A 56,034-nucleotide genomic window follows, 5' to 3' on the forward strand; every position below is an offset into this window, starting at 1 on the left:
GATTGAGTTCATCTAAAACAATGACTGAATATAACCCTGAGGCGATCGCCCCCTTGGCAATATCCCAACCCCGCTGGGCTTCCTGGCGATCAAACTTAGTGATCTGATCCGCATTGAAAAAATCAGCCCGCCCGGTTCGTACCTGATCAATCAAGTGGGGAAATCCCCGCTGGAGGGCTTCGATCGCTGCATCTTCGGCATAGGTACGGCCGGGCCCCTTCAGGAATCGCAGTAATAACACTCGTGTTGGCCAAGCAGAGGCAATTCCTAAGCCAATGGAGCGAAGTACCACCCCTAGGGCTGCCTGGGATTTTCCTTTGCCAGCCCCATCGTAGATATGAAGTTGACCCATCATCCGTTCGGGACGAATCTGGGCCGTTTGAATACCGATACCTGGGCGTGTCATAAAGCTGTGGGATGAAGTTAGGGGAAAACCAAGGGCAAAGGCTGTGAAGAGATTATATCCTGTTCAAGGGATGCCCCGTCCCTACTCTCCATCGATTTAGGCTAAAGAGCACCTCGAAAAATTGCTCGATCTGCTAAAAATAGAGGCTGAAACCATTAAAATCTCGTTTGCGATCGCCCTAGATTTTGAATTAATCGGGGTGCCCGTTTAAGGCAATGAAGGATCAAGCTTTTAACGAAGTTTAAGAAAAGAGGGATATTCCCTTTCCGCCAAGATCGCTCATAGAAAGACCCCCAAGCCAAAGGGCCTAGGGGTGAGAGTTCATTTATCTTATTTGACTGAAATGACCTAGATGATCTAGGCGATCGCCGCCATTTTTACCTCATTGGTATCGAGGATCTCCTGGAGTTCTTCGGCATCAATGGTTTCTTTTTCAACGAGAACGTTAGCGATTTTATCCAGCACATGGCGGTTCCCCACTAGGACTTCCTTGGCGCGACGGTAGGCCTGATCCACCAGATTACGAACTTCATCATCAATGGTGGCGGCAGTTTCCTCGGAAAAGTCGCGCTCGGCCATAATGTCGCGACCCAGGAACACATTCCCATTTTGACGACCCAGGGCAACAGGCCCTAGGCGATCGCTCATGCCAAACCGAGTCACCATTTGCCGGGCCACCCGGGCCACTTGTTGCAGGTCATTGGAGGCCCCCGTCGTGACTTCTTCCTCACCAAAGATAATTTCTTCGGCAATGCGGCCACCCAGGGCAACGGCCATTTGATTTTGCAGATAGGCCCGACTATATAGCCCCGAATCCATCTGATCTTCGTTGGGGGTAAACCAGGTCAAGCCACCGGCCCGGCCGCGGGGAATAATACTCACCTTTTGCACTGGGTCATAATCCGGCATTAGGGCCCCCACGAGGGCATGGCCCGCTTCATGGTAAGCCACTAGGGTTTTACGGCGATCGCTCATCATCCGATCTTTTTTCTCAGGGCCGGCGAGGACGCGATCGATGGCATCATTGATTTCGTCCATGGAAATTTCAGTTAAATTCCGCCGCGCCGCTAGGATCGCTGCTTCATTGAGCAAATTGGAAAGATCCGCCCCCGTAAAGCCAGGACTGCGCCGGGCAATTTTATCCAGGTCTACATCCTTGGCCAGGGTTTTGCCCCGGGCATGAACTTTGAGAATTTCTAGGCGGCCCTTATAATCGGGGCGATCCACCACCACTTGGCGATCGAAACGACCGGGACGAAGTAGTGCAGAGTCTAAAACATCCGGGCGGTTGGTGGCTGCAATAATAATGATGCCCGTATTCCCTTCAAAGCCATCCATTTCCGTGAGGAGTTGGTTCAGGGTTTGCTCCCGCTCGTCATTACCACCGCCGAGGCCCGCACCCCGCTGCCGACCCACCGCGTCAATTTCATCAATAAAGACAATACAGGGGGCATTGGACTTCGCCTGTTCAAACAGGTCCCGCACCCGAGATGCACCAACCCCGACAAACATTTCCACAAATTCCGAGCCGGAAATAGAGAAGAACGGTACCCCTGCTTCCCCAGCAACGGCACGGGCTAAAAGGGTTTTCCCAGTTCCAGGGGGCCCAACTAATAACACTCCCTTAGGAATTTTTGCGCCAATTTCCGTGAAGCGATCGGCAAATTTCAGGAATTCCACCACTTCGCCTAATTCCAGTTTGGCCTGATCAATACCGGCCACATCATTGAACGTCACTTGGGTTTGGGGTTCCATTTGCACCCGCGCCCGCGACTTACCAAAATTCATGGCCTGGTTGCCTGGGCCAGACTGGGCCCGCCGCAACAGAAAGAAGAGTAAGACCAACAGGCCCACCGGCACTAAAAGACTACTCAATGCCCGGAACCAAAAACCATCATTACTCTGGGGTAAGACGGAAATATCCACATTATTAGCACTGAGGATATTCAAAAGTTCCGGATCATTGGGCAAATTCACCAATACCTGGGAACCATCTTGGGTCTGGGCCTGGGCTTGAGCCCGATCGGGGCTGATCTTGACCTTGGCGACATTATGATTTTGAACTTCTTCAATCAGTTGGCTATAACGCCAGGTTTGCTTCGTTGGGGGTTGGCGATCGAAGAAGGCCGTGGCCAGTGCCAGCACCACAATTGCTAAAAGTACGTATAATCCTGCGTTTCGCCATTGTTTATTCACCGAACGCCATCCTCCCGCTGCAAAAATGAAGATTGTTTTACATAAGTTAATATTAACTCATTCTCTAAAATCCCTGGTCTGTCGGCCCCAACGTTTAGAATGTTTCTATCATTGTAGGTATTGTTAGGCTGCCACGGAATGCTGGATGGGAGATGCTAGATTTAGACGGCTGCTACAGACTACTGGAGCTAGACGTAGGGGCAACCCTGGCGGAGGTGAATCAGGCCTATAAGGATCTGGTCTTTATTTGGCATCCCGATCGCATCCCTAAGGATAATACCCGCTTAATCGAAAAAGCCCAGGAAAAAATCAAGCTCATTAACCAAGCACGGGAGCATTTGCGATCGCATCTGCGGAATCGCACCTCTGAACCCACAAAAGCAACGGCCGGTTATCGTCGTCAATATCACCATAGCTATCAAAGTTACCAACCCCGCCAAACCCACTCCTATCAGCAAACGTCCCAAGGATCACAAACCTCCCAATCCTCCCAGGGGCGATCGCCGGATCATAGCTATACCTCTAATCCCTACGCCTATCGCAGTTATACCCAGCCCAATCGAGAAACGACAAATCATTCAGCATCCGATCGCCCCAGGTCAAGTCAATCGACTCAACCCCCACCCCGTCAAACAGATCCCTTCCATCGTCAGTCCCCAACGGATCAAAATACCTATCGCAGTTCATCCGCCTACACCGATCCTTCTGCGGGGCCCCGGCAAAATAAAGGCAAGGATCTGACGGGGGTCAACCTAAGGGGTGCAAATCTCAGTGAAAAGGATTTTGAAGGGCGCAATCTTAGTCATGCGGATTTAACAGGAGCCGACCTGAGTGATGCTTTTTTACATCGGGTCAACCTACACCGAGCTAACTTGCATCAAGCCAACTTATTTCGGGCCAACCTGCTCCATGCGGATCTCAGCTACGCCGATCTAAGAGAGGCAAATTTAGTTGGGGCTGATTTGAGTGGGGCGGATCTGCGGGGAGCGGATCTACGAGGGGCAAAGGTAGGTCAGGGCAATCGTATTTTAGTGAAGCTAACGGGGGCCCACCTGCATGGGGCGATTATGCCCGATGGCCATGTTCACGAGTAAGATTTCAGCTTTAAGTTTTAATATCGAAAAAATAATTATGATTCCAGAATTTTGACAAGAATACGCATCAGGCTTTCTAGGTCATCGGGAACTCGATAAAGGGTCAGCCCCTGCTGAATTTTCTTTTGGTCTCGGTGTAGAATGCCAAACTGCCAGATGTCGCCGGTGGAAACAGCACCTTGGAGAATAGGCTGTTCATTATCGATCCATTTATCCAGGGCGATCAGTTCAACGGCAAGTTGGGTGAAGCCTTTAGCTAGGTCTGCATTTTTGGCTTCAATCACAAGGAGTTTCCCTACGGAGTAGAGGTAGTAGTCAAGGGAGCCTTTAAGCTGTTCAGTCACCGTCAGGGGATATTCAAGACGGAGTTGGGCACGGGTGTAATGTACCACATCAAGGAGTAGGGGAGCGATAAGCAGTTCGCGACGGGCAGCTTCGCTGGTGAGGCTGATATAGGGGAGACTTTCTTGGATGCGAGTTCTCAGATTATTGAGGCGATCCAGGTTTGCAGTAGATTGGGGCAGGGATAGGAGCGATCGCTCAAGGGTATAGCCAAATTCTGCCAGAATATCCTCTGGTTCATAGGCCATCTCAAAGTATTGCCTAAAGGTATAGGACTGTCCGGGTTTAAGAATGGCTGGTCTGGTCATGGGGGTACTCCTGCAAGTTGCCCTTACTAGATATAAACCTACATATCGATTGAGTTCAGCGGCGGTTACCAACCTTTACATTCCAACCAATAACGTTCATTCCGCCGCTGCAACGATTTGTTAGCTGGCTTACACCGTATGCTATTCCTACAGTACTTGATGAATGTTTTCGACCAGTTTCTCAATGAAATCAACTGCATCACCGACAATCACCTCATCAATGTTCCATCGGTTTCCAATATTAAAAGTTGGATCTATGTCAGCTTCATGAGCGATTTTATTTCTTCGATCAACGATTGAATTCAGTTGCTGCTTCACATCCTTCGCAGATATAGCCATATGGATAGCTACCTCATCCCACAATTTTTTGTCTGAGATGTATCTGATTGCATCAGCAATCTTGTCTGCTTGTTGAAAACTTTGGTATCCCAAACGTTCCCTAATTTCGCTCTCCAACCAAGAAGTATTATTGAGTCTGGCTAGGATGCTACTCGATATTGTGGGGATAAAAGCTGAAATCGTTTGGGATTGCTGGAGAAACTCATATCCTTGATCTTGTTGAATATCAGCTTCGAGCCAAGAGGCAATATCAATTGCTGTTAGTCGATCTTGACGCGCACCGCCCAACGAAACTTGAAAGCGTGAAAATGCTGACTGAGTTGTATTCCCTGAAGGTATTGGCTCAGAACGTTGTCCTCGATGAATTTCCAGCATTCCTAGCGTCACAACTTCATGCACATAATAATCCAATGCGCTCACAGCGAGAACCAGTGCAGCACGTAACATATCTGACACATCAAGCGCGCCTGTGGCTTCAGCATTGACAGAATTATGAAGTGCAATTAGGTCTCGAACGCGACCAATGCTGATACGAAATTGGTCAAGCGCTGACTGCATACGCGGAGCTTTTGGAACTTAATGCAATGATTTTGTCTGCCAAACCTGAAAAAGTTTGCCTAAACTCTTCCTGCTTCTTCTGATTTCGCTCCAAAACAATGCCTGTTTGTCCTAACTGCTGAGGGGTTAAGTCATAAACTGGGGTTCGATGCTCCTGAGATAGGGCAATGAGGCTATTGAAGTTGGAAATCTTTGCAAGAGAAAGGTTACTTTCAATTTCCTGATCTTTGTAAATCTGATTTGGCAACATCATATTGCTCATCCTTAGAGTTGGAATTAGCTTTTCAGAGACAGCTTTTTCAATCTTCTCAATCCACGTTTGAAACGCAGCCGTTTCTTTACCTCGGATAATTCGATAGTTTTGAACGATAATTCCCAAGAAACGCAACTTAATATCAGGAAAAGGATAATTGGCTTCTCTTAAAATTTGCAGTGAACTTGCTGACTTAGCCCAGGCATACCATCTCGGCAGCATCTTAGCCAAAGAATGAATTGCCATTACAGAAAAAAAGTCCGCAGTCGTAGGTACTAAGAAAAAGTCACTAATCATCAGCAGATTCTGATTAATTGAGCCTAAACTAGGACTCATATCAATCAAAATATAGTCTGCATTAAACTTAGTTGCTGTTTTCTCAAACAAATCATTGATAGAACCTGGCAAGTTCTTAAGGGTTTGAATTGAACCACTTAGTTCTTGAGCAATACCAAGAGTTACTTCGTACTCAGCAAAACCAACGTGACCAGGCAATAAAAATAAATCATCCCGACCTTGTACTGGAATACAGTCGACAGCTTCAATCGCTCTCGGTTGTGATTCAAATGCCGGAGCTAAACCTGTCTTTATGTTTGAAGTCGTATTATAAATTTCTTGAATTCGCGCCTCGTCATCCTCAGTTTCTTCTCCTAAAGCCATGCCCGTGAGGTTACATTGTGGGTCGCTGTCCACAAGAATTACTCTTTTGCCTTTCGAGGCAAGCATCCAGCCCAAATTGAAGGTGGTTGTAGTTTTGCTAACTCCGCCCTTGTGGTTAAATAAGGCAATTTTTTGAACCATTACACCAAGCCTTCTTGTGATAACGAGGTCGCTAGCTGCTTGGAACAGAACTCAAGAGGAAAGATAATCTTTATCCTTTAGCCTTCAGTATAGCTTGAAGCTTGCTGAACATAACCCAACCAGATCACCCGTCGCTACTGCCCTCACTGACAACCCTCTGGATGATTTTACAGCCGCAGACAATACTGAAACCATTGCCCCACCGACAATTTTCTAGGTGTTTTCCGACTTGCAGGCAACTTCAAGGAACGAGTGCAAGGACTTTCAGCGGAGCCAGCTAACAAAGTTTTAAAGAGATTGAACCCCAACAGTACTACTACCCCCAAACAAAATCCAGGACAAAAAGAAGTTTGCGATAAAAATTGTCATTAGGGCCATAACCACCGCCGCAGTGGTTGATTGCCCCACCCCTTTAGCTCCCCCCCGTGTCGTCAAGCCCCAGCTACAACCAATAATGGCAACGATACCGCCAAAAATAACCGCTTTGATAATGGCACTCCAAATATCCCAGGGGCCAAGGAAGTTTTGAATGGATTCGAGAAAGAGGGTTCTGGGAATGTCATAGAAATAAAAGGCAATTAACATGCCGCCATAGAGGCCAGTAATCAGGGAAAGAATCATTAGCACCGGTAACATCAGTCCACAGGCAATAAACCGTGGAACCACAAGGTAATCTATGGGATCTGTTCCCAGCATATGGAGGGCATCAATTTGTTCAGTGACTCGCATCGTGCCAATTTCAGCGGCAAAGGCAGAACCAACGCGGCCAGCCAAGACAACGGCGGTGAGGACAGGGCCCAATTCCCGTGTCAGGGCAATGGCAAGAACACCACCGACAGCGGAAGATGCGCCAAAGCTAATAAATTCCCGTGCCACTTGAATTGTAAACACCATACCCACAAACATGGCCGTGAGGAGGGCGACCCAAACGGAACCGGGGCCAACAATTGCCATTTGTTCTATCGTGTTCCGAATATTGATGCGCCCTTGGCAAATATGGAGTGTGACCTGACCCGCCAGCAAAAAGGCAGAACCCAGACGTTGCAGTCGTTGACTCTTGCCAAATTGAGCTAGGGAACGCTTGAAACTGACTTTGGGCAATAGCATTGGGGTGGGATCTACCGCTAAAAGTTATTGGTTTCTCTTGGACTGCCCCCTAACCCTGGTAGACCAAGGAAGAGATTTTTATCGGCATTACTTTGATATAAGCAGGTAATTTCCGGATTACCTTCTAAATTGCCAACGTAGCCAAAGGTATTGAGTCGCTGCTTACAGGTTCGCAGTTGCTCCGAGGTGATGAGTTTCCGCTGCTCTAGTAGGGGAATATTATTCACCCGGATCACACAACCTGGCTGCATCACTGGCTGGGAGACAAATACGGAAAAGGGGTTAAAGGTTACGAAAATGCGGGTATCAACGGCGATCGCACTGGCTCCAAACTGAACACAGATTTCTGGATTGGGGGCACTTTGATCAATAAATTGGGTGGAGGCCACATTTTCTGGGGTAAAGCTGGTGGTCTTACTAAAAAGAACCCCCACACCAATACCGATGACAAAAACTCCTCCCAAGATAGCCAGGGTACGGGAGTTCAGCTTTGAGTCTGGTTGGGGAGGTCGCTGGGGCGTTCGGGGATTAGCAGACCGAGAAGAAGGGCGAGGTGTGGGGCGACGCGGCATAGCAAGTCACAAAACGTAAAAGGACAGTATTGACCCTGATGGGCGATCGCAAAGGATATCCCCTCCAGTATGCCGTTTGCCGATCAACTTTGGCCTATTGCTTTGGCTTTGCTTTATTAACTTTCAGAACCCGTCCAAGCCAAGTCGCCCCATCGAGATCCTCAATGGCAGAGTCTTCTTGGGTTTCATCCGCTAGTTCCACGAAGGCAAATCCCCGCCGTTTCCCTGTTTCCCGATCGATGGGTAAAACAATTCGCCGAATTGAGCCATACTTATCAAAGACTTCCCGGAGGTTTTCTTCGGTTGCATCGTAGGATAAATTTCCGATATAGAGTGTCATGATCCGAACTCAGTTCAATTTTGAGTTCATCATAGCCTTTCCCCTTACCCAATCCATGCGATCCAGGCTACAGATTGTGGGGAAATGCAATTAAATTTAATAAAGATTCCTAGGAATTCCCCATCCCCCTGTAAACAGAGGCCTTCACCGTTAACCCAACCCCTAAAATAGGAAGGCCATACCCGATCGCCCGGGGCGAGAATCTGTAGGAGAATACCGCCGATGATTAGTAAGGATGAAGTCTTACGGGTTGCCCACCTGGCCCGACTTGAACTGGAGAGTGCTGAAGTGGGTGCGCTCACAGATCAATTAAGTTCCATTCTGGACTACGTGAATCAATTGAGTGAATTAGACGTGAGTAGGGTTGCTCCCACCACCCGGGCCATTGAGGTGAGTAATGTCACCCGTAGTGATACCCTCATCCCCTATGAAAACCGCGCAGGCCTGCTGGCGATCGCCCCGGATCGGGAAGATGAATTTTTCCGTGTGCCTAAAATCATGTAAAGATACCCTTAACTTAAACCGGAGCCTATGGCAAAGCGTAAACGTCGTCCCCTAGAACTGGATCTATTTCCGTTCCTTTCCGTCCTAGCTTGCACCATTGGTACCCTCATTCTCATGGTGGTGGTCATCAGTACCAGTAGTCTGAGTAAGGAGCAGCAAAGTGTCCAGATTCTGGCCCGGGAAACGGCCCAAAATGAGGGAAAAACACCCCGCTATGTGGAATGTCGGGAGAATGGGGTGGTGATCCATCCCCAGCAAACCCTTGTGCCCCTACGGGAGATGGAAAACACCTCCTCCCTTTTGGCGGTGTTCCTCAATGGTCTGCGGGGCCGTCAGTCCGAGTACATTATTATTGCGGTGCGCCCCGATGGCTTTGACTGTTTTGAGCAGTTGCGCTATCAGGCAGAACAGGCGGGGATCCCCATTGGCTATGAACCCTTTAATGCCGACTGGCAACTCTGTATCCCCGAACCGGGCCGCAGTCGCTGTGATTGAGAAAAAACCGTAAGCATTTCTCACCCTTGATCCAAGGGCATGGATCCTTCACATTTTCTGCAGCAAGAGTAACGTCGTGCTTCCGTAGCTTTTTTGGCGGCAGTGGAAATGATAACGATCGGTCATGGCTTCCATGGTCGGCACTTGGCCCGTGCGGCATTCAACGGCCATTTCTCCCCCTGGGGCCAAAAAATTTCCCTGAAAAATTTCCGTGATCACCGGCTGGTAGAGATCACTGTCGTAGGGGGGATCAAAATAAATAAAATCCACGGTTTTTTCGTCTAAGCGCGATAAGCTGTGACGTACATCCCCGCGAATAATTTGAATCTCTTGTTCGGGGCCGCACAAACCTTGCCAATTGGCACGAATCACTTGACAAGCCCGGGGAGATTGGTCGATCGCCATCACGATTTTTGCACCTCGACACAGGGCTTCGGCTCCCATTGCCCCACTGCCACTACAGATATCTAACCACCGACAGCCTTCAATGCGGCCCTGCCAAATATTAAAAATGGCTTCCCTGACACGGGCCGGCGTTGGCCGCGTGGCTAATCCTGGCAAGGTTTTTAGGGCACGTTGGCCGTGAATGCGTAATGCCATTAGGGACGACCTTGACTCGGTGGGGCCCCAAGTAGGGAAAGGTAGGGGAGGGGATCCCGGGCCACCCAACCCTGGGGGGAGTTTTGCCGCAGTTCAAAATAGAGGCCCTGTTCTCCGGTTTGCCCTAGGGACGTTCCCGCTTGCACCGATTGGCCGACCCGCACCCGAATATTCTGCACCGAACTATACCGCGTTTGCCATCCCTGGGCATGGTTGATCACAATCAGGGAACCATAACCGGGGCGATCGCCGACAAAGGCAACGGTTCCTGCGGCTACAGCATAAATGGAGGCTGGGGTCGAGATTTGAAAGCGCACACCCGTGGGCATTGCACTGGTTTGTCCATCGGGGCGATCGGGGATGGTGGGGGCGATCGCTCCTAGGGGATAGCGTTGTAGGGGTGTTGTCACTAATTCGGCAATGGGTTGGTTTTGCCGGACTGCTCCCTGCTCTGACCAGCGAACCCCAGGAATAAAAAGGGTTGGGGAATTGGCCTGACAGCCATTGACTTCAAAGAGAACATCCGGGCGAATTCCGTACCGTTGGGCAATATCTGGCAGGGATTCCTGCCTAGAGCGTTGAATCAGCACCCCATCCATGGGCGGAATAACAATTGTAGTTCCGACTGAAACGGTTCCCTGACGTAAAACGGGATTTAACCCCAGGAGAGTGACCGGCCGGAGGCCATGGGCCTGGGCAACAGTCTCCAGGCGATCGCCACCGCGCCATTGATAGGCGGTTAATCGTTCCAAAATAGGCACAGGGCAGGCCACTGTACTTTGCCCTCCTAGGACGAGTCCTGTCCCAACCACCCCCAGGATGATAAATAGGCGAAGATATTGGTCACATCCGTGCATGATCACCCTGTTTTCAAACCCTAGCATCAGTGTACTGATAACTGTTGAACAGGACAATTAAGGGCACTCTAGATAATCCTGTGTTTCTAGAGGCTTTCTCATTAAGCTTCCCTTATTGCTACGACTCATTACTTGAATGCTAGGATAGGGGATGTGTGGAGTGAACAACTTAAATGCCTACCGATGCTCAATGTGACCCTGACTGAAAAAAGTGGACAAACTCCAAGGGTCGCCCATGAAGGAGAATGTCCAAATGACCCAAAAACCAAGACGAACATTTATAGCAACTGCATATATAGATTAGGACATAATATAGAGGAAAAATCTGCCCTTGATTGAGAAAGTTTCATGCCCAAAGCCTATGACTATGATTTTCGGCGTAAAGTCCTCGAAGCCATCGAACTCAACGGGATGACTCGGAGTGAAGCGAGTGAGGCATTTGGAATCAGCCGCAACACAATTCATCAGTGGTTCAAACTCAGGGCAGAAACGGGAGACCTTCAATCGCGCCCCCACAATCATTTCGGTCATAGCCATAAAATTATCGATTGGGACAGATTCAAAACATTTGTTGGGACGCATTCGGATAAAACGCAAGTGCAACTCGCGGAATTATGGGACGACGAGATTAGTGACCGAACCATTAGCCGTGCTCTCAAGCGCATCAACTTCAGCCGTAAAAAAAAGCTATGGCTACCAAGAGCGTAACGAGGAGCAGCGAGTTGAGTTTTTAGGGCAGCTAGCAACGGTTGAGTCGGAATCGATAGTGTATGCCGATGAATCAGGGATGGATAATCGTGACCAATATGACTATGGCTATAACCCAAAAGGGGAGCGTCTCTTTGCCCTCAAATCAGGTTGTCGGAGTGGACGGGTCAATATGATTGCGGCTCTGTGTGCAGGTCAATTGATGGCTCCATTTACCGTAGAGGGCATGTGTAATCGCTCCATCTTTGAGGTATGGCGAGAAACCTGCTTGATTCCCGTATTGCAGCCAGGGCAGACGCTCGTGATTGACAATGCCAGTTTTCACAAAGGCGGACGAATTGAAGAACTGGTGAAAGCAGCAGGCTGTGAGGTATGGTACTTGCCCCCCTATTCTCCCGACTTGAATCCCATTGAAAAATGTTGGTCATGGATTAAGAGCCGGATTCGCAAATGCTTAGGTGAGTTTGACACCCTACGAGAAGCGATGGAGAACGTTCTAAGCATAGCGTCCTAATCTATATGGCGACTGCTATACTGCCGAACAAAAAGCTGTTTTTCTGACCATAGGTCAGTAGCTGTGGCAATTGTGCAACAGTCAGGCAAGCCGATCAGCCAAGTCGCCAGGAAATGGGTTTGACAGAAAGTGCCCTACGCCAATGGGTTAAACAAGCAACCATTGACCAGAGTGGTGGCAACCAAGGATCATTGACCACGCAGGAACTGACGGCATTACGCAAAGACTTGAAGCGCGTCGAGATGGAGCGTGATTTCCTAAAAAAGCCGCAGCCTTCTTTGCACGGGAGAGCTACGACCCTATAAGCTAATCCATGCCCAGAAGGCACATTTTCCCATCAGCCTGATGTGCCAGGTCTTAAAGCAATCGAGGAGTGGCTATTATGCCTGGTGCAACCGACCATTATCACCCCGAGGTAAGGAGAATGAGACATTGCGCTGAAGAACACCGCCGAGGTCAGATTGATTACTCTCACCTTTTTTAGGCGTTGAATCGTTGTGGATTTATTGCCAAAGGCTTCTAAAAAGGCAAACGGAAATGTTTCTGGGGCAACGGGGGCTGCGGCTAGGTTAGATAACCGCTTCTTCAATCTCAACGGCATTCATGGCCCCACTACCCGCTCATCATGCTCTAGCATTAACGCTATGCCACCAGTGGCTTCAGTGCCCCATGGACAATCTTGGCTATATCTTACCTGAAACTATTGATATTTCTAAGGCTTAGGGTTTTCTTGTCTTGATGGGCCGGGCTGGATTCGAACCAGCGTAGGCGTAGCCAACGGATTTACAGTCCGCCCCCATTAACCACTCGGGCACCGACCCTTTGATACCGATCTCTAATTCTATCAGACAATACTTTGATTGAACAGAATTATCAAAATTCCCAATGAACCCATAAATCACCCTTAGCCATGGGTCTGAGTCAGGCCTGAATCCTTTTTAGGATTTCTTCGCCCTGAGAACCAAGGGCAATCACCTGCCGCGATCGCCGAAATAGGAGACAGCCAACCCTGATGTTTATATGAGAGATGTTTGTTTGAGAGGGCCCCGTTGGGGAAGGCTGCCAATGGCGATGAATATACTCCAGACTGCGGGATTCCACATCCGTGGCGATCGCCCCAAAAACCTGTTGAGCCAAGGAAGTAGCCTTTTGCTGATCCCGCTGTTCCAAAAATTCTAGGGCCGCCTCCACCGTAGCGGAGGTATAGACCTGTTCCAGATCAGCCCCCGTCAGACCAAATCGGGCGCAATAGGCCGTTAAAATTTCCTGGCGGGCATCGGCTAAATGGTGATGGGTATGGAATATCCCCCCCGCAAGTTTAATGAGTTTGCCATGGTAGCCCAGTAAAAGCAAAGAGGTGATCCCTGCCATAGCTGCCTCAACTAGGAGCGGCCCCAACCAGTTAGCCGTTTTTACACATAGCTCTGCTGGAATCCCCAGACGATGGGCCCGATCCAGTCCATTTTCACCAATGCAAAAGACAAGGGTTTGCTCAGTTAATGCCCGTTCACGGATCTGTTGGCAAAAGGTCTCCAGTTGCTCTGGGGCACTTAAGGGCTGGGAAATCCCTGAGGTTCCCAATAGAGACAGGCCCTCAACTACGCCAAAGGCCGCATTAGAGGTGCGCTCTGCCAAGGCGCGGCCCTGGGGCAAAATAATTGTCACCTGAATGTTTTGCTCCGGTTCTAAACGGGATGCTAAATTCGCCAGGAGTAACTCATGGGCATAGCTATAGATGGCCGCATTCCCCGTAGCCTCAATGCGACCTAGCCCTTCTCCCCCCTGAAGTTGAATGGGTTCCGATTGCTGGGCAGACCCCCAGGCAACGCGCGCCCAAATGGGTGTATGGCGGGTTAAATCTAGATTGTCCCCAGGATCGCTATAGGTAATGGCCAGGCTACTGTTGTCATCTAGGGGTGCAACTTGGGCAATGGGGATCGTCACTATCTCCGCCGGATGAAGTAAATCCAGGGTGACTTGCTGGGGCAAACGGCGATGTCTTAGGCACTCCACCGCAGCGATCGCCGCCGCACAGGCAAAAACGGGCAATGTATAGCCCGACCGCGCAGGGGTCAAGGCTCCTGGCCCTGAAGATGGTGAATTAAGGCCCTCAATCCTAATAAATAACTATCTAAACCAAAACCACAGATTTGGCCCAGACTGACGGCGGCTAAATAGGAATGATGGCGAAATGCTTCCCGCTGATGAATATTACTCAGATGAACTTCCACGGTCGGTAAACGCACCGCCGAGATCGCATCCCGCAGCGCCACACTGGTGTGGGTATAGGCCGCTGGATTAATTAAAATTCCTTGAAATACATCTGCTGCTGCCTGAATCCGATCCACCAGTTCCCCCTCATGGTTGGATTGATAGCAGGTGATCTCGCAGTGATACTCAGAGGCTAGCTTCGTCAACTCACCATTGATCTGCTCAAGGGTGAGATAACCATATATCTCAGGCTCACGTTTCCCCAACAGGTTTAAGTTAGGGCCATGGAGAACTAAAACGCTAGTCAAAGGCTTTGGTTAAATTTTGGCTAAGGGTATCTGGGATAAATATTCTGAAAGAGTTTTATTCAGCTTTTTTGAAATCATCCCTAGCGATGGCGCACAGGAATGGGAATGGGTTCTAATTCTGGCTCAGGCTCTTGGCCATCAAGGAGTTCAATTAATTTTTTTAACCAAGATTTTAGAGTATCCAGAATAGTATCTAGGTAATCCATGAGTTAGATAAACTCCCGCAATAAGCTTGAAAGCGTGACTCATTGTGACTCTAGTACCAGATGAGTGAATTAAAACTCGGCTAGAGCATCCATTAAATCTAACCTAGCATAATCCCTTTTGAATGACACTCCGTAATTCCACGTTAATCTCTACTTGCTTCTCCACAGACCCACTGCTAACGGCCGCCTTCACTCCCACTATACTCACTATTGAGATGCCCACTATTAAGATAATGGACTCAGATAACCGGCAGCATTGAACAGGGGACTCAAGGGGAGGCGATCCAGGTGAGGTACGAGCATAAAATGCTTAAGGGTGCTGGTTGCAAGTCCCCCCGCCAATCTAAAAGTTGCACTAGGGCTAAATAACCCACACCCAGTAGCAGGGCGATCGCCCCGGTGACGATGGCCACCCACTTTGATCGATCCATAATGCTTGTCCCCTTTTCCTAATTTGTCCTTATCATTTGTCCGTTCTTCTAAGTTTTCCTTCCCCCTCGTATGTTTGGAGTGTCTAGCCTTGGATATTTCCCAGAAGATAAAACAAATAAGACTGATGCCCTATTTGTTCTTACTACCGGCCATGGTTCTTTTGACCCTAACGGTCTTCTGGCCAGCCCTTCAGGCATTTTATCTAAGTTTTACGCGCTATGAATACGATCTCACTCAGGCTCCAACCTGGGTCGGTCTAGCTAATTTTGAACGGCTGTTGCAGGATCAGGTCTTTTGGCAGACCCTTGGCAACACGATCCTTTACCTGATTTGCGTCGTTCCCCTGCTGGCGATCGCCCCCCTCGGGTTAGCCATCTTAGTCAATCAAACCTTACCAGGAATGCATTGGTTTCGGACGGCTTACTATACCCCCGTCATTATTTCCATGGTGGTGGCGGGTATTGCCTGGCGGTGGCTCTATGCCCAAAATGGTCTGTTCAATCAACTCCTGCAACAACTGGGTTGGATTGACACCGCCATTCCCTGGTTGACCAGTCCCGATCTCGCCCTGTTTAGTGTCATGGCAGTCACCGTATGGAAAGGCCTGGGCTACTACATGGTCATTTACCTGGCCGGACTTCAGGGTATATCTGCGGATCTCTACGAAGCCGCCGCCCTAGATGGCTCTGATGGTTGGGGTAAACATTGGGACATTACCCTTCCCTTGATGCGGCCCTATCTCCTATTAGTGGGTGTGATTTCGGCTATTTCTGCGACGAAGGTTTTTGAAGAAGTCTATATCATGACCCAAGGCGGGCCCCTCAATAGCTCCAAAACCATTGTGTACTATCTCTACGAACGGGCCTTTCAGGATTTGGAAATCAGCTACGCTTGCACCATTGGCTTAGTACTATTTATCCTCATTTTCTCTTTCTCTGTGATTAACCTCAAACTTGGCCAGGGGCGGAATCTGTCCCTTTAGCTGGTGAGACTTAAAATTTGCCCTAAAATTACCGTGCAAAAAGAGGCAAAACATAATACAATCCAGCCATCACATTGTTAATGTTTCTGTTACAGTCAGCCAGTTCATACCAGGGGTGTAAAGTCTGTGGGAGTTTTCAGTCGGTTATCACGGGACATTGGCATCGATCTCGGCACTGCCAATACATTGGTCTATGTTTCTGGTCGGGGTGTGGTGCTAGAGGAGCCATCGGTGGTGGCGATCGATCAAATCTCCAATCAACCCCTAGCCGTTGGGTCAGAAGCCAAACGGATGTTGGGTCGGACACCGGGTAATGTGGTGGCAGTACGTCCCCTACGGGATGGGGTCATTGCCGACTTTGAGCGAGCCGAACTCATGCTCAAGCATTTTATGCGACAAGTTAATGGGGGCAAAAACCTGTTTGCGCCTCGGGTGGTCATTGGCATTCCCAGTGGGGTGACTGGGGTAGAACGTCGGGCCATCGAAGATGCCGCCCGTGGGGCCGGCGCCCGGGAAGTTTACCTGATTGATGAGCCAGTTGCAGCAGCCTTTGGGGCAGGTTTACCCGTTGAGGAACCCACCGGTAACATGATTGTGGACATTGGCGGCGGCACCACCGAAGTAGCTGTACTCAGTTTGCAGGGAACCGTACTCAGTGAATCAGTGCGGGTCGCCGGGGATGAAATTTCCGATTCCATTGCCCAATACCTCAAGAAAGTTCATAACCTGATTATTGGGGAGCGCACCGCCGAGGATATTAAAATTCGCATTGGTTCGGCCTACCCCAACGAAGATTACGACTCTGAGGGGATGGAAGTGCGGGGACTGCACCAACTGTCGGGCCTACCCCGTACCGTGATGATTAAGACGGCCGAGATCCGTGAAAGTATGTCCGAGCCTCTGTCCATGATTATTGAGGCCCTAAAACGTACCCTAGAGCGGACTCCGCCCGAATTGGCCGCAGATATTGTGGATCGGGGCATCATGTTGGCAGGAGGTGGGGCCCTCCTCCAGGGATTCGATACCTTAATTAGCCATGAAACGGGCATTGTCGTTCACATTGCACCGGATCCCCTTCGTTGTGTAGTGTTGGGAACAGGCCGGGTTCTGGAGAACTTCAAGGAACTGGGTCGGGTCTTTGCGAGTCATGGGCCGTCGGCGGGTTAATCGTTTATGGCCGTTTTACTACGCTGGTGGGGCCGTCATTGGGGGGCAGTTTTCTTTGCTGGGGTTGCCCTCGGTACCGCTTGGGTGATTAAAGAAACCAATGGGGCAGGCATTCGTGAACTCTATCGCTTACTGACCGTGCCGGTGCAGTCCAACATTCAGAGTGAAGAACAACTCATCCAAGCCCGTACTTGGCAGTTAGAGCAGCAACTCAATGAGGTTCGGTCTGAAAATGAACGCCTCCGCCAGCTATTAAATGTACCGGCGATCGCCCATCAAAACGCCCTTTTGGCCCCTGTCATTGGCCGGTCTGCGGCCCAATGGTGGCAATCTATCCTCCTAGGTCAGGGGAGTCGTCAGGGGGTTGGCATTGGTGATGTGGTCATGGCTGATGGCGGATTGGTGGGTCGAATTACTAGTATTACCCCCAATACCAGCCGGGTTTTACTTTTGACGGATCCCTCCAGTCGCGTGGGAGTCATGGTCAGCCGTACCCGCCAGATGGGTATTTTACGGGGACAACTGGGGAATGAAGTGATCATTGAATTCCTGGAAAAAGATCCCCAGGTGCAACCGAAAGATACTATCCTCACCTCTGCCTTGAGTAGTCTTTTTCCGGCGGGAATCCCCGTTGGCGAAGTCCAATCCGTAGAATTGAGTGATCCCACCCGTCCCCATGCCACTGTGCGCCTAGGGGCAGCCATTGACCGTTTAGAATGGGTAAAAATTCTGCCCCATGACAACTCCTCTGAGCCAGTTCTCGACCCTAACTAGAACCAGTCTCAATGCCCTAGTAACCCTAGGTTCTGTGGTTATCTGTGCCATGCTCATGCTGGTGCGCCTACCCTACTGGCAATTTTTTAGCCCCGATTGGTTATTAATTTGGGTGGTGGTCTGGAGTGTGAAGCGATCGCCCTGGCAAGGATTCGTTGCCGGGGTTTGCCTCGGTTGGATTCAGGATGGTCTCAGTACCCACTATCCTAGTCATGCCCTATCTCTGGCGATCGTGGGGGGGCTAACGGGGTTGATGCAAAAACAACGATTTATCTCAGAGGATTTTATTTCCATTGCTCTAATTGCCTTTGCCATGGCCATGATCAGTGAAACGATTAACGCTGCCCAGATTAGCCTTTTAACGGATATTTCCCTCCCAGAAATTTGGCAGCACCACCGTCAAATAGCCCTGAGTTCGGCCATTTTAAGTAGCCTATGGGCACCACTGATCTACGCGCCCCTAAATTTATGGTGGTCTTGGGTGCAGGAGAGTGACTTAGACTAGTGAGTATTTAGACTAGTTAATGTGATTCATGGTCATCATTTACGGGCCCAGGGGGAAGCTTGGTGTTCAACCCATCAGTTCCTTCAACCTGGAATCCTCTGTGTCTTGGGTTTCACGGCAACAGGACTCATTCCCGGCATTTCAGCGGCGGGCGCAACCCCCAGCGATCGCCAGTTTACCGCCCTAGCCGATGGCGAATTTTTATGCCATGGGCCGAGGGCCCATCCTCTCTATCCCTTACCGCCCCTAACGGTGGGGGCATCTCCGGCATTGATTAGTCGTGCCGTGATTGCGGGCTTAGAATTACCCCTCTATGTTTTTGATGCCGGTTTACCCCGTCATTCTCTCCAGGGATTGATTGATTTAGGCGGGCAACCGGCCCAGTGCCTAACCAGTGGTCAAGCCCTTCCCCTCGATGGGGTTTGGCATCTCTGGCAACAGGGACTCAAGTGGGGAGAAACCCTGAGTGATCAACACCCTTGGCTTGTGATTGGGGAATGCGTGGTGGGTGGGACGACGACGGCCTTAGCTCTCTGTGAGGGCTTGGGTATTTCCGGGCGCGATCGCATTGGCAGTAGCCACCGTCAGTGCAATCATCAGCAAAAGTGGCATATTGTCCAAAAAGGATTGGAGCAGGTTAGGGCTAAGAATCCCGGCTATCTCCATCCCTTGGAGTGTGTGGCGGCCATTGGGGACCCGATGCAAGTGGTCATAGCTGGGATGGTTGTTGCCGCCAGTCAACGCTCAGGAGTTCTGTTAGCGGGCGGGAGTCAACTGTTGGTGGTGTATCAATTGGCCAAGGCGATCGCCCAGGTTGAGACCATTCCTTGGCAATCCGATGCTGTTGTTTTAGGCACGACGCGCTGGTTAGTAGCCGATACCACCGCCGCCATTCTCAGCCTAGCCCAGGAGATTGATCTACCCCTGATCACGACCCAACTAAACCTGAGTTCCTCAAAATTTGCAGCCCTACGGGCCTATGAAAAGGGATACGTTAAAGAAGGGGTGGGAGCCGGGGGATGCGCGATCGCTGCCTCTCTCTATGGTCAATGGACTAACCCAACCCTCGTCGATCACATTGATCAAATTGCCAGCCAACAGCGGGCACAAACTAAGGTCAACGGCTAGAGTGAGAGATTGCCAGTTCCAGAAGAGTTAAAAATCAGTCACAGAAACTAAAGCAGAATATTATGCCTGATACCATTCCCCATGTCCTAATTGTCGGAGCCGGCCCAACCGGTGCAACCCTGGCCCTCCTACTCCTGCAACGGGGTATCCAAGTAACCGTTGTGGAAGCGGCTAAGGATTTTCAGCGAGTCTTTCGCGGGGAAGGCCTTATGCCCAGTGGCCTAGAAGCCCTTGATCAGATGGGGCTAAGATCACTTTTAGCCACCGTTCCCCATCGTCCCCTCAATGGCTGGCAATTCATGCTGGGCGATCGCCGATTATTTACCGCCGCTGAACCCATGGACTGCCATTATCCCTGTACTTTAGTGTCTCAGCCAGCCCTGCTCACGGCCATCATTGACAAAGCCAAAGAATTTGATGCCTTTACCTTTTTGCCGGGGGTTGCCGTCAAGGACTTGTCTTGGCAGGGGGAACGCTGCACCGGAGTTGTTTTAGGGGATGGTGAAGCGATCAAAGCGGATTTGGTGATTGGAGCCGATGGTCGTAATTCAACGGTGCGAGATCGGGCCGGTTTAGAATTAAATACCCAACCGAAAACCTTTGATGTCCTTTGGTTTAAGCTACCGGTGCATCCCCGCTTCATTGAAGAAAATATTTTTCTTTCGGTTCTCCGGGGCGATCGCGGCTTTAGTGTCTTCCATGGTGCAGAGGATGGCAAACTGCAATTGGCCTGGGTGCTATTTCCCGACGAAACTGGGGATTGGAAACACACCAACTGGTCAGAAACCCTAGCCAACGTTGCGCCCCATTGGTTAGCAGACCACTTTCGCCAGTGTGGAGATGCCATTGAATCCCCCCGCCGTCTTTCCGTCGTGGTTGGCCACGCCCCCTGTTGGCATAAACCCGGACTCTTACTCCTCGGAGATGCGGCGCACCCCATGTCCCCGGTGCGGGCCCAAGGCATTAATATGGCCCTGCGGGATGTCATTGTAGCTGCCAACCACTTAGTCCCCCTGCTCCAGTCCGGCGCAGATCCAGGATCAATGGCTCAGGTTCTCAGCCAAATTCAGGACGAGCGGGAGCCAGAAATTATCCAAGCCCAGGAATTACAAATTCAAGAAGCCAGCCAAGGAGCCGGTTTGCGGAACAGCCCCCTCAAGCAATTCATCTTTCAGTTGTTCATTCCCCTCTTTCGGGATCAAGCGAGACAAGCCTGGATGGCGCGACAGATCCCCCTGCGTCAGGGAATCACTGAGGTTAACTTGCAGGTTTAACAGGGCGTTTATCTAGTGCCCTTGATTCCCAGGCATCCGTCCACTACACTACATCTAGGTTACCTTGGCTCACTAGAGATTTTAAGAAACGTTACTCAAAAAGGTTTCGGTCTCTCGGCTGCCTGTCCCCCTAAATTTTGGGTTAATTTCCTATGGTGCAAGAACTCTCCCCTTCTGTTCGGAGTGATTTTCCTGAGGCGGCATTGACTGCCCATCCTGTGTTTTATCGCACCTACAGCCGTCAAGACGAAGAGGGACAGCGGGAAAGTTGGCAACAGGTGTGCGATCGCACCATTCGAGGTCTTGCCAAGCTGGGTAAGCTCACGCCCGCAGAAATCGCATTACTAGAGGAGATGCAGCAAAACCTAATTGCGTTGCCTTCGGGTCGCTGGCTTTGGGTCGGCGGAACGCCATGGGTTGAAAAACCCGAGAACTTTTCTGGAGCCTATAACTGCACAAGCACAAATGTTATCGACTGGAAGGCCTTTGGGCTGATGATGGACTTAGCCATGCAGGGTTGTGGCACAGGAGCGGTTTTAGAACCGAAATATATTGATCAACTGCCGGTTATTCGCAACCCCCTGGAAATTGAGATCATCGGTAACATTGGCCAGACCCCCCCAGAGGAACGGCAAGAGAGGACCACCGTCACGATTGAGGGCAACCATTGTCACATTAAGGTAGGAGATAGTCGCCCAGGCTGGGTGAGGTCTTACCAAACGGTATTAGAACTCTCCAGTGACGAGCAGTTTACGGGGCAAGTTCACGTCACCATTGATATGTCCGATATTCGGCCCACGGGGGAACGCTTAAAGGGCTTTGGTGGGGTTGCCAATCCTGTGAAATTACCGGAGCTTTATCAACGCTGTGGGGACATTCTTAACCGGGCGATCGGTAGAAAATTAACTGCCGTGGAATGCTGCTTGCTCATTGATGAGGCGGCGGTGGTTGTAGTTGCCGGTAATGTACGTCGGTGTTTGCCGGAAGATGCCTTAGTTCATACCAGTAAGGGCTTAGTCCCCATCAAAGCGGTTCAAATTGGGGATTGGGTGCAAACACCCTTGGGTTTCCGGCCAGTAACGGATAAATTTGACCAAGGTTACCAGGATGTTTATGAAATTGAAACCAATGCCACAGTTGCGCGGGCAACCTTAAATCATCGCATCGCCACGTTAGCTAATGCCCAAGGGGAAGTGATCTGGAAATCTGTTCAAGACCTACAAGCCAATGATCGACTGCTCCACAATAGGCAGGTATTGCCTGGAAGCATTACTCACTTACCCCCTGACTTTACCCATGAGCGTCCTGAAAATAGCCGGAATGCCAGTGAAATTACGATTCCCGAACTCACCCCGGACATAGCTTGGTTGCTCGGCTTGACCCATGGAGATGGCTACGTCAGTTTAGGGCGTAATAAATATAACAAACCTTTTGGAGCCATTTCCTGGGCGTACAACAGTCTGGAACCCCAACTAGCTGAACAGATCCATGGCAAGATTAACCGTGCTTTAGCTTTATTTGGTGTCCAGTCTCGCCAACATCTGATTGCAGGCGAAAACACATTCCGCTCACGGGTTACCTCAATTCGTCTGACGGAATATTTCTATCGCTACATTAAACAACCCAAGCAGCCACTCCGAGTTCCTGATTTTATTTTGCAGGGAACAGTGGATGTCCGGTGTGCCTATTTAGCTGGGTTAATGGATAGTGATGGCTCTGCCCACGGGCGGCCGCCCTATCTGCTAACAACGGTTTATCGTGACTTTGCCCGGGAAGTCGGCGTGTTGCTTTCAAGTCTGGGAATTGCGGCCCGCCTCAGTATCACAGAGCCTCAACTTGAAACGTGGCAGCCGAAATATAATCTGAAATTACCTGCCCTCAAGTCCCGTTACAACAGTTTGATTGCACCCCATTCCCTTAAGGGTGAAATTCGCCAAGGCTTAAAGGCTCATGGCTTTACCATTCCTGGGGTAATGATGCGGGAAACCTATACCTATAGCCAAATGCGGGATATGGGATTTGAAGGAAACCGGACAACAGATTCTAATTACGAGCGATACATTGCCGAATCAGATATAACCTTAGATATTCCCATTACAGTCAAGGGATTGGGCAGTTATGACCATGTACAGACCTACGATATTGAAGTAGCTGAAGCCCATTGTTTTTATTGCGATGGCTATCTCACCCATAACAGTGCGGGGATGAGGCAGGGGGATAGTAATGATCAAGACTTTGCCCAGGCCAAGCAAAATCTATGGCGGCAAGATGAACAGGGGAACTGGTCTATTGATCCGGAACGGGATGCTCTGCGGATGGCCAACCATACCCGTGTTTTTCATCGCAAACCGACCCTAGAAGAATGTATGGCAGCGGTGCGCACCCAATACTACTCGGGGGAAGGGGCAATTCAATGGGCCGGTGAAACCATCGCTCGGGCCAATGCGGATATCTTGAGAACGCCAGAATTAAAGGGGCAGTTTATTCAGGCTTACGAAGCGGGACAGGGCGCAGATTTTCTTCAGCGACTGGTTCCGGAGATCACCCCCAAAGAACTGAATCATTGTCTCGGCCGCTATGGTCTGAATCCCTGTGGCGAAATCGTCTCTGCTGATTTTCATTGTAACTTATCGGAAATTCACCTGAATCAAATTGATCCCGGCGATCGCACCCTCCAGGCCAAAGCATTCAAAGCGGGGGCCTTATCCGTTGCCTCCTTGCTCCATCATCAGTTTGTGGAAGACCGCTATCGCTATAGCCGCCAAGTTGACCCGATTGTGGGTGTATCCTTCACGGGATTGTTTGATTTCTTTGTCCATGCCTTTGGTGTTGAGTGGCTGAAATGGTGGCAAACAGGGCGATCTGACACGCCCCAAGGTAAAGCCTTTAAGGAACAAGAAGCCGACTATCTGCGCTATTGGCGGGACATTGTCCATAAAGAAGTCTGGGATTACTGCGATCGCCACGGTCTGAAACGTCCCAACCGCTGTACAACCGTCCAACCCAGTGGCACCAAATCTCTGCTGACGGGAGCCTCCCCCGGTTGGCATCCGCCCAAGGCTCAACGATTTATCCGCCGGATCACGTTCCGCAAAAACGATCCTGTGGCCCTAGCCTGCTATGACTACGGTTATGCCGTCATCCCTTCCCAATCCGATAAAGACGAAACTGGCAAACTTTTGGATGATCCCTTTGATCCCCGCTGTAGTGAATGGCTGGTGGAAATCCCGATAGCTGTGTCCTGGGCCGACCTGCCGGGAGCCAGTGAAATTGACATTAATCAGTTTTCTGCCTTAGCTCAGTTTGATTTTTATATGCAGGTGCAGCAACACTATACCACCCACAATACTAGTGCCACAGTGGAGTTACGGGAGCAGGAAATTGAACCCCTTGCCCAGGCGATCTATGAAACAATCCAACAGGATCACGGCTATATTTCAGCGGCCCTCCTGGCCCGATTTGATGCCCTAGAAACCTTCCCCCGCCTCCCCTTTGAACCCATTAGTAAGGAACGGTATGACGCGGAGGTAAAGGCAGTACAGCAACGGAAGCGAGTGGTTGATTTCCATCAAGCCCTAGCACGATACACCCAACCTCTGACAGAGGCGGGGCCTGCTGGCTGTGATTCCGATAAATGCTTGCTTTAATTATCCATAGGTATTAAACGACCATCCTGGAGTTGGAGCCAGCGATTACAGACCCGTTTGACGAGGGCAGTATCATGGCTGGCCAAGATATAGGAATGGCGGGACTCACCCAGAAATTGCTCTAGGCGATCGCAGCTATGGCGATCCAAAAAAGCGGTGGGTTCATCGTAAATAATAAGTTGGGGATCCATGGCTAAAACCCCGGCGATCTCCACCATGCGCTGTTCACCACCGGATAGGTGATGGGGCGGCCGCTCGGCCAGGTGCTCAGTTCCCGTTTGTTGGAGGGCCGCCGCCACCCGTTCCTGGAGGTTTCTGGATTGAAGACCAAGATTTTCAGGGCCAAAGGCCACATCCTCCCAAACCGTTGCCGAAAAGAGTTGATCCCCTGGATTTTGAAGCACAATGCCCAAACCCGCCTGAAATTGCCCTGGAATAACGGGTTGCCCCAACCATCGAATCAAGCCGGCATTTGGTTTCAAAATACCCGCACAGAGGAGAAATAGGGTTGTTTTACCCGAACCATTATCCCCCGTCAACCCCAGGCGATCGCCGGGCCACAGATCCAAACTGAGATCACGAAATAGGAACGATTGGCCAGGGTAGGCAAAGTCTAGATGGCAAATCTGAAGAATGGGACGAGCATCCACCACGATGGTTGATTGCTTGTTTATTGTTGAGCCTGGGTTTGGGCACGGTGCATCGCCCGCAAAACCACCGCCGGATTCACTAATTGTCCTTGATGGCGTAGGGTCCAATGGAGGTGTGGCCCCGTTGTTCGGCCCGTCATACCCACCCGACCAATTCTCGCCCCCGTGGGAATGGTTTGCCCTTCCCAAATTTGCAGACCGCCACCGCGATCCACCATGGCCCGTCCCCGATTGGTTTGTTCCACCCGACCCTTCAGGTGACAATAGACATGCTCCCAGGAACCGGATTGAATCCGCACCAAGGTTCCACAGGCCGTATGGTCAGAGATTTCAATCACCCGACCAGCCCACCAGTTACGGACATAACTTCCTTCTGGGGCCGCAAAGTCTAGGCCATTATGAAATTCAGTGGTCGGTTCCCCCGTAGGCGATCGCCGATACCCAAAGGGGGATGTATACCCCTGGAAATTTTCAACGGGAAAGGAACCCGTTTGCCAACCTGCTAGCTGGGGAGAACTACGGGAATTTTCAAAGGAACGTCCCATCTGGGGGGACATCAGTCCCAGGCCTAGTCCTAAAATCAAAGCCACGCCAATGCTATAACGTCGCCAGTTCATCCTTCCTCCTCACGTACCGCTGTAGTTACGTCTAGGTAGCCATCTCTAGGCATCAGTACCCTAGGGGATATTTTAGGGAATATCCAATGCCCGGCAACGGCAAATCATCACCACAATATCCGATGCTAGCAGCAATATTGCCAATCCATCAAAGTACAAGGGAATCGAAAAGACGATCATTTTCAGGATAAAACTTTATTTCATTGCAAAGAAATGTATCAATATGCATGATCCCCATCATTTATTTCTCAGAATCATCCTAGATTTTGAATAAATAGGTGCTAGTGAATAAACCATTCTTGGATCAGTTCACTTCAGTATTCTCTTAGATTTCCTTGATCCCCGATAAAAATTCGCAATTTGTAACCTGGGGATCATTGTCATATTGGGAAGATCTAACCATAATAGAAGGTACTCTTAAGACCAAAGATAATTTAAGTTTCCCTTAATATTCCGACATGATCTAACTATTTATTAATAAACCAAGGAGCAATTTTTCAATATCACGATCCCCACAATAACTATGAAAATTTTAAGGATTATTTAATATGACGACTCTACAAACCATTCATTGTCCCAACTGTGGCAGTTACGCAGAGAGACACCAAATAAACGACATTAGCCGTACTCAGTGTCCCCGCTGTGACTATTTAATGGTCATGTGTAATCGCACAGGGCGAGTGATTGAAGCCCATGCCCCGGGGCTAGATAGTAGTATTCGCTTGACGGAACCAGTTACACGCCACCGCAGATCGCCCTTACAACCCGCCAGTGCCCTAGCCTAGGGAAAGTCCAAAATCCCCAATGGTAGTTTGTTTTACCTGATACGAAAGCACCTATTGACCTATCCGAGGACTAAGCGATTCTGACTGGCCCACGTACTAAATCATGTGAATAGCCCCTTTTTTGCCATTTCGTTCATAGGCAACGTCGAATCGTCTTGCCATCAATGGCGATGATTGCGCGGTCATTGACTTCAGCGATTGTCTTGACCTAACTCGAAAAACGCGCCTGTAACACTTCTGGGTTGACTGCACAGATGGTTAAACCAATGATGTCTAGAAGCTTATGCTCTAACAAATTTGCTGCTCTTGGGTCCTCTAGGCTCTGGCAGTGTTCTAGCAGACTTTGATGACGATTGAATGATTTGGGTATGCGTTTGCCCTAGGGATAGCCAGGTTCAGCATGGGTCTGTATACTTGGGAGGGAACATACCCTACATTAGTTTTCTGTTAACGCATGTCTGACTTTCTGCCCTATGCCTATTTTCAGGGTCAGTTTGTTCCTTTCTCTGAGGCAAAGCTCTCGGTGGCCACCCATGCACTCCACTATGGCACAGCAGCCCTAGGGGGATTGCGTGGTTTACCTAATCCCAAAAATACCAATGAGATTCTGTTATTTCGTCTTGAGGATCACTGCCGTCGCCTCAGCCGCAGTGCCCATTACCTGGGCTACGATCTCCCACCCACTCAAATTAAATCCTTAATGATTGATTGGGTGCGGCAGAATGCACCGCAGATTCCCTTTTATATTCGTCCCCTAGTCTATACATCGGGTCTTGGCATTGCCCCTCGCCTCCACAACGTAGATAAGGATTTCCTCATCTATGGCCTTCCCCTAGGGGACTATCTATCGCCCCAAGGCGTAAGCTGCCGGATTAGTTCTTGGCAACGTCAGAGCGATCGTAGTTTTCCCTTGCGCGGTAAATTTACAGCCTCCTATTTAGTTTCTGCCCTAGCTAAAACAGAGGCCGTTGCATCGGGGTTTGACGAAGCTATTCTGCTCAATGACCAGGGCAAAATCTCTGAAGCCACGGGCATGAATATTTTCCTCGTGCGCAACCAGCAGCTCATTACCCCCAGCGTAGATCAAGATATTCTAGAAGGCATTACCCGCAATAGTGTCCTGCAGTTAGCTCAGGTAGAAGGATTCCAGGTGATTGAACGTCCTGTAGATCACACCGAACTCCTCATTGCCGATGAAGTTTTCCTCACAGGTACCGCCGCTCGCATTGTTCCTGTAGCCCGTCTTGAGCAATATGCTTTACCTGCCCCCGGAAAGATGACCCAATACTTGCAACAGCAATTACAGGCCATTACCGAAGACCGGCATCCAGACTATCATCACTGGATTGATAAAATCCCATTGACCAAAAGCTAGATTACTCATTCCATGTTTAATATTTTCCTTATACTTTTATTTTTGGTTTGCATCCTATTACTGGCCTGGGGAACCTATCGCCGTGAGCGTTCCTATGAATTTCCCTTTTTTATGGGCGGTATTTTCCTGGCCTTTCTCCTGCCCCAAGCATTTTTACTAGCAGTTAATCCCCTCCAAGCTCCCCCAGCGGCGGTAGATCGTATTTTACTTTTTTCCGCCCTGTGCGGAGCAATGTGTTGGGTTGGTTATCAATGGCCAATTCAAAAAAAATATATTCGATTTTTAAGTATTCCCTTAGATGAAAAACGATTATTTCAGGTGGGTTTTATTTATGTCGCTCTAGGTTATTTATTTACTTATCTACTCATTAGATCAGATATTCAGGTGGCGGCCATTGGTGCCGGTTGGACAGGGGAGGCAACCATTTATCATTTTCTGTCAGGCATTGGATTGGTGGGCCTGCCAATTATTCTATATTTCACCTGTAAGCGGCCGAGCGTTGTCATGATCACGTTCAGCGTGATTGCTGCTTTACCAACTCTGGCAGATATTTTGCTGGCGGGTCGCCGCCAAGAGACCTTTACCCTCGCGATTATTCTGGGGGTTTCTCTATTCTATTGGCGTAGAATTCTCCCCCCCCGTTTTCTGCCCAGCTTACTGTTTTTGGCAATGATGGTGTTAATCCCTCTCTTTGCCTTTGCTCGACAAGGGGTATTTATTGCCCTAGTGACCGGAGATACGGCGGCGCTGAATTTACAAAACTTTCAGGCCTATCTCTCAGGAGGAACGCTAGAACTACGGAATGCGGCAATTTTCGCTGATGCTGCTATGGCGGAGTTGCAATTTGGCTATGGTACAACGTTTTGGGATCAGATTGTTTCTCAATTTGTTCCGGGTCAAATAATTGGCTATCAAATTAAGGAGTCCCTGCAATTTAAGCTGCTTTCTTTTGATCTCCTGTCCCGCTATAACTACGTCCTTCCCCTTGGTACAACAATCACGGGGATTGGAGATACGTTCCTAGAGTTTAGCTATTTTGGCTGTGCCATTTTCGCCTTCATGGCATACTTTTATAAGCACCTTTGGTATGCCTCTTTGCGCCCCGATGGACTGGTTTCTCAGATTTTATATGCAGGTTTGATTGGGCCAGCGGTCATCGGTTTAACCCACGGCGTTGGACGATTCTTTCAAGAACTTCTCTTTCAACTTATATTTGTTGGGTTTGCGGTCTACTATGCCCAAGTGCGTAAACCGGTTCTGCAATCTAGTCACCAGAGGCTACTTCGATGAAGTTTGATCTCGAGTGTGCCCTAGATTAGTGATTCTAGTATATGAAAATCGGCATTCTGTTCATTAATTTTGGCCCCTATCATATTGCCCGTATCCGTCGCTTTCACGATCATGCTCGGCAAAAAAATTTTCAGGTGGTGGGTATTGAACTGGCCCGCTCGACACAGGAATACTTATGGAAGAATGATATTTTAGACCTAGGGTTTCCCATTATTCCGCTCATTCAAAACCAGCCCATAGAGACGGTGAGTTGGGTGAAGCAAAGTCAATTGTTGTATCAGTATCTCCAGCACCTTCAACCCGATGTTTTGGCGATCGCCGGTTATTCTCCCCCTGCGATGCTGGCGGCTTTGGCTTGGTGTCGCTGGCATAGACGACCGGCCATTTTAATGACAGAATCCAAGGAAGATGATGCCCCGCGATCGCCCTGGACAGAGCGGCTGAAAGGTTGGTTAATTCGTCAGTACCAGGCAGGCTTGGTGGGAGGACAACCACAGCTATGCTATTTGGAAAAATTAGGCATGGCCCCAGGGGCAATATTTACGGGCTATGACGTGGTAGATAACGGTGTATTTCATCCTGAACAGATTAGAAAAGAGCCTCGCCCAATTCCCCAGTCCTACTTTCTGGCCATTAATCGGTTTATTCCTAAGAAAAATCTAATTGTTTTAATCGAAGCTTACGCTGACTATTGTCAAGCAACTAACGGCCAAGCAGGCGATCTGCCCTGGCATTTCGTCCTCTGTGGCGATGGGGAGTTGCGGCCAGTCATCGAGGCGTTGATTGGGCAGCTTGGCCTAGGCGATCTCATCCATTTGCCTGGCTTTTTACAGCAAGATCAATTATTGCCCTACTTTGCCCATGCCAGTTGTTTCATCCATGCCAGTACCCAGGAGCAGTGGGGATTAGTTGTCAATGAGGCGATGGCCGCAGGATTGCCAGTATTGGTTTCTAATCGATGTGGTTGTTTTGAAGATTTGATCCTAGAAGGGGTGACAGGCTTTGGTTTTGACCCAGATAATAAACAACAGCTAACCAACTTAATGCTTAAAATGAGCCATGGGCAAGTAGACCTTGAGCAGATAGGACAATCGGCATTAATGCATATTCAAAAATTTTCGCCAGATACATTTGCCCAGGGCCTCCTTCAGGCAGTGGACTACGTGTTATTAAGGCAATCGGGCCAGTAGTTCCATGCTCAAGGTTCTGCATATTGTCCCTTCCGTCGGTAGTGTATATGGTGGCTCCTCCAAGGCTGTCCTAGAAATGGTTGGCGTTTTAGGCAGGTATGTGGAAACGGTTCACTTAGTCACCACGAATGCCAACGGCTCTGATCGGTTAGATGTCCCTCTCCATGATTGGATTCCGGCAGACAACTATCAAATTCAATATTTTCCCTACCTAGCCCAGGGAGACTACAAGTTTAGTCGGGCCATGAGTCACTGGTTGTGGCACCATGTGGGCGATTATGACTTAGTCCATACCCATGCAGTTTTTTCCATTCCCAATTGGCCGGCCTACTGGAGCTGCCAACGGCACGGAGTTCCCTATGTTGTCTCACCCCACGGAATGCTCCAGCCTTGGACCCTTTCCTATAAGGGCTGGAAAAAGAAATTTTTTTACCGCTTACTAGAAAAGCCAGCCCTGGATCGCTGTTGTGGTGTCCATGCCCTAACTCGCTCAGAGGCAGAAGGGTTACAAAATTTAGGCTTAAATGTACCCCTGTTTTTATTGCCCAATGGTATTCACCGTCAAGAATTTGAGGTTTTGCCGGATTCAAGCCTATTCTACAAAGCCTTTCCCCATACCCAAGGACGCACCATTCTCCTATTCCTCGGTCGGATTGATCCCAAAAAAGGCTTGGATTTGTTGATCCCTGCCTTTGCCCAAGCGTTCCATCAGTACCCAGATAGTCATTTAGTGATTGCTGGCCCCGATAACATTGGCTATCAACCCAGCGTGGAAGATGCCATTCGGGCAGCGGGGTGTGGTGCGGCGGTAACCTTTACCGGAATGTTAGTGGGGGATTTGAAGCTCAGTGCCTTAGCGGCGGCAAATATTTTTGTGGCTCCCTCCTATTCTGAGGGATTTAGTATGTCGGTCTTGGAGGGAATGGCGGCGGGACTTCCCTGCGTGATTACCACCGGCTGTAATTTTCCGGAAGCAGCTCAGGAAAAGGCAGCCCTGATGATTGAGCCAAAGGGTGATCAACTTCTCCAGGCATTGATGACCTGCTTAGGCGATCGCCCCGGAGCTGAGGCTATGGGACAGCGGGCCCAAAAATTGATTTTTGATCAATACACCTGGAGTCATATCGCCCATAAACTGGCCCAAGTCTACCAAGCCATTCATAAAACCCAGCCCCTTCCCCATACCTATGCAGCTTGAACAGATTACCCCCCTGATTTTGACCTACAACGAGGCGGACAATATTGATCGCACCCTCAGCCATTTAAACTGGGCCAAGCAGATCATTGTGATTGACAGCTTCAGTAGCGATCTCACCCTAGAAATTCTCGAATCCTATCCCACCGTCAAGCTATACCAACGGGCCTTTGATACCCATGCCTGCCAGTGGAATTACGGGGTTGGGCAAGTGGGCACGGAATGGGTTCTTTCCCTAGATGCCGACTATATTGTGCCACCAGAACTTTATCAGGAGTTGGTTATGTTGGAACCTGGGGAGGCGATTGGCGGGTATTTTATTCCCTTTAAGTATTGTGTTTGCGGGCATCCCCTTAGGGGAACCATTTTACCGCCGCGCCAAGCTCTCTTCCGCCGCGATCGCGGCCAATATATCGACGATGGCCATACCCAGCTTTTACACGTCACCGGTGAATCCGCACACCTGAAATCCTATTTCTATCACGACGATCGCAAACCCCTTGGCCGCTGGCTCTGGGCCCAAGATCGCTACATGGTGATCGAGGCCCAAAAACTATTGAACACCCCAGCCCAAGACCTCAGTTGGGGCGATCGCCTGCGAAAACAAAAAATTATTGCCCCCTTTGTGGTGCTGTTTTATTGCTTGATTTTACGGGGTGGCATACTGGATGGCTGGTATGGCTGGTACTACGCTTGGCAGCGAATGTTAGCAGAAATTGTCCTCGCTCTGCGATTGATTGAGCAAGAGAAGCTACCGCGCCACTAATTCCTTGGAGATTTCCTAGCCGTAGTTCCCGGCCGTAGCCAGTGGTATGATCAGCGACAGAGAATCGAGCTTATGTGGGCAGGTAGTGACCTATGCGACAAATTAACTTCTTCATGATATTTGTAATTGGTCTAGGCTTTGTTTTATTTAGCATCCAGAATACCGAATCCGTTCCCATTAAGGTGATTGAAGGAACAACCATTCAGGCTCCTCTCTGCATTGAACTCATTGTGGCCATGGGCATTGGGGCGGTATTTGCCTGGGTATTTAGTGTATGGGTGCAGGTGCAGCGGCTTTTGACGGTACGCCAGGAAATGGAAGATCGGGATGAGCAGATTGCTAACCTAGAGGAAGACGTAGAGCGGTATAAGGCAGCCATTGAGGAACAACAACGGCTCTTGCCCAGTGTTACGACGGCTTCAGTGGAGTAGGCTAGAAGCGGTAAGACTTTTTTAATTTCTTTTCTTGAATCATTAAATTATTTGGCACAGTTCAGTACTGCAGGCAGAACCATCTATGGTACGGGTTTCATTTTGGCAACGGGCATTGGGATTCATTCTAGCGATCGCCCTGGGATGGAGTAGCTTCAGTGGGGTTGCTGGGGCCAGTCTCACGGATGATCACTTTGATGGGAATATTTTTGCCCTCTATGCGGGGAATGGTTCCCTTGTGCCGCCAAAGGTAACCCTGGCCCAATCCCTAGAACGGGATAAGCCCACCCTGCTCGTTTTGTATATCAACGATAGCCGGGATTGTAAGCAATTTGCCACCGTCCTTTCCCAACTGCAAAGTTTTTATGGTCGGGCCGCGGATTTTATTCCCATTGATGTGGATGCCTTACCCATTAATGCCACCTTTGGCCCCACTGACCCCGGCTATTACTACCGTGGTGTGGTTCCCCAAACCATTTTGTTAGATGCCGCGGGCCAAGAGCGGTTAAATGTCGCCGGAGCCGTTAGCTTTGAGGTGGTTGATGATGCCTTTCGGGAGGTGTTTAATTTGCTGCCCCGATCCCAGTCCATTGATCTCAAACCCCGATCCGTGAATGAAATCAATACCGAACTAGTCTCTCCTTCCTAGGGGGTAGGTCACCTATGGAGATTCACCGTATCCCGGTTCTGCGGGATAACTATATTTTTTTGCTCCATGATCCGGCTACGGCCACAGCAGCAATTGTGGATCCGGCGATCGCTCCTCCGGTCTTAGCCAAACTTCAGGAGTTGGGGGCAACCTTAACAGCTATTTTTAACACCCATCACCATTGGGATCACGTAGACGGCAATGAAGAACTAGAGCAAGCCTATCCTGAGGTAGTGATCTATGGCGGCGTGGGCGATCGCGGACGGATTCCGGGGCAACAGGTCTTTTTGGAAGGGGGCGATCGCGTGTTCCTTGGGGATCAGACCTTTGAGGTACTATTTATTCCTGGCCATACCCGGGCCCACATTGCCTACGTTACCCCTGGCCATGTTTTCTGCGGGGATACCCTTTTTGCGGGGGGCTGTGGTCGCTTGCGTGAAGGCACACCGGCGCAAATGATGGCATCCTTGGAGCAGTTACGGCAATTACCGGGCGAGACTCAGGTCTGGTGTGCCCATGAGTATACCCAGAAAAATTTGGAGTTTGCCCTGACAGTGGAACCAGAAAATGTCGCCCTCCAGGAGCGGTATCAAGGGGTGATCGAGCGGCGCAAAAACCATGAAAGTACCATTCCCACCACCATCGCCCTTGAAAAGGCCACCAACCCATTTTTGCGGTGGCACGAACCTGCCATTCAATCGGCCGTCAACGGCACCAGCGATCTGCAAACCTTTACCCGTCTGCGGGGATTGAAGGATCAATTCTAGTCTTTTTAGGTTTCTTGAAGATTATGACTAAACCCTCCCCCTCCTTTTTTGGCTCAATCGTCACCCGCTTCACCAATACCTTTGTGAGTACCCTCAGCGTTTTTATTAGCTTGGCCTTCATCGGTGTTGGTTTTACCGTTCTATTAGGTGTTTTAGCCCTGTTGGCCGGTGGCGGTGAATCCCAAACGAGCGATCGCTATGAATTTATTTCTGGCAAAGAGGGGAGCCGCGATCGCCTTCTCAGGCTCAATATCTCCGGGCCAATTTTGGGTAGTCCACCGGAAAATGAGGATACGTTCTTTAGTGCCCTTGGCGGTGTCACCTACGGCTATCAAGTCCAAAAACAACTTAAAGAAGCCGCTGAAGAAGACTCCATCAAAGGAGTGATTCTGGATATTTCTACCCCCGGCGGTACAATTTTTGGCTCCCAGGCTATTTTTGATGGTATTCAAGCCTATAAAGAGGCCACGGGCAACCCTATCTATGCCTTTATAGAAGGAATTTCTGCCTCCGGCGGCGTATGGGCCATGGTGGGAGCCGATAAAATCTATGCCGACTACGGCAGCATGATTGGCAGTATTGGCATTATTGGCCCCAGTTTTATGTTTTACGATCGCCCCATTGCCATGGATGACGGCCTATTTGGCGGTGGCATTACGACAGCCAACGGCATTGAACAAAAGACCATTATTGCCGGACGGGGTAAAGACGTGGGCAACCCCTTCCGCCGCCTCACCCCCGAAGAACTGCAAGTATTTCAAGCAGGACTTGACCAGGAATACACCGTCTTTGTGAACCATGTAGCCGAAAATCGTGGCATGGATGCAAATATCATCCGCAATCAAATGGGGGCGATGATTTTTGGCAATCAACAGGCGGAGCAATTCAAACTGATTGATGGTACCCTCAGTCGCCCCGCCACCATTGATGCCCTCGCCGAAGCCGCTGGACTAGGTGAAGACTTTGCCGTCGTTCGCGTTCGCAGCGATCGCACCCCCTTAGTGAATCAACTATTTGGAGTGACCACGGCCCTGCCCAGCCTCCAAGAGCAACAGGCCTGGCAAAAAGGGCAACTCTGCTCCCTGCGCCACCACCGTGCCCTGGCCTACTACGGCGATTTAAGTCAGTGTGTCCCTAGGTAAGGGTCATCTCGCCACCCACTAGCAAAACTCAACCGAGTCACAAGACTAAAAGGATAGTCCCAGCTTGATGCCAAGGGCAATATGGATCAGCGCTAAACCCAGAGCCGCGCTTCCCAAGTAGGCATGAACCGTCCGCAGAGCCGGTTTTCCGCCAGCAAACTTACTGAGGGAAATGGCCGCGTTCAGTCCCAACAGACCTACCACTACCGAGCCAGTCCAAAAATGAGGACTCTCTAAAATGGGGTGTCCCTGCATCACCAAGGACAGAAGTCCGCCACTGTACCCCATGACAATAAATAGAAACATCCAAGGTGCAATTTTTCGATGTTTCTTACGATTTTCAACGGAGCCGTCACTATCCGTAGGACTGAGGAGTCGTCCTTTCCAGCCCGTCAAGGCCACCGCACTGCCCATTCCCACTAGGACAATGCCCATCATCAGGGGATGGCCCCAGTGGGTGATCGGTTCCGGTAAATCCAACGCCCTAAAATAGGCGGCGAAGGGTTCTAATTGTTGGGTGAGGGTATCTTGAATCCATTGCCAATTCATCGTGTTCTCAACTCTGGGTAATTACGCTTCAACCTTAACACCGCGCCAGAACGCAACATAGCCCTTAATCTTTTTAGCGGCTTCCTTGGGGTCAGGATAATACCAGGCTGCATCCTTATTTTCCTGGCCATTGACGACCAGGGTATAGTAGCTGGCAGTTCCCTTCCAACCACAGGTGGTATGGGTTGGGCTGGCCTGAAAATAATCCTGATTCAGGGACTCCGGCGGAAAGTATTGATTCCCTTCTACAACTTCACAGCGATCGCTCTCGGCTAGAACAACACCGTTCCAAGTGGCTTTTGCCATGAATAATCCTCTTGAAAAATTTATTAAACCCTTACTTCATTGATGACTTAACTGAGCCAACCCGCACTCAGGGCCACCGTTAAACCCATAAAAATTGCCGTGAGAGTCCAGGTGACGCGATTCAGGGTCGTTTCCGCACTTTTGGTACTGGTGAATAATTGGGCTTGGCCGCCAATGCCCGCCAAACCATCCCCCTTAGGGCTGTGGAGTAGGACTAGGATAACGAGGCCCAGGGCAGAAAAAGCCCATATACCCATAGCGATTTGTTCAAGTGTCATTTTTCCTGGTCAACCCTTTTCTATAGATTCCTCTTTCTTACCTTAGCGTTTCTGGAAGACCCGGATCCCTAAGTACCAGATCCCTAATGAATCGTGTGAATCTTAATAAAGTTCGTGCCCCGAGAATGGCGCGTGGGAATCCCTCCCATAATCACAATTTTGTCCTCAGATTGCACCACATTGCGTTGGCGGAGGACGAGTTCTGCCTGCTCCACCAGTTCTTCAAAGGTTTCAACTTCGTGATCGAGGACAACGGGCTTCACCCCCCAAATCAGATTCAGGCGGTGGTAAATCGTTTGATGGGGGGTAAAGGCAACCACCGGGATGTTGGGCCGTTCGGCGGAGGCAATCATGGACGTATAGCCGGAATTGGTGAAGGCAACAATACAGCGGAGGGGTAAGGTCTTGATAATGGCGCGGAGAGCTTCACTTAGAGCATAGGTTTCGTTGGTTTGGTTGGGGGGATGGTTAATGTACTCAATATCCCGCTCAACTTCTGTGGCGATTTTGGCGAGCATTTCTACGGATTTTACGGGAAAGTCCCCCACCGCCGATTCCCCAGACAGCATCACGGCATCGGTGCCATCAATAATGGCATTGGCTACATCACTGGCTTCCGCCCGCGTCGGCCGAGAGTTCCGGATCATACTATCGAGCATTTGGGTGGCCGTAATCACGGGAATCCGTTTTTGATTGCAGAGGCGAATGATTTTTTTTTGCAGGAGGGGAACAGTTTCCGGTTTCATTTCCACCCCCAGGTCACCCCGCGCCACCATCAGACCATTACATTCTTGGACAATGGCTTCTAAATTAGCGATCGCCTGGGGTTTTTCAATTTTGGCAATCACTGGGGTATCCGCCGCGCCCTTGTCCGCCAGATATTGCTTGAGGGCAATCACATCCTCGGCCCGCCTCACAAAACTTAAGGAGACCCAATCCACCCCCTGGGCTAAACCAAAATCTAAATCCTGCCGATCCTTTTCGGTCATGGACGGTAGCCGCAGTTCTACACTGGGTAAATTAACCCCCTTACGACTTTTTAAGATTCCCCCCTCCAGAACGGTACAAATGACCGCGTTCCCCTCCACCCGATCTACAGTGAGTTCGAGTAAACCATCATCCAGCAAAATTTGCGTGCCTGGGGCGACATCCTCCGCCAAGTAGGGATAGTCAATAGTAATAGTCTGCTCCGGTGGTTCTGCTATGGATGCCGGAACGAGGGTCAGTTGCTCTCCCTCCACCAAAGAGATTTCACCATTGGGAAGTTGACCTACGCGAATTTTTGGCCCTTGCAGATCCTGAAGCAGGGTGATGGGCATATCCAATTCTTCAGACACTTGCCGTAGGAGGGTCACCATCCGGGCATGATCCGCGTAGGTGCCATGGGAGAAGTTGAGGCGGGCCACACTCATCCCCGCCATCACCATTTGTTTAATCGTTTCCTTAGAACTACTGGCGGGGCCAATGGTCGCAACGATTTTGGTTTTGGGGGTTAAGGTTTTCAGGGTCATGGAGCTAACCGTAGGGTGATCCAAACGTGAGTTTACATCACCACCCTTACGATCGCCCGTCTTCCTTGACACGCCACAGGTCACGCCACACCCTAAAATTCATTATTTTTTAACTCACCACCATAGCCGAATGGGCCTGCCCTTGCAATTTTGTAAACTAAGTGTTAACTTATATTAAGAAAGGTAAAGAAAACGCAACAAACAGGAGCACCATTATGAGAAGCGGTTCTATCATCGATGATCAAGGGAAAATGAACAATTTTGCCATTGAGCCTCAAATGTACGTTATGAGCGAGTCTCAGTCTGGCTTTACCCCCTACGCTGAGTTGTTCAATGGTCGTCTAGCTATGATTGGCTTTGTTTCTCTCTTGGCCCTGGAAGTCATTACGGGCCATGGTCTTATTGGCTTTTTGACCAGTCTCTAGGTTTGCCCATGGGTTGACGGGTCTTGGTCGGGCCGGTCATTGAGTTAAAGCCTTTAATCTCTCTTTTTGATGCCTATCCCTACGGGGATGGGCTTTTTTTTGACCTAATGATGCCCCGCTCCCAGATACAACTCCCCTACCTTGGGATTATCAAGTAAATCGGGACCAGAGCCTTCAAAGCAATCTTTGCCCATATCTAAAACATAGCCGCGATCGCTCATAGCTAGGGCTTTACGGGCATTTTGTTCCACGAGAATAATGGAGGTTCCCTCCCTATTAATTTCTTTGATTTTCGCGAAAACATTACTCACCAAGAGGGGCGATAGGGCCGCCGATGGTTCATCTAACACCAACACCTGGGGATCCATCATCATTGCCCGGCCCATGGCTAACATTTGTCGTTCCCCCCCAGATAGGGTTCCCGCCCGTTGTTTTCGGCGTTCCGCTAGGCGGGGAAAGGCGGCGAAAATTTTTTGCTTTAGAATAGTAATATTGCGATCGCCAATAAAGGCACCCATTTCCAGGTTTTCATCCACCGTCAGCGATCGGAACACATTGGTAATTTGGGGAACATAGGCAATGCCCTTTTGCACCACCTGATTGGGGCGCAGATGGGTAATATCCTCATCCCGCAACGTAATGGATCCCTGCCGGGGTGTGAGCAACCCAGCGATCGTCTTTGCCAGGGTGGATTTGCCCGCACCATTGGGGCCAATAATCGACACCAATTCCCCTGGATAGAGGACAAAGTTAATTCCCCGCAGAATATCTAAATCCGGCAGATAGCCCCCATAGACCTCATGGACACGAAGGAGGGGTTGATTGGCTACTGGTTCAGTCACCGTTCCATTGCCCTCAAGCCCTAGGAGGATGTCCGTTGTAAATCTGGCCGCTCCTCTTGGAGAATGGCTCCTTCCACAGGGCAGACCTGAAAGCAAATACCGCAATCAATACAGGTCGAAAAATCAATCCAAAACCAATCCGTGCCCTTCTGATTTTTACCCTCGCCGGGATGAATGCAGGCAACAGGGCAGGCCTCAACGCAGTCGGCAATCCCTTCACAGGTACTTGTAACAATGGTGTGGGCCACAGAGATTCCCCCATTTCGGCTACCTTGCCTAGCGATTGTAGCATTAGACTTTTTCAAAACATTGCATTTCAAAACCTGTCATAATATCGTCTGGCGGTTATGTTAGATTAATTCTACGAGAGAAAACCTAAGGTCATGGTAGAAGATGACTGAACTACTTCAACAGGCGATCGCCCAAATCCAACAACTGCCGCCCGATCAACAAGATGCGATCGCGGCTCGGTTTTTAGCAGAATTACAAGACGAGCAAAAATGGGACGCCCAGTTTGTTGCCACAACGGACAATCAATGGGATCAGATGGCTGCAATGGTACGCCAGGAAATAGCAAAGGGAGAAACCGTTCCACTTGACGAAGTTTTCCCAGCGCAAAAATGAAGTCAAGTACCACCAAGTCATTTTGCAAGTGCCTAGGTGATCTTCCCGTATCGGTTCAGGAACAAGCCTCTAAAGCCTACGTGCTTTGGCAAGAAGATCCCTATCATCCCAGCCTCCAGTTCAAACGAGTTAGCCGAAAACAGCCGATTTACTCCGTTCGTGTCAGTATCAGTTATCGCGTGTTGGGGTTGTTGGAGTCCGACCATGTTTATTGGTACTGGATTGGTACCCACGATGAGTATAATGAGTTGCTAAAACGTATGTAGGCTGAGGGCGGGAGTGTTGAGTTTATGGCATCCCCGACCGACCCGCTACATCTATTTGTCTTACTCAAAGACCTGCGGGAGATGATCAAGTTGTAGCACTAGACTTTTTCAGGAAAGATAGAATCTGCTAGATAAAAAATAAATGTTCCCATTTCTGAAAAATTACACCTCTTGGGTCTGACCAATGAAGGCAAAGACTATATACTGAGAGCGGGTCTATTCCCCCATTGCGGTGTACTCAGGTTTTCTATGGAAGCTGGTATTGATTTACAAGGGCAAGTGATCTCTGCCCTAGAGTCTCTTGGTGTGGCTCCGGGGCTAGCAAAACTCATGTGGCTGCCATTGCCGATGCTGGTGATGTTAGTGGTGGCAACCCTTGGGGTATTGATTACGGTTTGGCTAGAGCGAAAAATTTCAGCGGCGGTACAGCAACGGATTGGCCCGGAATTTATTGGTCCCTTGGGAATCCTGGCCCCCGTAGCTGATGGCTTGAAACTTCTTCTCAAGGAAGATATTATCCCCACGAATACCGATGGCCTACTCTTTACCATTGGCCCGGCCCTAGTCGTGATTCCGGTTTTTCTCTCCTACATCATTGTCCCCTTTGGCCAAAACCTGATGATCTCGAACATTGCCATGGGGGTGTTTCTCTGGATTGCCCTATCCAGTATTGCCCCCATTGGTTTGCTGATGTCGGGCTATGCCTCCAATAACAAATACTCTCTGTTGGGGGGACTGCGGGCAGCGGCTCAATCCATTAGTTACGAGCTTCCCCTGGCTTTAGCGGTATTGGCAGTGGCAATGATGTCCAATGGTTTGGGGACGGTTGAAATTGTCGAGCAGCAGTCCGGCTATGGCATTCTGGGTTGGAATGTGTGGCGGCAGCCGGTGGGTTTTATCATCTTTTGGGTAGCGGCCCTAGCGGAATGTGAGCGGCTTCCCTTTGATTTACCGGAGGCGGAAGAAGAACTGGTAGCGGGCTACCAAACCGAGTATGCGGGGATGAAATTTGCCCTCTTTTATCTAGGTTCCTACGTTAATTTAGTTCTATCGGCCCTCCTCGTGGCAGTGCTGTACTTTGGAGGCTGGGATTTTCCCATTCCCTTGGGGGCGATCGCCGGCTATTTAGGTATCCCAGAAACGAATCCATTTCTGCAAATTGCCTTTGCAATCCTTGGCATTACCATGACCCTTCTCAAGGCCTACTTCTTTATCTTCCTAGCCATTTTGATGCGCTGGTCGGTTCCACGGGTGCGGATTGATCAACTGTTGGATCTCGGCTGGAAGTTTCTTTTGCCCGTGAGCCTAGTTAATTTGCTGATCACAGCGGGTTTGAAGCTCACCTTTCCCGTAGCCTTTGGTGGTTAGATCAAGCCGTAGAACCAAAGAATTGTACTGATTTGATTTCTCAGGGTGAATCATTATGAGTTTTCTGAATAAAATTGGCGATTACGCCAAGGATGCGGTTCAGTCTGCTAAATATATTGGCCAGGGTCTATCCGTTACCTTCGATCACATGCGGCGGCGGCCGATTACGGTTCAGTATCCCTACGAAAAACTAATTCCCTCGGAGCGATTCCGGGGGCGGATCCACTTTGAATTTGATAAGTGCATTGCCTGTGAAGTGTGCGTGCGGGTTTGCCCGATCAATTTGCCGGTGGTGGATTGGGAGTTTAATAAAGAGATCAAGAAAAAGGAACTCAAGCACTACAGTATTGACTTTGGCGTGTGTATTTTCTGTGCGAACTGCGTGGAATACTGCCCGACGAATTGCTTGTCTGTCACCGAAGAATATGAGTTGGCAACCTACGATCGCCACGAACTAAATTATGATAGCGTTGCCATGGGACGCTTACCCTATAAGGTGACGGATGATCCGATGGTGACACCCATTCGGGAATTTGCCTATTTACCTGCGGGTCAGATCAGTGGCCATGATCTTGATCCCCAGATTAAGCGGGCGGGGCAACGTCCTGAAGATATTCTAGAAACCTTGAAAAACAATACCAGTGAAAGCAACTAGGAGCCAGCGATCGTGGATTTAGCCACCCTTGTTCAAACCATTACCTTTGTCGTTCTATCCTTGTTGATGATCACCGCAGCTCTAGGCGTGGTCTTACTGGATAATATTGTCTATTCTGCCTTTTTACTGGCGGGGGTTTTTCTGAGTATTTCCGGTATTTATATTCTTTTGAATGCCGACTTTGTTTCCGCCGCCCAGATTTTGATTTATGTTGGGGCAGTGAATGTCTTGATTTTATTTGCGATCATGCTCGTCAACAAGCGGGAAGACTTTGCGCCCGTCGAACGGCGATGGTTACGAAAAGTGTCAGCCGGAGGCGTGTCTCTGGGGTTATTTGCGCTTTTGAGTACGATGGTGCTACAAACTCCCTGGGCCATTCCCAGCACAACAGTTCATGAAGCCGATACGATTACAGTGATTGGGATGCATTTCTTTAGCGATTTCCTATTGCCCTTTGAGTTGGCCTCCGTCTTGCTCTTAATGGCACTCATTGGGGCGGTGGTGTTAGCCCGCCGGGATTATGTTCTCGATCAAGAACCCTCCATTGGCGAAGAAGTAGCTCCTAATTTAGAATTGCCTGAACGTCCTCGGGAACCCATTTCTCTTGCTGGTAAATAATTTTTAGAGATAATCCTACTATGCAGTTGACCCATATTCTTCTTTTGGCCGCGCTTCTGTTTTGTATCGGTATTTATGGCCTGATTACGAGCCGCAATGCAGTCCGTGTCCTCATGTCCATTGAGCTATTACTCAATGCGGTTAATCTAAATCTGATTGGTTTTGCGAATTATCTAGATGGTCAAGATATTAAAGGTCAGGTGTTTGCTGTGTTTGTGATTGCCATTGCAGCGGCGGAAGCGGCGGTGGGCTTGGCAATTATTCTGGCGATTTACCGAAACCGTGACACCGTTGATATGGAGCAGTTTAACCTCCTCAAGTGGTAATGGTACAAACTTGGAGTATGCTGCATTTTTATCAGTTCTATGGGTAAAGCCTTGCAGCGGTAGATCATGAATCATCATTAACAGTGCAATATTAAGGGCACTTCGATTAATCGGTTTTTCACCGTTTAGGGTCAAAACTTGTTGAGTCTCTTTTAAACAGTCCTAGATGTAGTAAAGTCAAGCTCCAAGAAAAATTTCTTCTCGATGAAATCGGAGAAAGTCGGGTTCAGGTTGAAACTTTTCTGGTAGACGCAGTTGATTACCAACGTAGGCAACAAAGTTATATTCCAACGTTTCTTCAGGCAAAAACTTTTGAAGATAGAGGCTTAGAACCAGTTTATAGTTTTCATCAAAGGTAATCAGTCCCTGATCAAAGGCAGCCTTATGAGTCCGGGCAAGACACAATCCATTTTGAGGATTGAGGCGGTGTTCTGATTGTTCGCGCCAAGGAATAATATTGCAAGTGAGTAGAGTGTTAGGACATTTTGCCTCTAAGAAGCCTGTAAACCAAGGGACTCCCATTTGGAAGTATCCTAATCACATCTTCATCTGCAATAAGTTTCCAAGAACGGGGTCGCTGGCAATCATCTGACAAGAATAAAGGGCCGACACCATTCTTGGCATCGACCCATTCATCATCTAGTTAATGTAGAATCTAGAATTCCCTAGGCACGCCCAGTGGTCTGACTTCCAACCAAGGAGGGAGATAGCCCCGACCAGGATTGTTTCACCAGATCCGCATCGGCTTTCACACTACCGAGATAGTTCCCCGCAGGCAACGTTGGGAAGCGTTTATAGGGCACCACATCCTCACCAAAGTAACGGGCATATTCACCACTATCGATAATGGCTTCCACCGCAGCCTTGAGACCCTGATCCGCCAACAGTTTATTGTATTGACGAATTTCAGCCTGGGTAGCCGGGGCACGACCCAACAAATGACGGAAGAGGAACTCAATCACCTTGGTATTGGGATAAGGCGTATAGAAGCGATTCCGGTAAATATCCGAACTAGCTAGGGTACGCACAAACTCCCGCACCGAGATTTCACCATTCCGTAAACGGCTTTCCAGGTCACTGCGCCGGAACTGGGATGGTACCTTGCCGCTAAAGACATCCATCACCTGGCAATAAATGGCATTGATCACCAATTCAGCTTCCGGGCCAGGAGTTCCCACAGTCATGCGATAAATCCGAGACGGGCGACGACGACTGGTTCCCACACCCACTTCTACCGATTGACCATCGCCATTTTGGAAGGAACGACCCAACTCCACAAAACGGGGTTTGCTGGGATCCATCTGCCGTGCCTGAGCCGCTTGATCCGCCATGGCTTGACTCATCAAGGGAAGCTTACTGCTATCCATCGTGGGCTTGACGGGGCTAAAGCTAGGAACCACAATCGCTTCGCTTTGCTTCGTCAACTGGTTATAGAGCTTCTCGGTATTCGGGAAGTTAGCCGCAGGTAAGGTGGGGAAGCGACGATAGGGAACTGTATCTTCACCAAAGACTTCCCCATATTCGGCACTGGTCACCAGGGCATTAATAAATGCCTTCAGACCTTGAGTAGCCAGAATTTGGTTGTATTTACGGATTTCCGCTTGGTTCAGGGGTGCCCGCCCCAAGAAATGCTTCGTTCCTAGCTCAATGACCTTGGTATTGGGATAGGGCGTATAAAACTCTTTCTGGTAAAGGGCAGAGAAACCCAGGGCTTCCACAAATTCCTTCACCGAAATCTCACCATTACCCAGTTTGGATTCCAGATCGGAGAACTCGTTCCGGATCACGTAGGGGGCAATGTCCCGCTCAAACACTTGACGATAGGCCGCCTGAACAACCTGTTGTAGGTTCGCCTTATCATTCAACTGAGTTAGCTTGAAGACCTTAGTTTGCTGCCGCTGTTTAGAGACCCCTTGATTGGCGCGGAAGGCGATCGCCGGTTCCGTCCGCATTTCATCCACTGTACCCAGGGCCACAAATAGGGGCGTACCACCAGTTTCTGCTTTTGTACCCGTATCGCCAATACTGCCAGTGCGCAGAGACCGCAGTGCTAAACCTTGGGGGGTGAGATACCGTTCATAGGGAACCGTGTCTTCATTGAAGGTTTCGCTGTATTCGGGGCTGTCGAGAATGGCATCCACCAGGCCATACAGACCTTTTTTCGAGGCAATGTCGAAATACTTATTGATTTCTTGACGACCGTAGGTGGGACGACCCAAAAGCCGCCGGTGGATATATTCAACCGCCTTGGTTACATAGAGAGGTGTCCAGTACAGGCTGCGGAACAGGTTGGATTTCGCCAAAATCCGGACAAACTCCCGTACCGTGATCTCGCCATTTTCCAGCTTGATCTCAGCCACTTTCTGGCGTTGGCCTTCGTAAACAGCCCGACCAAAGACTTGAAGATAGGCAGCCCGAATCACGCTCTGGGTTGCGCTCTCCGAGAACTTGACACTAGTGGTGCCTGTGGCAATAGTACGCTTACCAATGCGGGCATTCATACTGGGTAACTGATCCAGCTTGAACACCTTCGGCCCTAAGGAACCGGGGGCAACCCCACGGGAACTCGGATTACTGAGTTGATTATTAATCCCTGGCCCATTGTTGATGAGAATTCGGCGGGTATCTTTGCTAAAGGGTTGGGGCCGGGCCGAGGGGGATTTGGTCTCTTTCGGGAAGATTGCTCCAAATTGAATTTCCAGGGGATCGTTCCCAGATCCGTAGGGATGCTGATCCGGTAAGGGCTGATCCTGGGCGGCAAAGGTGGTAATAAATTGAGGAACTTTCCGGAATGGGGCACTGTACTTGAGGAGATCCTGCTGCGCTCCCCAGTTGCGACATTCCTGAGCTTCTTGACCCAGACCCCGTAGGTAGGGAACCGTCTCTTCGCCAAAGTAATCGCTGTACTCCTGGGAATCCACTAGGGCATCCACTAGGGCCGCCAAACCGCCCGTAGAAACAACGGAAAAGTAGGTTTGCACTTCTTCGCGGCTAGAGGGCCCCCGACCCAAGATATGCCGGAAGGCTAATTCTAGGGCGCGGCTATTAATATAGGGATCAAAAAAGTTTTTGCGATAGAGGGGGGACTTGGCGAGACGGCGGACAAATTCCTTCATGGAAATACTGCCATCCTTAACCTTGGATTCCAGATCGGAAATACCCAGGCTATAGGCACGGCTGATGTCCCGCTCAAAAATTTGCCGATAGGCGGCTTTAATGACCTCATTTTTCTCGGAACTGGAAAGGCCTGGCTTCATCACAAATTTGGGACGACGCTCGGCGGCATTAAAGTAAATTTGGGGCAGTTGCAGCCCTTGTAAATCGCTGGAACTCCGTTGACGTAATTTATCGGAGGGAGCGGGGGCAATGAACTCATTGAGGAGAATACCAAAGTATTGATCCACAATGGCTGTGGCTTCCTTATCCCCTTGGACATAGCTCAGGGCCGCCCGCTTCATTTCCTGGAGGGCCGCAATGGTTGCATCAATAGAGCAGGCCGCTTCAATCACCTCCCGCAGACCACGGGTATTTACGGCGATGATACTGGGATCCCCAGCAACAATGGCGTAGGTGGTGTAGCGGAGAAACCAATCTAAGTCCCGCAGGGATTTTTGCATCCGCACCGGGCCGTAGCGGGCAATATTGATGGGCTTAAAGCCTGAGGGTGTTGCCCCACCGCCCCCTGCGCTAAACACGGAGCGAAGACCTTCTAGGAAACCACCTCGCGTATCCACGTAAGTAGCCGTTCCTAGGGCCATGGCTTCCTTCATGTCAATGGCCTGGCCCGTGGTTCCCTTGGTAAATTGGGGGGCATCCTCGCTGACAGGGCGAGATAAAAAGGCCATGGGAGAGCCACCCACAAAAATGGTGTTAGCGGCCCGCGAGACAATGATTTCTGCGTTACGGGTCAGGGTCGTGGCAATCTCGATACGTTTGTTGCCAGAACGAAGATATACAGCTAGTTCATCGAGTTCACCTCGATTGAGAAACCGATCCTGTTGTTCGGCCTGGATAATTGTTGAAACGGGGACGGTTTGATAAAGTTGCGGACGGGCAACCGAGCTTCCACCACTTGCTTTGACCACCATGGTTACTAAGAGGCTCCCTATTACTTTTAATTTGACGCGCTAACTTAGATTAGAACGATTCGGGGATCCGGCGGCCAATTTTTAAGAAATGTATAGACTCGTATCGGTTTGTAACTAGATATGGGGTAATTTTATTTAAGTTTTGTTTGCTATCTTGACCAATGCACCTGATTCCCCATTCCTTAGTCTGCTCTATCCATGAGTAGCCAGAGGAATGTTAGCCTGGTAGTAGCGAGAGTGGGGCAAGAAAAAGAAATGGCAGCATTATTAACGGATCGCCAAATTGAAGAGCAACTACTCCAACTGCCGGGTTGGGCCCGCACCGGTAACGAGATTGAACAGGTGTTCACATTTGCGGACTTTTTGGGGGCGATCGCCTTTGTGAATCGTCTAGTGGAACCGGCGGAAACCGCTGGCCATCACCCAGATATTAGTATCTCATGGAATAAAGTAACGATTCGTCTCTCCACCCATGATGCGGGGGGATTAACGGAAAAAGATTTTTCTCTGGCTCAACAGATTACTGACCTTGCTTAATATCCCTTAAATTATTGTTTAATCTCTGGGGAGACCTGTTTCTCAAGGACGGTATTCTGCCATGCGCCGCTGCATTTTTGAGTGATTTTCAGAGTCAGAAACTAGATGGATCCATCCTTTGTCTTTTCCTCAACGGTCTTTTTAACCCTGCTATTGGGCATCGGTTTATTTTTCTTTGTGCGTGCCTCGACGAAGGAGCGCATTGAGGTACGACAATTTGTGATAGATGAAAAGGCTGAGGTGCTTTTACCCCGGATTCAGTCCTATTTCCGCGATCGCGCCTATCAGGTCATTTCCGTAAATCCAGACAACCAACGGGTCACCCTAGAAGGGATGGTGGCCGCCAGTCTATTTTTAGCGGTTCTTTTAACCCTTTTGGCGATCGCTGGTTTAGCCTGTTTAGCCTTGGTGTTCGCGTTTCTTTGGCCCAATACCGGCCCATTTTGGTTTTTACTGGTGGCGATCGCCCCGGTTGCGCCTTGGTTTTATTGGCAGGGGGCCCAGCGAAAAGAGCAGGTCATTCTAGAGGTGGCGGTAGACTCCCCCAGCAATGCCACGATCCTCAAGGTAACCGGCCATCGGGACGAACTCCTGTCCTTGGCCAAAACCTTGGAACCGGAAGGCTAATACCGTAGCGGCATCTATGGAACCCGTCCGGGTAAATCGAGTGTTAGCATGACTTTATCAGATACAGATCAGATACAGTCCGCTGGCTTTAGAACGTTACTATTTGCCTCTGGTCAGCTTAATCTTTATTTCTGGAGTCTTTTTTGATTCAATCTCCGTCTCGACTGTGGAGCGATCGCCCTAGCTCTGCCATAGGTTTACCCGTCATTTCAGGTTGGGAAGCTGAACTCCAGGAACTTTATCGATCCACTCCACCATCATCCTTTAGCAGTGATATTAATCCGACCCATGTCACTGGGACCTTTGCCTGCGCCCTGCATATGCATCAACCGACCATTCCGGCGGCAGAGGGCCTGATCAGTAATCTTCAGCACATGCTTAACCATCCCCAAGAGGGGGACAATCATAACGCTGAAACCTTTCTCTGGTGCTATCGCCGCATGGGAGAATGGATACCGGAATTAGTGGCCCAGGGCTGTCAACCGCGAATTATGCTGGATTACTCCGGTAATTTACTGTGGGGACTGGAACAAATGGGGCAAACCACGGCCCTAGATGCCCTCAAGCGTCTTGCCTGCGATCGCCAGTATGCCCTCAATGTGGAATGGCTAGGGACGATGTGGAGTCATGCGGTGGTTCCCTCCACCCCCATTGCCGATATTAAGTTACAAGTCCAGGCGTGGCAGCATCAATTTGTGGCTCTTTTTGGCCCAGAAGCCTTGCAACGGGTGAAGGGATTTTCCCTGCCGGAGATGCATTTACCCAACCACCCAGATACCCTGTACCATTTTTTAGATGTTTTACTCTCCTGTGGCTACGAGTGGTTACTCGTTCAAGAACATTCTGTAGAACGTCTGGATGGTTCCCCTCTACATCAAGCAGATAAGTACGTGCCCAATGCCCTAGTGGCCCGCAATTCCCAGGGGCAGACGTTGCAAATGCCAGTTTTGATCAAAACCCAGGGTTCGGACACCAAATTGGTGGCCCAGATGCAACCCTACCATGAAGCCCAATACCTCGGTCAACAGCCTTGGCTGAGTGCCATCCACCCCCCCTGTGTCAGCCAGATTGCCGATGGCGAAAATGGCGGTGTCATGATGAATGAGTATGCCCGAGACTTTCATCCGGTTTGGCATCAAATTAAGGACAATGGGCGATCGCACCCTGGGGTGGTTGGTCTCAATGGCACCGAATACCTTAACCTGATTCGTCACCAGGGCTTTACGGTTCAGGATTTTCCCCAGTGTCAAGCCGTCCAACAGCACAAAATTTGGCAACGTGTTGACCTCGAAAAACCTAGCAGCACAGCCGTTGAAGCAGCGATTCAGCAATTAAAGGACACCGACCCCCATTTTTCCTTGGATGGGGCATCCTGGACAAACCACTTGAGTTGGGTGCAGGGCTACGAAAATGTTTTAGGGCCCATGGAAGACCTGAGTAAGCGATTTCACCACGTCTATGATCCCCTTGTGGCCGCTAATCCCCAGGTGACTCAGCGGAGCGATTATCAAGAAGCCTTACTCTATACCCTACTACTGCAAACCAGTTGCTTCCGCTACTGGGGCCAGGGCACATGGACGGACTATGCCCAGCAACTTTACGATCGCGGTCTCGCGGCCTTAAATCCTGCAGAAACCTAATCCATACCTAAATCCATAACGGGCCTTAGTCTTCAATCCAAGGCCCTTGGGGATAATGTAGAACTCTTGTCCCAGAGAATTTGCTGAAAAATCAAATCCCGATAAAAATAGTCGGGTATGTTTGACAAGTCTTTTTTGGGGGTGTTAGCATCAGTTCAATTCCACTGGATGGTATGACTCCATGACCGCAACTGCTACCGCTGCTACGACTTCTGCCCATTTCACCCACCTCAAGTGCAAGGAATGCGGGGCCGAATACGAACCCCAAGCGATTCATGTGTGTGAATATTGCTTTGGTCCCCTAGAAGTGCGCTACGACATTAGCCAGTTAGCCAATACGGTGACGCGCCAGACCATTGAAGCGGGGCCCCATTCCATTTGGCGGTATCGTCCCTTTTTGCCGGTCACCTCGGACAATCCCATTGACGTGGGTACGGGCATGACTCCCCTGGTGAAGGCGAATCGGTTGGCACGGCGGTTAGGCCTAAAAAATCTCTACATTAAAAATGATGCGGTGAATATGCCCACCCTCAGTTTTAAGGATCGGGTGGTCTCCGTTGCCCTGACCCGGGCCCGGGAATTGGGCTTTACGACGGTGTCCTGTGCCAGTACCGGAAATTTGGCGAACTCTACAGCCGCGATCGCTGCCCATGCCGGCCTCGATTGTTGTGTATTTATTCCCGCCGACTTAGAAGCAGGCAAGGTGCTAGGAACCTTAATTTACGCCCCCACAGTGATGGCGGTACAGGGCAACTATGATCAAGTGAATCGCCTCTGCTCAGAAGTGGCCAATACTCATGGCTGGGGCTTTGTAAATATTAATTTGCGTCCCTACTACTCCGAAGGTTCCAAGACCCTGGGCTATGAAGTGATTGAACAGTTGGGGTGGGAACTGCCGGATCATGTGGTGGCTCCCCTGGCCTCCGGTTCCCTCTATACCAAAATCTATAAGGGCTTCCGGGAATTTGTGGAAGTGGGTCTAGTGGAGGATAAGGCAGTTCGCTTCAGTGGGGCCCAAGCCGAGGGATGCTCCCCCATTGCCCAAGCCTTTCGGGAAAACCGGGATTTTGTCACCCCAGTGAAACCCAATACCATTGCTAAGTCCATTGCGATCGGGAATCCTGCCGATGGTGTCTATGCCCTAGATATTGCCCGGAAAACCCAGGGGCAAATTGAGTCAGTCACCGATGCCGAAATCGTGGCGGGTATTAAACTGCTGGCAGAGACCGAGGGCATCTTTACGGAAACCGCCGGGGGCACGACCATTGCCGTTCTTGAAAAACTGGTGGCTGCTGGAAAAATCGACCCGGAGGAAAAAACCGTGGTCTACATTACCGGCAATGGCTTGAAAACCCAGGAAGCGATCCAGGGCTGTATTGGTGAACCCCTCACCATTGAACCCAAATTGGCCAGTTTTGAGCGGGCCCTGGAGCGGTCGCGTACCCTAGAACGGTTGGAATGGGAGCCAGTGCTAGTGTAATTGTGGTTTATTTTGGGCAGTTGTTGTATTCTTGGAGAGATCAAAAGGCAAATTTATGGCTGTTAAAGTTTTAATTCCTACCCCGCTACAAAAACTCACCCGCGATCAGGCGACCTTGGAATGCCAAGCGGGTTCAATTACGGAGCTACTGGATAGTCTGGAACAGGATTGTCCCGGCATTAAGGGACGACTCTGTGATGAATCGGGTCAATTACGGCGATTTGTGAATTTCTACGTCAATAACGAAGACATTCGCTTTTTAGATGGCCCGGAAACGCCCTTGAGCGATGGTGATGAGGTGAGTATTATTCCCGCGATCGCCGGGGGTTAAATTTTTTCCTAATGGAACGACTCATTTCCTTGTTGGGGTTGTTCGTCTTTATTGGGATTGCCTATGCGCTCTCGGTGAAACGGGCGGCAATTAATTGGCGAACTCTCCTGTGGGGGGTTGCTCTGCAAATTTCCATCGGCGTTATTATTCTCCGCTTGCCCATTGGCTATCAATTTTTCCAGGCCTTGGGGAATGGCATCGGTTACTTTCTTAATTTTTCCGATGTCGGAGCCGAATTTGTGTTTGGCCCGGATTTTGCCGATCACTTCATTGCCTTTAAGGTGATGCCGACGATTATATTTTTCTCGTCATTTATTACCATCCTTTACCATTACGGTATTTTGCAGCGGGTGGTGCAGTGGCTATCCGTCGCGATGGTCAAAACCATGAAAACCTCCGGCAGTGAGTCCCTAGTCTGTGCGGCGAATGTCTTTGTCGGCCCGGCGGAAGCACCGCTGCTTGTCAAACCCTACGTCAAGGATATGACCCTTTCGGAACTGCACGCGATTATGACCTGTGGATTTGCGACGATCGCCGGCGGAGTCATGGCTGCCTATATTTCCCTGGGCATTCCCGCCGAGCATTTAATTGCTGCCTCCGTCATGTCGGCTCCGGCGGCCCTGGGGATTTCTAAGGTGATGTATCCAGAAACCGATACGCCGCTTACCCTGGGGGATCATGGGGATACCCAGGTTCAGCGCACCAGTATTAATGTAATTGATGCGGCCACCATCGGGGCCCTCGATGGCATGAAATTGGCCTTGAACATTGTTGCCTTACTGATTGCCTTTACGGCCCTGGTTGCCGCCATCAACGGGTTATTGCAAGTGTTGGGGGGCTGGATAAATTTTCCCCAGTTATCCTTGGAGTGGATTTTTTCCTTTGTATTTGCGCCCATTGCCTGGTTAATGGGGGTGCCCTGGCAGGATGTGGGCCAGGTAGGAATTTTACTGGGTAAGAAAACGGTTTTGAATGAATTCTTTGCCTACCTCGATCTCAGTGCGCTGATGAATAATGCTGCTGAGATTGCCGCTGGAGAGGTTGAAGCGGGGACAGTTCCGGTGATTTCCCAGCGATCGCAAATTTTAGCCACCTACGCCCTGTGTGGATTTTCTAGCTTGACGGCCATTGGCATTCAAATTGGCGGCATTGGCGCGATCGCCCCCTCACGGCAACACGATCTGGCCCGTTTAGGCCTCCGAGCCATGATTGGTGGCTCCCTCGCCTGTTTTATGACCGCCTCTATCGCCGGAGTATTACTCTAACGTGAGTTCGGTTGATCAATCACCGTCTCAATAATGGCCCGTTTTCTGAGCATCAAGCGATCACTCAATCCCAACAAACGATTCTTCATGTTGCCTCGTAGCTTCGTGATCATTTGTATGACCTTATCCCGAACTCACGTTGCGATAGCTGTCGCCTGTTTCCTTAGAACATTGCAATAGGAAGCGATTAACTCGCAAAACACTGAGTGATCCGCTGCATTGCTTCAGTCACATTCTCCCGACTGTTGAAGGCAGAAATCCGAAAATAACCCTCACCGGCGGCACCAAACCCTGAACCAGGGGTTCCCACCACATGGCACGTTTGTAGCAACTCATCAAAAAAGTCCCAGCTAGAGAGGCCTTCAGGGGTCTTCAACCAAACATAGGGGGCATTCACACCACCATAAACGGCAAACCCAGCCTGGGTTAGTTCTTCGCGGATCAGTCGGGCATTTTCCAGGTAAAAACGTATCAACCCTTGCACCTGGGCTTGGCCTTCCGGGGTATACACCGCTTCCGCCCCCCGCTGGACAATGTAGGACACCCCATTAAATTTGGTCGATTGTCGCCGTTGCCACAAATGCCATAGGGATACGGCTTCATGGCCAGGGGTTGGCGTCATGCCCATGAGGGATTTTGGCGCCACCGTAAAGGCACAACGGGTTCCCGTAAAGCCAGCATTTTTAGAGAAGGAACGAAACTCGATCGCACAGTCCCGGGCCCCAGGAATTTCGTAGATGGAATGGGGAATGGCCGGATCCGTAATAAAGGCTTCGTAGGCGGCATCAAAGAAAATAATCGATTGATGGGCAAGGGCATAGGTAACCCAAGCTTGCAAGTACTCCCGTGTGGCTACGGCTCCCGTGGGATTATTGGGAAAACACAGATAAATTAAATCAACGTTTTGAGTAGGAAGGGTGGCTTGAAATTGATTGTTGGCGGTAATGGGCAAATACACCAAGCCTGCGTACTCGCCGAGATCATTAGCGGGGCCGGTGTGACCTGCCATCACATTGGTATCGACATAGACGGGATATACCGGATCCGTGACCGCGATGGTATTCTCATTGCCAAAAATATCTAAAATATTGCCCGTATCACACTTGGAGCCATCGGAAATGAAAATCTCACTGGCATCAATGTCACAGCCTCGAGATTGGTAATCGTGGGCAGCAATCTTCTCCCGTAGCCAACTGTAACCCTGTTCCGGGCCATAGCCCTTAAAGCGATCGCGATCGCTCATATCTTCAATGGCAGCTACCATGGCTTGACGACATGCTGCCGGTAATGGCTCCGTGACATCGCCAATGCCTAAGCGAATCAGGGGAGCATCGGCATGGGTTTCCAGAAAGGTATGGACGCGCCGAGAGATTTCTGGAAAGAGATAGCCCGCTTTCAGTTTGAGGTAATGCTCATTAATTGTAGCCATGGAGGAAAATAATATCCAAGAATATTTAGCAGCTTAATGGATAGTTGGCAGACACTCACTGCTCAACAGTAATGGGGCCACCAAGCTATTTGACAAGCTACTTTTAAGTGTACCAAAGCCGATACTCAGGCTAATACCCGCAAAACCGTGGGAATGTGATCCACCCCATGGAGATGCTCAATTTCTTTCATGGCCTGGCGAAATTCCCCTTCCCGTACCTGATGGGTGACAACCACAATTTCCGCCAGGTTTTCCTTTACGCCAATTTGGACGAGGGATTCTAAACTCACGCCATGGTTGCCAAAGCAGGTACCCAATTTGCCGAGTACCCCTGGATGATCCTGGGCCAACAGACGGGCGTAGAAACGACTCATCACCTGGGTAATCGGGGCAATGGTGCAATAATGGCGATGACTACAGGTGAGGAGGGGGTGATTGACCTTGCCCATGGGTAGGAGAGCGGCAATGTTAATCAGATCGGCAACAACCGCACTGGCGGTGGGCCCGGCCCCGGCCCCTGGGCCATAGAACATGACCTGACCTAAGGGTTCCCCCTCTAGAAGAACCGCATTATATACGCCATTAACGCCAGCGAGGGGATGGTCTAGGGGGACAAGGGTGGGATGAACCCGCACATCTAGACTATCGCTGCCACGATGGGCATCCCGATGGGCGATCGCCAGTAATTTAATCACAAAGCCTAGTTTTTCCGCATAGGCAATATCCACCGCCGTTACGCCGCGAATACCTTCACAGTGAACCTGATCTAATTTGATCCGACCATTAAAGGCCAAGGAGGCAAGAATGGCGATTTTATCCGCCGCATCTAACCCATCAATATCGGTGCTGGGGTCTGCTTCCGCATAACCTAACCGCTGGGCATCGGCCAAAATGGAATCAAACTCCCCCTTTTCCTGCTGCATTCGGGTCAAAATATAGTTGGTGGTGCCATTGAGAATGCCGGTGAGGGTATGGATACGATTGCCCCCTAGGCTTTGTTTCATCGGTTGGATAACCGGAATGCCCCCCGCGACCGCCGCTTCCAACATCACGTAAACCCCCGCTGCATTGGCCGCCGTAAAAATTTCATTCCCATAACGGGCAATAACTGCTTTGTTGGCGGTGACAATATGCTTCCCCTGGGCGATCGCCGTCAAAATCAAGGATCGGGCTGGCTCTAGTCCTCCCAAGACTTCCACAACAATATCAATATCTGGATGACGGACAATGGCCTCTAGGTCTGTGGTTAGGATTCCCGCCGGCAGCGTGATTGGACGAGGTTTGCTGACATCTTTGACACCAACGGCAGCAATAGATAACCAACGCAGAAGGGGATGACGCTTTTCACTATCCAAAAGAACTTGGGCAACACCGCCGCCAACGG

61 protein-coding genes, 1 tRNA gene and 1 pseudogene (2 of these 63 cut by a window edge) are annotated in these 56,034 nt (G+C 49.9%); 35 read left to right on the top strand and 28 right to left on the bottom strand.

Going from position 1 to position 56,034, the window contains the following annotated elements; translation table 11 throughout:
• Both L3556_RS05450 and ftsH3 read right to left on the bottom strand, forming a co-directional pair.
• A protein-coding gene (locus L3556_RS05450) for a cob(I)yrinic acid a,c-diamide adenosyltransferase (RefSeq protein WP_277866292.1) crosses the window boundary here: on the bottom strand, positions 1 to 406 show its start. Its footprint begins 728 nt before the window's first position; only the first 406 of its 1,134 coding nucleotides appear in the window; its start codon is at positions 404 to 406; the stop codon falls past the left edge of the window.
• Positions 407 to 763: 357 nt separating this feature from the next.
• Complete coding sequence (gene ftsH3 / locus L3556_RS05455; protein ID WP_277866293.1) at positions 764 to 2,602, bottom strand: ATP-dependent zinc metalloprotease FtsH3; 1,839 nt, start codon at positions 2,600 to 2,602, stop codon at positions 764 to 766.
• A gap of 152 nt (positions 2,603 to 2,754) precedes the next feature.
• On the opposite strand from ftsH3, the gene L3556_RS05460 reads away from it, so the two are divergent.
• Positions 2,755 to 3,696, top strand: a complete 942-nt coding sequence (locus tag L3556_RS05460; RefSeq protein WP_277866294.1) for a pentapeptide repeat-containing protein — start codon at positions 2,755 to 2,757, stop codon at positions 3,694 to 3,696.
• A gap of 35 nt (positions 3,697 to 3,731) precedes the next feature.
• Here the strand turns inward: L3556_RS05460 and L3556_RS05465 are convergent, their stop codons facing one another.
• The 6 genes from L3556_RS05465 to L3556_RS05490 all read right to left on the bottom strand — a co-directional run bounded on the left by L3556_RS05465 (position 3,732) and on the right by L3556_RS05490 (position 8,316).
• On the bottom strand, positions 3,732 to 4,346 hold the full coding sequence (locus L3556_RS05465) for a hypothetical protein (protein WP_277866295.1): 615 nt from the start codon (positions 4,344 to 4,346) through the stop codon (positions 3,732 to 3,734).
• Between the two features lie 147 nt (positions 4,347 to 4,493).
• Positions 4,494 to 5,243: a HEPN domain-containing protein gene (locus tag L3556_RS05470; protein WP_277866296.1), complete on the bottom strand. Its 750-nt coding sequence runs from the start codon at positions 5,241 to 5,243 to the stop codon at positions 4,494 to 4,496.
• The gene (locus L3556_RS05475) at positions 5,227 to 6,297 is read right to left on the bottom strand and encodes a ParA family protein (protein ID WP_277866297.1); all 1,071 of its coding nucleotides are present in this window, start codon (positions 6,295 to 6,297) and stop codon (positions 5,227 to 5,229) included. The genes L3556_RS05470 and L3556_RS05475 overlap by 17 nt, the downstream gene beginning before the upstream one ends.
• A 288-nt stretch (positions 6,298 to 6,585) precedes the next feature.
• Entirely contained in the window at positions 6,586 to 7,404 is an 819-nt protein-coding gene (locus tag L3556_RS05480; RefSeq protein WP_277866298.1) for an MlaE family lipid ABC transporter permease subunit, read from the bottom strand.
• A gap of 17 nt (positions 7,405 to 7,421) precedes the next feature.
• Positions 7,422 to 7,976 carry a DUF3172 domain-containing protein gene (locus L3556_RS05485; RefSeq protein ID WP_277866299.1) on the bottom strand — a complete coding sequence of 185 codons (555 nt, stop codon included), beginning with the start codon at positions 7,974 to 7,976 and terminating at the stop codon, positions 7,422 to 7,424.
• 94 nt (positions 7,977 to 8,070) lie between these two features.
• A complete protein-coding gene (locus tag L3556_RS05490; protein WP_277866300.1) occupies positions 8,071 to 8,316 on the bottom strand; it encodes an RNA recognition motif domain-containing protein in 246 nt (81 codons plus the stop codon).
• A gap of 222 nt (positions 8,317 to 8,538) precedes the next feature.
• Here L3556_RS05490 and gatC point away from each other — a divergent pair, with 222 nt between their 5' ends.
• Positions 8,539 to 8,820 carry an Asp-tRNA(Asn)/Glu-tRNA(Gln) amidotransferase subunit GatC gene (gatC, locus tag L3556_RS05495; protein WP_277866301.1) on the top strand — a complete coding sequence of 94 codons (282 nt, stop codon included), beginning with the start codon at positions 8,539 to 8,541 and terminating at the stop codon, positions 8,818 to 8,820.
• A gap of 27 nt (positions 8,821 to 8,847) precedes the next feature.
• On the top strand, positions 8,848 to 9,315 hold the full coding sequence (locus tag L3556_RS05500; protein WP_277866302.1) for a hypothetical protein: 468 nt from the start codon (positions 8,848 to 8,850) through the stop codon (positions 9,313 to 9,315).
• A gap of 48 nt (positions 9,316 to 9,363) precedes the next feature.
• Here L3556_RS05500 and rsmD read toward each other — a convergent pair whose 3' ends face one another.
• Together rsmD and L3556_RS05510 are read right to left on the bottom strand one after the other, a co-directional pair.
• On the bottom strand, positions 9,364 to 9,915 hold the full coding sequence (gene rsmD, locus L3556_RS05505) for a 16S rRNA (guanine(966)-N(2))-methyltransferase RsmD (protein ID WP_277866303.1): 552 nt from the start codon (positions 9,913 to 9,915) through the stop codon (positions 9,364 to 9,366).
• Positions 9,915 to 10,772 (bottom strand): murein hydrolase activator EnvC family protein, encoded by an 858-nt coding sequence (locus L3556_RS05510; RefSeq protein ID WP_277866304.1) that lies wholly within the window; start codon positions 10,770 to 10,772, stop codon positions 9,915 to 9,917. The genes rsmD and L3556_RS05510 overlap by 1 nt, the downstream gene beginning before the upstream one ends.
• Before the next feature lie 348 nt (positions 10,773 to 11,120).
• On the opposite strand from L3556_RS05510, the gene L3556_RS05515 reads away from it, so the two are divergent.
• Positions 11,121 to 11,994 (top strand): IS630 family transposase gene (locus L3556_RS05515; protein WP_277866305.1). Its coding sequence is split into 2 segments (ribosomal slippage): positions 11,121 to 11,450 and positions 11,452 to 11,994, totalling 873 coding nucleotides; the frame shifts between segments, so codons are not numbered across the junction.
• Positions 11,995 to 12,113: 119 nt separating this feature from the next.
• Positions 12,114 to 12,299, top strand: a complete 186-nt coding sequence (locus L3556_RS05520) for a hypothetical protein (protein WP_277866306.1) — start codon at positions 12,114 to 12,116, stop codon at positions 12,297 to 12,299.
• A gap of 434 nt (positions 12,300 to 12,733) precedes the next feature.
• Here L3556_RS05520 and L3556_RS05525 read toward each other — a convergent pair.
• The 5 genes from L3556_RS05525 to L3556_RS05545 all read right to left on the bottom strand — a co-directional run bounded on the left by L3556_RS05525 (position 12,734) and on the right by L3556_RS05545 (position 15,150).
• Positions 12,734 to 12,815: transfer RNA gene (locus L3556_RS05525), tRNA-Tyr, on the bottom strand.
• A 100-nt stretch (positions 12,816 to 12,915) separates the two neighbouring features.
• Positions 12,916 to 14,070: a cobalt-precorrin-5B (C(1))-methyltransferase CbiD gene (cbiD, locus tag L3556_RS05530; protein ID WP_277866307.1), complete on the bottom strand. Its 1,155-nt coding sequence runs from the start codon at positions 14,068 to 14,070 to the stop codon at positions 12,916 to 12,918.
• Positions 14,067 to 14,513, bottom strand: coding sequence for a type II 3-dehydroquinate dehydratase (gene aroQ / locus L3556_RS05535; RefSeq protein ID WP_277866308.1), 447 nt, complete (start codon positions 14,511 to 14,513; stop codon positions 14,067 to 14,069). Before aroQ ends, cbiD begins: the two co-directional genes overlap by 4 nt.
• 80 nt (positions 14,514 to 14,593) lie before the next feature.
• Positions 14,594 to 14,719: a hypothetical protein gene (locus tag L3556_RS05540; protein ID WP_277866309.1), complete on the bottom strand. Its 126-nt coding sequence runs from the start codon at positions 14,717 to 14,719 to the stop codon at positions 14,594 to 14,596.
• Between the two features lie 269 nt (positions 14,720 to 14,988).
• Positions 14,989 to 15,150: a hypothetical protein gene (locus L3556_RS05545; protein WP_277866310.1), complete on the bottom strand. Its 162-nt coding sequence runs from the start codon at positions 15,148 to 15,150 to the stop codon at positions 14,989 to 14,991.
• A gap of 125 nt (positions 15,151 to 15,275) precedes the next feature.
• On the opposite strand from L3556_RS05545, the gene L3556_RS05550 reads away from it, so the two are divergent.
• From L3556_RS05550 to nrdJ, 7 genes are all read left to right on the top strand, one after another.
• Complete coding sequence (locus L3556_RS05550) at positions 15,276 to 16,133, top strand: carbohydrate ABC transporter permease (RefSeq protein ID WP_277866311.1); 858 nt, start codon at positions 15,276 to 15,278, stop codon at positions 16,131 to 16,133.
• A 126-nt stretch (positions 16,134 to 16,259) separates the two neighbouring features.
• On the top strand, positions 16,260 to 17,300 hold the full coding sequence (locus L3556_RS05555; protein WP_277866312.1) for a rod shape-determining protein: 1,041 nt from the start codon (positions 16,260 to 16,262) through the stop codon (positions 17,298 to 17,300).
• A 6-nt stretch (positions 17,301 to 17,306) separates the two neighbouring features.
• Complete coding sequence (gene mreC, locus L3556_RS05560; protein ID WP_277866313.1) at positions 17,307 to 18,074, top strand: rod shape-determining protein MreC; 768 nt, start codon at positions 17,307 to 17,309, stop codon at positions 18,072 to 18,074.
• Complete coding sequence (gene mreD / locus L3556_RS05565; protein WP_277866314.1) at positions 18,037 to 18,579, top strand: rod shape-determining protein MreD; 543 nt, start codon at positions 18,037 to 18,039, stop codon at positions 18,577 to 18,579. Before mreC ends, mreD begins: the two co-directional genes overlap by 38 nt.
• 21 nt (positions 18,580 to 18,600) lie before the next feature.
• Positions 18,601 to 19,707: a nicotinate mononucleotide-dependent phosphoribosyltransferase CobT gene (gene cobT / locus L3556_RS05570; protein ID WP_277866315.1), complete on the top strand. Its 1,107-nt coding sequence runs from the start codon at positions 18,601 to 18,603 to the stop codon at positions 19,705 to 19,707.
• Between the two features lie 62 nt (positions 19,708 to 19,769).
• Positions 19,770 to 20,981 carry an FAD-dependent monooxygenase gene (locus L3556_RS05575; protein WP_277866316.1) on the top strand — a complete coding sequence of 404 codons (1,212 nt, stop codon included), beginning with the start codon at positions 19,770 to 19,772 and terminating at the stop codon, positions 20,979 to 20,981.
• Positions 20,982 to 21,133: 152 nt separating this feature from the next.
• Entirely contained in the window at positions 21,134 to 24,628 is a 3,495-nt protein-coding gene (gene nrdJ, locus L3556_RS05580; protein ID WP_277866317.1) for a ribonucleoside-triphosphate reductase, adenosylcobalamin-dependent, read from the top strand.
• Here nrdJ and L3556_RS05585 read toward each other — a convergent pair.
• On the bottom strand, positions 24,625 to 25,281 hold the full coding sequence (locus L3556_RS05585; RefSeq protein WP_277866318.1) for an energy-coupling factor ABC transporter ATP-binding protein: 657 nt from the start codon (positions 25,279 to 25,281) through the stop codon (positions 24,625 to 24,627). The genes nrdJ and L3556_RS05585 overlap by 4 nt on opposite strands.
• 17 nt (positions 25,282 to 25,298) lie before the next feature.
• Entirely contained in the window at positions 25,299 to 25,895 is a 597-nt protein-coding gene (locus tag L3556_RS05590) for a M23 family metallopeptidase (RefSeq protein WP_338405712.1), read from the bottom strand.
• 548 nt (positions 25,896 to 26,443) lie between these two features.
• Between L3556_RS05590 and L3556_RS05595 the strand changes: the two genes are divergently transcribed.
• The 10 genes from L3556_RS05595 (at position 26,444) to L3556_RS05640 (ending at position 35,485) form a co-directional block, all read left to right on the top strand.
• Entirely contained in the window at positions 26,444 to 26,680 is a 237-nt protein-coding gene (locus L3556_RS05595; RefSeq protein ID WP_277866319.1) for a replication restart DNA helicase PriA, read from the top strand.
• Positions 26,681 to 27,134: 454 nt separating this feature from the next.
• Positions 27,135 to 28,055, top strand: a complete 921-nt coding sequence (locus tag L3556_RS05600) for a branched-chain amino acid transaminase (protein ID WP_277866320.1) — start codon at positions 27,135 to 27,137, stop codon at positions 28,053 to 28,055.
• 12 nt (positions 28,056 to 28,067) lie between these two features.
• Positions 28,068 to 29,345, top strand: coding sequence for a hypothetical protein (locus tag L3556_RS05605; RefSeq protein WP_277866321.1), 1,278 nt, complete (start codon positions 28,068 to 28,070; stop codon positions 29,343 to 29,345).
• Between the two features lie 41 nt (positions 29,346 to 29,386).
• Positions 29,387 to 30,535 carry a glycosyltransferase family 4 protein gene (locus tag L3556_RS05610; protein ID WP_277866322.1) on the top strand — a complete coding sequence of 383 codons (1,149 nt, stop codon included), beginning with the start codon at positions 29,387 to 29,389 and terminating at the stop codon, positions 30,533 to 30,535.
• Positions 30,536 to 30,539: 4 nt separating this feature from the next.
• A complete protein-coding gene (locus L3556_RS05615; RefSeq protein ID WP_277866323.1) occupies positions 30,540 to 31,733 on the top strand; it encodes a glycosyltransferase in 1,194 nt (397 codons plus the stop codon).
• Positions 31,723 to 32,496, top strand: coding sequence for a glycosyltransferase family 2 protein (locus tag L3556_RS05620; protein WP_277866324.1), 774 nt, complete (start codon positions 31,723 to 31,725; stop codon positions 32,494 to 32,496). Before L3556_RS05615 ends, L3556_RS05620 begins: the two co-directional genes overlap by 11 nt.
• 92 nt (positions 32,497 to 32,588) lie before the next feature.
• A complete protein-coding gene (locus tag L3556_RS05625) occupies positions 32,589 to 32,927 on the top strand; it encodes a LapA family protein (RefSeq protein ID WP_277866325.1) in 339 nt (112 codons plus the stop codon).
• Positions 32,928 to 33,012: 85 nt separating this feature from the next.
• A complete protein-coding gene (locus L3556_RS05630) occupies positions 33,013 to 33,576 on the top strand; it encodes a thylakoid membrane photosystem I accumulation factor (protein ID WP_277866326.1) in 564 nt (187 codons plus the stop codon).
• Between the two features lie 14 nt (positions 33,577 to 33,590).
• Positions 33,591 to 34,343, top strand: coding sequence for a hydroxyacylglutathione hydrolase (gene gloB / locus L3556_RS05635; RefSeq protein ID WP_277866327.1), 753 nt, complete (start codon positions 33,591 to 33,593; stop codon positions 34,341 to 34,343).
• Between the two features lie 23 nt (positions 34,344 to 34,366).
• Complete coding sequence (locus tag L3556_RS05640) at positions 34,367 to 35,485, top strand: S49 family peptidase (RefSeq protein ID WP_277866328.1); 1,119 nt, start codon at positions 34,367 to 34,369, stop codon at positions 35,483 to 35,485.
• A 45-nt stretch (positions 35,486 to 35,530) separates the two neighbouring features.
• Here the strand turns inward: L3556_RS05640 and L3556_RS05645 are convergent, their stop codons facing one another.
• The 4 genes from L3556_RS05645 to pyk all read right to left on the bottom strand — a co-directional run bounded on the left by L3556_RS05645 (position 35,531) and on the right by pyk (position 38,129).
• On the bottom strand, positions 35,531 to 36,034 hold the full coding sequence (locus tag L3556_RS05645) for a DUF4079 domain-containing protein (RefSeq protein WP_277866329.1): 504 nt from the start codon (positions 36,032 to 36,034) through the stop codon (positions 35,531 to 35,533).
• A gap of 21 nt (positions 36,035 to 36,055) precedes the next feature.
• On the bottom strand, positions 36,056 to 36,340 hold the full coding sequence (locus L3556_RS05650; RefSeq protein ID WP_277866330.1) for a DUF427 domain-containing protein: 285 nt from the start codon (positions 36,338 to 36,340) through the stop codon (positions 36,056 to 36,058).
• 47 nt (positions 36,341 to 36,387) lie between these two features.
• On the bottom strand, positions 36,388 to 36,618 hold the full coding sequence (secG, locus tag L3556_RS05655; RefSeq protein WP_277866331.1) for a preprotein translocase subunit SecG: 231 nt from the start codon (positions 36,616 to 36,618) through the stop codon (positions 36,388 to 36,390).
• Positions 36,619 to 36,701: 83 nt separating this feature from the next.
• A complete protein-coding gene (pyk, locus tag L3556_RS05660) occupies positions 36,702 to 38,129 on the bottom strand; it encodes a pyruvate kinase (RefSeq protein WP_277866332.1) in 1,428 nt (475 codons plus the stop codon).
• A 215-nt stretch (positions 38,130 to 38,344) separates the two neighbouring features.
• Between pyk and L3556_RS05665 the strand changes: the two genes are divergently transcribed.
• Positions 38,345 to 38,554: a chlorophyll a/b-binding protein gene (locus L3556_RS05665; RefSeq protein ID WP_277866333.1), complete on the top strand. Its 210-nt coding sequence runs from the start codon at positions 38,345 to 38,347 to the stop codon at positions 38,552 to 38,554.
• A gap of 104 nt (positions 38,555 to 38,658) precedes the next feature.
• On the opposite strand, the gene L3556_RS05670 is transcribed toward L3556_RS05665, so the two are convergent.
• Both L3556_RS05670 and L3556_RS05675 read right to left on the bottom strand, forming a co-directional pair.
• On the bottom strand, positions 38,659 to 39,396 hold the full coding sequence (locus L3556_RS05670) for an ABC transporter ATP-binding protein (protein ID WP_277866334.1): 738 nt from the start codon (positions 39,394 to 39,396) through the stop codon (positions 38,659 to 38,661).
• A 20-nt stretch (positions 39,397 to 39,416) separates the two neighbouring features.
• Positions 39,417 to 39,644: an indolepyruvate ferredoxin oxidoreductase subunit alpha gene (locus L3556_RS05675; protein WP_277866335.1), complete on the bottom strand. Its 228-nt coding sequence runs from the start codon at positions 39,642 to 39,644 to the stop codon at positions 39,417 to 39,419.
• Positions 39,645 to 39,789: 145 nt separating this feature from the next.
• Here L3556_RS05675 and L3556_RS05680 point away from each other — a divergent pair, with 145 nt between their 5' ends.
• The 6 genes from L3556_RS05680 (at position 39,790) to nuoK (ending at position 43,253) form a co-directional block, all read left to right on the top strand.
• Positions 39,790 to 40,020 (top strand): hypothetical protein, encoded by a 231-nt coding sequence (locus tag L3556_RS05680; protein WP_277866336.1) that lies wholly within the window; start codon positions 39,790 to 39,792, stop codon positions 40,018 to 40,020.
• Entirely contained in the window at positions 40,017 to 40,286 is a 270-nt protein-coding gene (locus tag L3556_RS16290; RefSeq protein WP_422110751.1) for a ParE family toxin-like protein, read from the top strand. The genes L3556_RS05680 and L3556_RS16290 overlap by 4 nt, the downstream gene beginning before the upstream one ends.
• A 249-nt stretch (positions 40,287 to 40,535) precedes the next feature.
• Entirely contained in the window at positions 40,536 to 41,654 is a 1,119-nt protein-coding gene (gene nuoH, locus L3556_RS05685) for an NADH-quinone oxidoreductase subunit NuoH (RefSeq protein WP_277866337.1), read from the top strand.
• Between the two features lie 55 nt (positions 41,655 to 41,709).
• Positions 41,710 to 42,309 (top strand): NAD(P)H-quinone oxidoreductase subunit I, encoded by a 600-nt coding sequence (gene ndhI / locus L3556_RS05690; protein ID WP_277866338.1) that lies wholly within the window; start codon positions 41,710 to 41,712, stop codon positions 42,307 to 42,309.
• 12 nt (positions 42,310 to 42,321) lie between these two features.
• Complete coding sequence (locus L3556_RS05695) at positions 42,322 to 42,927, top strand: NADH-quinone oxidoreductase subunit J (protein ID WP_277866339.1); 606 nt, start codon at positions 42,322 to 42,324, stop codon at positions 42,925 to 42,927.
• 20 nt (positions 42,928 to 42,947) lie between these two features.
• A complete protein-coding gene (gene nuoK, locus L3556_RS05700; RefSeq protein WP_277866340.1) occupies positions 42,948 to 43,253 on the top strand; it encodes an NADH-quinone oxidoreductase subunit NuoK in 306 nt (101 codons plus the stop codon).
• 177 nt (positions 43,254 to 43,430) lie between these two features.
• Here the strand turns inward: nuoK and L3556_RS05705 are convergent, their stop codons facing one another.
• Together L3556_RS05705 and L3556_RS05710 are read right to left on the bottom strand one after the other, a co-directional pair.
• The gene (locus L3556_RS05705) at positions 43,431 to 43,775 is read right to left on the bottom strand and encodes an HNH endonuclease (protein ID WP_277866341.1); all 345 of its coding nucleotides are present in this window, start codon (positions 43,773 to 43,775) and stop codon (positions 43,431 to 43,433) included.
• Positions 43,776 to 43,918: 143 nt separating this feature from the next.
• Entirely contained in the window at positions 43,919 to 47,341 is a 3,423-nt protein-coding gene (locus L3556_RS05710) for a phycobilisome rod-core linker polypeptide (protein ID WP_277866342.1), read from the bottom strand.
• Positions 47,342 to 47,596: 255 nt separating this feature from the next.
• Here L3556_RS05710 and L3556_RS05715 point away from each other — a divergent pair, with 255 nt between their 5' ends.
• From L3556_RS05715 to L3556_RS05740, 6 genes are all read left to right on the top strand, one after another.
• Entirely contained in the window at positions 47,597 to 47,878 is a 282-nt protein-coding gene (locus tag L3556_RS05715; protein ID WP_277866343.1) for a 4a-hydroxytetrahydrobiopterin dehydratase, read from the top strand.
• 105 nt (positions 47,879 to 47,983) lie between these two features.
• Positions 47,984 to 48,505 carry a cofactor assembly of complex C subunit B gene (locus L3556_RS05720; protein WP_277866344.1) on the top strand — a complete coding sequence of 174 codons (522 nt, stop codon included), beginning with the start codon at positions 47,984 to 47,986 and terminating at the stop codon, positions 48,503 to 48,505.
• Between the two features lie 164 nt (positions 48,506 to 48,669).
• A complete protein-coding gene (locus L3556_RS05725; protein WP_422110772.1) occupies positions 48,670 to 50,145 on the top strand; it encodes a glycosyl hydrolase family 57 in 1,476 nt (491 codons plus the stop codon).
• Between the two features lie 181 nt (positions 50,146 to 50,326).
• Entirely contained in the window at positions 50,327 to 51,625 is a 1,299-nt protein-coding gene (gene thrC, locus L3556_RS05730) for a threonine synthase (RefSeq protein WP_277866346.1), read from the top strand.
• A 55-nt stretch (positions 51,626 to 51,680) separates the two neighbouring features.
• Positions 51,681 to 51,956, top strand: coding sequence for a MoaD/ThiS family protein (locus tag L3556_RS05735; protein ID WP_277866347.1), 276 nt, complete (start codon positions 51,681 to 51,683; stop codon positions 51,954 to 51,956).
• 11 nt (positions 51,957 to 51,967) lie between these two features.
• Positions 51,968 to 53,221, top strand: coding sequence for a NupC/NupG family nucleoside CNT transporter (locus L3556_RS05740; RefSeq protein WP_277866348.1), 1,254 nt, complete (start codon positions 51,968 to 51,970; stop codon positions 53,219 to 53,221).
• An 11-nt stretch (positions 53,222 to 53,232) separates the two neighbouring features.
• Here L3556_RS05740 and L3556_RS05745 read toward each other — a convergent pair.
• The 3 genes and pseudogenes from L3556_RS05745 to L3556_RS05755 form a co-directional block, all read right to left on the bottom strand.
• Positions 53,233 to 53,346 (bottom strand): annotated as a pseudogene (locus L3556_RS05745) (transposase); the annotation flags it as partial.
• Positions 53,347 to 53,408: 62 nt separating this feature from the next.
• Positions 53,409 to 54,650, bottom strand: a complete 1,242-nt coding sequence (locus L3556_RS05750) for an LL-diaminopimelate aminotransferase (RefSeq protein WP_277866349.1) — start codon at positions 54,648 to 54,650, stop codon at positions 53,409 to 53,411.
• A 125-nt stretch (positions 54,651 to 54,775) separates the two neighbouring features.
• A protein-coding gene (locus L3556_RS05755; protein WP_277866350.1) for a homoserine dehydrogenase crosses the window boundary here: on the bottom strand, positions 54,776 to 56,034 show its 3' portion. 34 nt of this gene lie beyond the right edge of the window; the window shows 1,259 of its 1,293 coding nt (coding positions 35-1,293); its start codon lies beyond the right edge, outside the window; it ends in the stop codon at positions 54,776 to 54,778.

The sequence above is a fragment of the Candidatus Synechococcus calcipolaris G9 genome (assembly GCF_029582805.1).
Taxonomy (GTDB): Bacteria; Cyanobacteriota; Cyanobacteriia; order Thermosynechococcales; family Thermosynechococcaceae; genus Synechococcus_F; species Synechococcus_F calcipolaris.

What these genes read in the sequence shown, in the direction of transcription:
- L3556_RS05460 (WP_277866294.1), top strand. Translation starts at nt 2,755, where the DNA reads ATGCTAGATTTAGACGGCTGCTACAGACTACTGGAGCTAGACGTAGGG.
- L3556_RS05465 (WP_277866295.1), bottom strand. Translation starts at nt 4,346, where the DNA reads ATGACCAGACCAGCCATTCTTAAACCCGGACAGTCCTATACCTTTAGG.
- L3556_RS05470 (WP_277866296.1), bottom strand. Translation starts at nt 5,243, where the DNA reads ATGCAGTCAGCGCTTGACCAATTTCGTATCAGCATTGGTCGCGTTCGA.
- L3556_RS05475 (WP_277866297.1), bottom strand. Translation starts at nt 6,297, where the DNA reads ATGGTTCAAAAAATTGCCTTATTTAACCACAAGGGCGGAGTTAGCAAA.
- L3556_RS05480 (WP_277866298.1), bottom strand. Translation starts at nt 7,404, where the DNA reads ATGCTATTGCCCAAAGTCAGTTTCAAGCGTTCCCTAGCTCAATTTGGC.
- L3556_RS05485 (WP_277866299.1), bottom strand. Translation starts at nt 7,976, where the DNA reads ATGCCGCGTCGCCCCACACCTCGCCCTTCTTCTCGGTCTGCTAATCCC.
- L3556_RS05490 (WP_277866300.1), bottom strand. Translation starts at nt 8,316, where the DNA reads ATGACACTCTATATCGGAAATTTATCCTACGATGCAACCGAAGAAAAC.
- gatC (WP_277866301.1), top strand. Translation starts at nt 8,539, where the DNA reads ATGATTAGTAAGGATGAAGTCTTACGGGTTGCCCACCTGGCCCGACTT.
- L3556_RS05500 (WP_277866302.1), top strand. Translation starts at nt 8,848, where the DNA reads ATGGCAAAGCGTAAACGTCGTCCCCTAGAACTGGATCTATTTCCGTTC.
- rsmD (WP_277866303.1), bottom strand. Translation starts at nt 9,915, where the DNA reads ATGGCATTACGCATTCACGGCCAACGTGCCCTAAAAACCTTGCCAGGA.
- L3556_RS05510 (WP_277866304.1), bottom strand. Translation starts at nt 10,772, where the DNA reads ATGCACGGATGTGACCAATATCTTCGCCTATTTATCATCCTGGGGGTG.
- L3556_RS05540 (WP_277866309.1), bottom strand. Translation starts at nt 14,719, where the DNA reads ATGGATTACCTAGATACTATTCTGGATACTCTAAAATCTTGGTTAAAA.
- L3556_RS05545 (WP_277866310.1), bottom strand. Translation starts at nt 15,150, where the DNA reads ATGGATCGATCAAAGTGGGTGGCCATCGTCACCGGGGCGATCGCCCTG.
- L3556_RS05550 (WP_277866311.1), top strand. Translation starts at nt 15,276, where the DNA reads ATGCCCTATTTGTTCTTACTACCGGCCATGGTTCTTTTGACCCTAACG.
- mreC (WP_277866313.1), top strand. Translation starts at nt 17,307, where the DNA reads ATGGCCGTTTTACTACGCTGGTGGGGCCGTCATTGGGGGGCAGTTTTC.
- mreD (WP_277866314.1), top strand. Translation starts at nt 18,037, where the DNA reads ATGACAACTCCTCTGAGCCAGTTCTCGACCCTAACTAGAACCAGTCTC.
- L3556_RS05575 (WP_277866316.1), top strand. Translation starts at nt 19,770, where the DNA reads ATGCCTGATACCATTCCCCATGTCCTAATTGTCGGAGCCGGCCCAACC.
- nrdJ (WP_277866317.1), top strand. Translation starts at nt 21,134, where the DNA reads ATGGTGCAAGAACTCTCCCCTTCTGTTCGGAGTGATTTTCCTGAGGCG.
- L3556_RS05590 (WP_338405712.1), bottom strand. Translation starts at nt 25,895, where the DNA reads ATGAACTGGCGACGTTATAGCATTGGCGTGGCTTTGATTTTAGGACTA.
- L3556_RS05595 (WP_277866319.1), top strand. Translation starts at nt 26,444, where the DNA reads ATGACGACTCTACAAACCATTCATTGTCCCAACTGTGGCAGTTACGCA.
- L3556_RS05600 (WP_277866320.1), top strand. Translation starts at nt 27,135, where the DNA reads ATGTCTGACTTTCTGCCCTATGCCTATTTTCAGGGTCAGTTTGTTCCT.
- L3556_RS05605 (WP_277866321.1), top strand. Translation starts at nt 28,068, where the DNA reads ATGTTTAATATTTTCCTTATACTTTTATTTTTGGTTTGCATCCTATTA.
- L3556_RS05610 (WP_277866322.1), top strand. Translation starts at nt 29,387, where the DNA reads ATGAAAATCGGCATTCTGTTCATTAATTTTGGCCCCTATCATATTGCC.
- L3556_RS05615 (WP_277866323.1), top strand. Translation starts at nt 30,540, where the DNA reads ATGCTCAAGGTTCTGCATATTGTCCCTTCCGTCGGTAGTGTATATGGT.
- L3556_RS05620 (WP_277866324.1), top strand. Translation starts at nt 31,723, where the DNA reads ATGCAGCTTGAACAGATTACCCCCCTGATTTTGACCTACAACGAGGCG.
- L3556_RS05625 (WP_277866325.1), top strand. Translation starts at nt 32,589, where the DNA reads ATGCGACAAATTAACTTCTTCATGATATTTGTAATTGGTCTAGGCTTT.
- L3556_RS05630 (WP_277866326.1), top strand. Translation starts at nt 33,013, where the DNA reads ATGGTACGGGTTTCATTTTGGCAACGGGCATTGGGATTCATTCTAGCG.
- gloB (WP_277866327.1), top strand. Translation starts at nt 33,591, where the DNA reads ATGGAGATTCACCGTATCCCGGTTCTGCGGGATAACTATATTTTTTTG.
- L3556_RS05640 (WP_277866328.1), top strand. Translation starts at nt 34,367, where the DNA reads ATGACTAAACCCTCCCCCTCCTTTTTTGGCTCAATCGTCACCCGCTTC.
- L3556_RS05645 (WP_277866329.1), bottom strand. Translation starts at nt 36,034, where the DNA reads ATGAATTGGCAATGGATTCAAGATACCCTCACCCAACAATTAGAACCC.
- L3556_RS05650 (WP_277866330.1), bottom strand. Translation starts at nt 36,340, where the DNA reads ATGGCAAAAGCCACTTGGAACGGTGTTGTTCTAGCCGAGAGCGATCGC.
- secG (WP_277866331.1), bottom strand. Translation starts at nt 36,618, where the DNA reads ATGACACTTGAACAAATCGCTATGGGTATATGGGCTTTTTCTGCCCTG.
- pyk (WP_277866332.1), bottom strand. Translation starts at nt 38,129, where the DNA reads ATGACCCTGAAAACCTTAACCCCCAAAACCAAAATCGTTGCGACCATT.
- L3556_RS05665 (WP_277866333.1), top strand. Translation starts at nt 38,345, where the DNA reads ATGAGAAGCGGTTCTATCATCGATGATCAAGGGAAAATGAACAATTTT.
- L3556_RS05680 (WP_277866336.1), top strand. Translation starts at nt 39,790, where the DNA reads ATGACTGAACTACTTCAACAGGCGATCGCCCAAATCCAACAACTGCCG.
- L3556_RS16290 (WP_422110751.1), top strand. Translation starts at nt 40,017, where the DNA reads ATGAAGTCAAGTACCACCAAGTCATTTTGCAAGTGCCTAGGTGATCTT.
- nuoH (WP_277866337.1), top strand. Translation starts at nt 40,536, where the DNA reads ATGGAAGCTGGTATTGATTTACAAGGGCAAGTGATCTCTGCCCTAGAG.
- ndhI (WP_277866338.1), top strand. Translation starts at nt 41,710, where the DNA reads ATGAGTTTTCTGAATAAAATTGGCGATTACGCCAAGGATGCGGTTCAG.
- nuoK (WP_277866340.1), top strand. Translation starts at nt 42,948, where the DNA reads ATGCAGTTGACCCATATTCTTCTTTTGGCCGCGCTTCTGTTTTGTATC.
- L3556_RS05705 (WP_277866341.1), bottom strand. Translation starts at nt 43,775, where the DNA reads ATGGGAGTCCCTTGGTTTACAGGCTTCTTAGAGGCAAAATGTCCTAAC.
- L3556_RS05710 (WP_277866342.1), bottom strand. Translation starts at nt 47,341, where the DNA reads ATGGTGGTCAAAGCAAGTGGTGGAAGCTCGGTTGCCCGTCCGCAACTT.
- L3556_RS05715 (WP_277866343.1), top strand. Translation starts at nt 47,597, where the DNA reads ATGGCAGCATTATTAACGGATCGCCAAATTGAAGAGCAACTACTCCAA.
- L3556_RS05720 (WP_277866344.1), top strand. Translation starts at nt 47,984, where the DNA reads ATGGATCCATCCTTTGTCTTTTCCTCAACGGTCTTTTTAACCCTGCTA.
- thrC (WP_277866346.1), top strand. Translation starts at nt 50,327, where the DNA reads ATGACCGCAACTGCTACCGCTGCTACGACTTCTGCCCATTTCACCCAC.
- L3556_RS05735 (WP_277866347.1), top strand. Translation starts at nt 51,681, where the DNA reads ATGGCTGTTAAAGTTTTAATTCCTACCCCGCTACAAAAACTCACCCGC.
- L3556_RS05740 (WP_277866348.1), top strand. Translation starts at nt 51,968, where the DNA reads ATGGAACGACTCATTTCCTTGTTGGGGTTGTTCGTCTTTATTGGGATT.
- L3556_RS05750 (WP_277866349.1), bottom strand. Translation starts at nt 54,650, where the DNA reads ATGGCTACAATTAATGAGCATTACCTCAAACTGAAAGCGGGCTATCTC.